Below are 56357 nucleotides of genomic sequence, written 5' to 3' on the forward strand. Positions count from 1 at the left end.
TGTCGGTCAGGCGCACGGTGCAAGGGCGTCGAAGTTGCTGTCCGAGCTGTGCTGAATGGCCTGCCGCATCCCGTCTCCGTGTGCCCGTAGAGTCCGGATCTCCCCTCCGGCCGACTCGAGCTCAGCGCGCAGCCGTCCCGGCAGCATTCCGGGTGGCCGCAGACCGGGGACTGCAAGGCCGATGGCGTTGCAGCGGTTCGGCCTCCACCTTCTCGAGCAGGTGCTCCAGGGCCGGCTGCTCCAGGCGCTCGAAGGCGAGGGACCGCTCGGCCACCGCCGTCGCGTCGAAGTCCTCGTACGCGGGCCGGTCCGAAGGGGGGTCTCTGACGCCTGGGCCCGTCACGGCACAGTGCGCCCGTCGGGGCCGCGTGGACCGTCATCTTGACGGGCCCGGTCGCCCCGGTGGTCACAGCGTGAGGCGGTATCGACGAGCCGGTTCGACCTTGCGGGAGAGGGCCGTGTCTCCACTGGCGCGGGGCCGTCGAGCGCCTCGAGGTTTCCGGTGCGGGTCAAGAGTGTGGCCGGGGTCGTCTACTGATCTTTTCGTAAGTTCAGTGGGTGGGCTTGCCTTGCGAGTGGGAGGCTTTCGGGGTGGCATATCAACCCTCTCCTTCGACTGTCGGCTCGTCTCTTCCTCCTTTGTCACGGCCTCAGTTGGCGGAGGCGCGTCGTGTTCGGGCGGTCGAGTTGTTCGAGGAGGGCGCCTCGAATGCGGAGATCGCGCGGGCAGTGGGTGTGTGTGCGGAGAGCGTGCGGCGTTGGCGTCGGGTGTGGGAGGAAGGCGGTATTTCGGCCCTGCGGCGGCGTGCGGCCACTGGTCGCCCGCCCAAGCTGGACAACGCCCAGGTCGAGACCGTTCGGGCCGCGTTGGCACGAGGAGCTCAGGCTCATGGTTTCGAGGCCGACCTGTGGACCCTGGAGCGAGTTGGCGCCGTCGTGGAGCGGGTGACGGGAGTGGTGCTGTCGAGGGCGTCGGTGTGGCGACTGCTGACCGGCCGGCTCGGATGGAGTCTGCAACGCCCCGAGCGGCGGGCGGTCGAGCGGGACGAGTCGGAGATCGCCCGCTGGATCGCGCATGAGTGGCCGCGCATCAAAAAGGGGCCGTGAACACACGTGCCTGGATCGTGTTCCTCGACGAATCAGGCGTCTCGCTCCTCCCGCAGATCCGCCGCACCTACGCGCCCCGGGGCCGCACCCCGCTCTTACGGCACCGCCTGAACTGGAAACGCGCGTCGATGGCCGGGGCACTGGGCTACCACTCCACCGACCCTGGTCGTGGGGCCCGCCTGTGCTTCCACCTCAAGCCCGGCAGCTACGACACCACCGCCCTCGTCGAGGTCCTGGAGCAGATGAAGGTGTTCTACCGTGGCGAGCAAGTAGTGCTTGGTCTGGGACGGCCTGTCCGCCCACTGGAGCCGGGCGATGCGGGCCTGGGTCGCCGACCAGGACTGGCTCACCCTGGAGCGATTACCTGCCTACGCTCCCGAGCTGAACCCGGTGGAGCTGCTGTGGTCCTCACTCAAGAAACGTGAACTCGCCAACCTCGCCGGCGACCACCTCGCCGATGTCGCCGACGCCACCGAGCAAGGCATCCGCCGCATCAACCACAACCCACAACTGCCATGGTCCTTCCTCGCCCACACCGGCCTGACCATCCACCCATCACCCCCACAGAACTTACGAAAAGATCAGTAAGGGCTGTCCCGTAATCCGCGGTGGGTCGGTGCACGGCGTCGGATGCGGTGCATCGCAAGGCGGAGGGTCGTCCTCATACTGGGCGTATTCGGGCGATCCGACAACGCCGCGAGGTGCCGTAGCCGGCGTCGTGCGCCCGCCGCGGATTACGGGACAGCCCTTAGGGTGCGGGAAGGCAGGAAGGACCGCGTGCTGATGACCGTGAAACTGGACTTGGCCGATCTGACGCTGCGTCCCTGGGAGCCGGGTGACGCCGAGGCGCTGGCGGTGCTGGCCGATGACGAGGAATTGCGTCGCTGGACCTCGCACCGGGTGGCCGGCCTGCAGGACGCGGTGCGCTGGATCGCGAGGCAGGAAGCGGGCTGGGAGTCCGGGGAGCGCCTCAGCTTCGCCGTCCTCGTGACGGGGCGGGTCATGGGGCACATCGTTCTCAAGCGGTCCGAGGGCGAGGCGTGCGGCGAGGTCGGCTACTGGACGGGAGCTCCGGCACGGGGCCTGGGCGTCGCTTCCAGGGCCGTGGAACTGTTGACGGGCTGGGCTTTCGACACCGGGACGGGAGCAGGACTCAGTCGTCTGGAATTGATCCACAATGCCGGGAACCCCGCCTCCTGCCGGGTCGCACAGAAGACGGGTTACGTCCTGGAGGGAGTCCTGCCGCCGCGTGCGCGGAACGAGGCGGAAGGGCATCTCCACGCACGCGAACGCGTCATCACACGTCACTGACCCCCCGACGACCAAGACCACAGCCGCAACAAGCCAGGTGTATCGACCCGCAGGGTTGTTCACACGGCTGATGGCTGAATGGCCGCCGAGTGCGGTGTGACAGCGGTGGTGGTGGTAGGTGTGCAGGAAGTCTGCCAGGCCTCGGTTCGCTCATTGTTTGAGTTGTAGGGCCTCAGAAGCCGTTGCCATACCGGTCATGGAGTCTGTCGATCGAACGGGAGTCTCGATCGGGTGATCGCGGGCCATGCCCGGCATGAGAGCAGGGCATGGCGGTATGCGGGGATAATCCAGCGGGGCGGACGGCCGCGCGCTGCTACGGTCGGGCGCCATGAGCTGGCTTCCCGATGACTTCGTCCACCCCGTCCTGGTACCGCTGCCGGGCGGTGGTCATCACCTGCGGCCGATCCGGGAGGCGGACACCCCGCTCGACTATCCGGCTGTGATGGGTTCGCGCGAGCGGCTGTGGACCGTCTTCGGCCCGGCCTGGGGCTGGCCAGCGGCCACCATGACCTACGAGGCCGACCAGGCCGACCTGTTGCGGCACGAGAAGGAGATCGCCGCACACCAGTCCTTCAACTACGCGCTGTTCGACGCGGCGGAGACAGCTCTGCTCGGCTGTGTCTACATCGACCCACCGGAGAGGGCCGGCGCGGACGGCGAGATCTCCTGGTGGGTGGTGGACGAGCTGGTGGGCAGCAAGGTCGAGCAGGCCCTCGATGAGCTGGTGCCGCAGTGGATCGCCGCCGACTGGCCGTTCGAGCAGCCGCGCTTCCTCGGCCGCGAGATCTCCTGGTCGGACTGGCTCACCCTGCCGGAACACCCCGACACGTAAGTGGTTGCTGCCGCACGATCTCGAAGGCTGTCGATGAAACGGGAGTCTCGAGCGGGTGACCGCGGCGGTTTCCGCGCGTGAAAGCAGGGCCTCCTGGTGGCACACGGGGGTGCGATCCCCTTCCCAGTGGTTCCCCAAGGCCCTGCTGTCTTTTGTGGAATGTACCCGAGCACGTTGACTGCGGCTCGCCTGCCGTGGCGTGCGATTGCCTCGCGCACGTGTACGGCGACGCGGCCGACCATCCGGACCGCGTGCGCCGGTTTGCGTCGGACATGACGGACGCGGAGTGGACAGCCGTCCGGCCGCTGCTGCCGGTGCCGGCCGGGTTCCAGGGGCCGGGCAGACGGCCTAAGGGCTACCGACACCGGCAACTGCACGCGATCCGCTCCCTGGTCGCGGGCGGGATCACATGGCGGGCGAGGCCCGCGGACCTCCCCGCACGGGCCCGGGTCTACGCCTTCTTCCGCCGCCGGCGCGAGCACGGGCTGATCGCCCAGTTCCACGACCGACCGCGCGGGACGCTCCGTGAACGCAAGGGCCGCGAGGGCCGCGAGGCCGAGCCCACCGCGGGGATCATCGACGCGCAGTCGGTGCGCGCCGCCACGACGGGGCCGGCCGTCTCACGCGGCGACCACGGCAGGAAGAAGGCGCCGAGCCACCAGTGTGGTGCCCGGCGTCTCAGCGTGCTCGGCTGCGTAGGTAAGGGGGGAATGGGCGAGGCCCTGGTCGTAGGTCGGCCGTCCCCGGAGCCGCCACCGGTAAGTAGTGCCGTCCAATGAGCCGCGATCCCTTTGTGACCAGTGCCATGTCCCCACCCTAGTTCCAGCGGGTTGGCGGGGCACCAAGCCCACGGACCGGCCAGTTTGGTGGCCGATGAGAGGCTCACATACCCGCCGGGGCCCGACCGATCACGCCACCCGGTATCGCCGAGCGCGTGATGGCGAAGTGAGCCGGGGGTCAGTCCTGCACCTCGACTGACCAGACTTGCTCACGTCTCCCCCACCCGCAGCGCGCTGACCTGCAGAGGTTGTCACCCGGGGAGTGCCGCCCAGATAGCCGGCCCAGCCAGAGGCGGAGTAGCTGATGCTACGGCTGCTCGGATACCGCCGGCAGGTTGTGCCATGCGTGTCCGCAGGCGCCTTTGCAGTACGTCTCGCGGCGGCGGGTGTCAGCAACGGCGAACACCGAAACGAGGACGCGGAACGCCTTGACGTGTTCGGCGGAGGGCATGCCTGCGAACCCATAGCGGGGCGGGTCCATGCAGATCATCACCGAGGGGTTAGCGGTGGGCTTCACGCCGGACCGCGCCACCCCCACACGGCCGTCCACAGCTGTTATGTGCGCCTGCAACGCATAACCAGCGACTTCCTGCAGAACCATCTGCTGGCGCGTCGGGGCGAGGCCGGAGAACCAGCTCACACCATCGTCCAACGGGCGGAGCCCCTGGGCGATCTCGTTGACGACCAGTTCGGTCTCGCGCCGGAAAGTGCGGCCGACGGCGCTGCTCGGTTCGGTCATCGCTTGATGCTTTCATGACACCGGATCCAGGCGAAGGCTGGTACCGCACCCCAGACTGCGCAGGATCGTTCGGTCGGCCGCGAAACGACTCCCGAGGAAGCCGACACAGCACGGGCGGGCCCCGGTGCGGATCTCGTTCGAGCTCAATGCGCCGACCGCCTGAGCCCGGCCGGGTGCAGTCACCTCGGCCGGGACTCTTCCGACTGCATCCCCCAACTCACCGCCGCCGACGCAGGCGACCCAGGAGGCGGCCGGCTTGCGCACGATTGCGGGGGTCACGAGCGGCCTGACGAACCGCGGCAACAGCCCGCCGGCCCTGCGGACTGCGCGTGAAGCGCCTGATGCGGGTCAACAACGCTGACATTGCTCCTCCTTGAGGTTTCACCCTCTCGTGCCCCGATCCCTCGAAGTCATGCTCGGGTGACAGCGTGCCCACGCCCACGGTGAAGCCTCCGCCCTCGATCATGCTGGATGTCACGGAAACCCGGTCGAGTTCATCCCGGACTGGCCGTACTCTGGCCGGCATGGCCCACACGAAGACCTCCTTTGTCTGCCTGCCGTGTCGGGCCTCCTACAAGCAGTCGTATCCCGGTGACCACGAGCGGCTCTGCCCTCGCTGCGCCGAGCCGTTGATCCATGTGGGTGCTGCCTTCGCTGCGCCGCGGCGGCGCGACACTGCCGCCTGGCGGACCCTGTCGGTGCTTTTGAATGCCGGGGTGCGTTTCCACAAGAGTTGCTGTGGCGGCCCCGGCTATCGTCCCCGCACACTCAGCGAGGTGCGCGAGCGGATGGCCTACGCGCGAAGGACCGGGGAACCGTTCGCACGTGCGTTGGTGCGCCGCGAGCTGCCGTAGCCCTCCCCCTGCCGCCGATCCGCGGACAGCTCGGACCGTCGCTTCCCGAGGATCTCTCCCGGCGGGTCGCGCAGCCCGGCACGCCGGGCCCCACCGTGGCCATCCCCCACACCCGCCCAGCCGTCAGCCCAGACATCAGCCGCTGGGGGCACCCGGGGGTGCCGCAGGGGTCGAGCGACGCTGACGCGCAGGTGCTGAAGTGGACCACACCACCGCCGGGACCGAGCCCTGCGCGACTGCACCACGGGGTCGACGAGGTCCCGCGCAATGACGAGTGCCAGAGAATGTGTCCGCGTCACGCGTGTCCGCGGACGGGCACCCCAGCAGCGCCCCCATAAGGTGCTTTCTGTCCCGAACGGGCGCTCATCGCCCCGATCGGCTTCAGCGATTCTGGGAGGCGTACCTGATGGTTGTCTACGACGTCGGCTACTTCGTCGGCAGCTTGTCCTCGACTTCGATCAACCGCGTGCTGTCCAAAGCCCTGATCGGGCTGGCGCCAGAGGACCTGCGGTTCACCGAGATCCCGATCGGGAACCTTCCGCTGTACAGCCCTGACTACGACAGCGACTACCCGGCGGAGGCCCTCGCCTTGAAGGAGGCGATCACCCGATCGGACGCTGTGCTGTTCGTGACGCCGGAATACAACCGGTCGATTCCGGGGGCGCTGAAGAACGCGATCGACTGGGCCTCGCGCCCTTGGGGGCAGAACTCCTTCGACCACATTCCCGCTGCGCTCATCGGCGCATCGATCGGGCAGATCGGCACAGCGGTCGCCCAGCAGAGCCTGAGGGCGGTGATGGCGTTCTGCAACGCTCGGCAGATGACCGCGCCCGAGGCGTACATCAAGTTCACACCCGAGGTGTTCGGCGAAGACGGCGAAGTCAGAGACGAATCGACCCGCCAGTTCCTGAGCGACTTCATGAAGGAATTCCGCGAGCACGTCATCCGCGTGCTCACCGTGCTGCCACGGGAGTGACCCACGCCGTGCCGGTTACAGGAGTAGCCGGATCAGTGAGGTCATCGCCGCAGGCCCCCGGGGGTGGGCCGGCACCACAGAGGTCGAGCCGGATCTTCTCGCGCCAGGGCGTGGATCCGGCGCGTCAGACCAGGAGGCAGATGCCGGTCGGCAGCATCACCGCGGAGGTCGCGGCGTGGACGCCGTACGCGGTGGCCTTCGGCCCGCCGCTGCGCAACACGACGAGGGCGTCTCCAGCGGGTACGGCGGCGAACACGATCAGGTACCAGCCCGGCACCCACGGGGTAGCGGTGAGCATCAGCGCGAAGACGAACACCCCGGGCGCGAGCTCCCGCAGGCCCTTCACCCGAAGCCGCGGCCGGAGTCCGGGGTCGTCGACCAGTGAACCGGGGATGCCGAACCCGACGAAGCCCCGCAGCCCTGCGATAGCGGCCGGCCCCGCTGACGACGCGTTCGACACGGCGGCCCCACAGCCCACCCGCGCACCGGACACGGGCAAGAGGGAGACGGGCGAGCTGACCGAGACACTGCCCGCCACCCTGCTGGAGCGCGTGCTCGACCCCGACGGCTACCTGGGTGAGCACTGTCATCCCGGAGAAGACCGACAGCCAGGCCGACCGCCTACGCAAGGGCTCACCAAGCGCCCGGCCACCTCGAAGATCATTTCGTATGGAGCTCTCGAGGACGAGGGACGGTTGAGCCATACGGTTGCAGCAGCTCGCCCCATCCGATGCCCCCGACATCCAGCGCACCCGCCGGGAACACGGCGCTGATTCAGCTCCTGCGCCAGGCGGGTCCCCCTGGGCCCAGGAGCAGCACCAGCACGCGGCCGGCTGCGGCCACCAGCAGAACGCACGGGCCGGACAGCCCGCCGTGCAGCGCTCGGCCGTCCACGACGTGCTGCGCACCTCTGGACGTCCCCTCAACGACGCCACCCGCACCGACATGGAGTCCCGGCTCGGCGCCGAGGTCAGAGCCCGCGCCTACACCCCCGGCGGCTACTCCCCCGCGGCGACTGCGGCACCGACAAACACACCCTCGCCCACGAACTCACCCACGTCATCCAGCACGCCCAGGCCCCGTCGCCGGCACCGACAACGGAAGCGGCCTGAAGATCTCCGACCCCTCAGGCCCCTCCGACCCCTACGAACGCGAAGCCGTCATGCGGCCCCTTTCCGGTCTGACAGATCGGCTGTTGCGGCGCGGTGGTCAGCGATAGGCGGCGAGGAAGACGCGGGCGCCGGCGGCGGCGTAGCGGTCGAGGTCGGCTTCGGTGTCCTGGGACCGGCCGGTGAACATGGCCTTGTTCACCGGAATCCACAGCAGGAGGCCGGAGAAGTGGTTCGCGGCCAGGAGGGGATCGTCGACACGGAGCAGTGCGCCGGCAGCGTCGGCCAAGGCGGCCTCTCGCAGGTCGTGCAGGTCGCGTAGGCGTGCGGAGAGGGTAGGGCTGTCGGCGATCATGCGGGCGAAGTCAGGGCCGGAGAACCCGGCGACCGGGTCGGCGGCTACGACCGCTTCGGTGAAGGTGCGGCGCAGGGCCGACAGGGCTGACTCGCCGGCCTGGCGGTCGGCCACCGTAGAGGCCAGGGAGACGGTGAAGGCGTCCTGGTGGTCCAGGGCCAGGTCCTCCTTGCGTGGGAAGTAGTTGGTCACTGTCTTCTTCGCCGCCCGCGCGGCGGCGGCGATGTCGGCGATGTCGGCGATGGTGGTCTGCTCGAAACCCTGGGCGAGGAACAAGCCGGTGGCGACATCGGAGATGAGCTGCCGGGTCTCCTGTTTCTTGGATTCCCGCAGGCCCGTAGGTGGTGCGGATGGTCCTGCGCGGACAGCTCAGCCTCACCCAGGACGGTGCCGCAGTACTGGACTTGGACGGCACCAAGATCCTGCTGGATTTCGCTGATCCGCTCCCCGATGACGTCGCCGACACGTGGGCCGAGCTCTTCTTCGAGCGCGAGAATGTCAGTCTCTACCCCTACGAACTTTGACGAGGGATCAGGTTCCGTCCCTCTCCCGCCTGGCCTCAGAAAACCATTGGCATTCTTCGCCGGCAAGCCGCGGACCGGGTCGACCAGCCACCGGTGTGAGGCGGGAGTGGTCCGCCCCATCCTCGGCAGCAGCGGCCACACAGCCTCCAGCCGCTCCCACTGTGCATCCGTCAGGTCGCTACGAGCCATCCGAAAATCGTTTCACGACCTTGATCAACGCTTGCTTCCAGACAACAAGCTATGCGTCGCAGTAGTCAGCAGACATCGACATCCTCAGCACCGCGCTCAACGGCCCGGCGATGACCGAGACGACCGCCAGCGACGGCGACGAACCGCCATCCTGCTTCGCCCCCGTCCGCTGACGTTGCCGCTGAGGTTGAAAGGGTGGGGTGACAGGCTACGGAGGCTCCAGACCGAGTCCGGTCTCGGCTATGAAACCGACGAGGATCTGCGGTCGGCGTTGGATGGCGCGTAGGCGGTTCTTCACGAGCGGGGTGAGGTCGTCGATCGTGCGGGGTGCGAGGTTGGCCAGGGACTTCTTCAGGTGGGCCCATACGCCTTCGACCCGGTTGAGGTCGGGTGCGTAAGGCGGGAGCTTGACGATGGTCAGCCATTTGCTGTTGCGTTCGCAGAACTCCCGCAACGCCTTGGCGTGGTGAGTGCTGGCGTTGTCCCACACCACGATCAGCGGGGCACCGTCGAGCTGCCGGCGGGCAGAGGCCAGCAGGTCCGCGAACTCGCGGGCCCGGAAGCCCGTCTTCTCGCCAGTGCGGCCCCGGTACGTCTGGGTCCGGTAGATCAGACGGGTCTCGCGACCCGGTCTGACGCAGTTCATCCCGGCCATCAGGACCCGGCCCGTGGCAGCGGCGTAGCGCTGTCGCTGCGAGACCTCCAAGTCCTTCTTCAGACGGCGTGCGCGAGCGGACCGCGCCCGCCGTACGGCGCTGACCTGTTGTTCGGCCGCGGCGATAGCTGCGACGTCGAGGGCGCCGAGGAACACCAGGGATGCCAGAAGAGAGCGTATGGCGGGCGAGCGCAGGACGCCGAGAACGTCGCTGGGGCCAGGGTGCCAGCCACCAGACGCGAGCGGGGTGGACGGTGGCGAAGGCGAGCGAACCGGCGAGGGTGGCTGCGGCAGCGACGGCGAGGACGGCCAGGAGGCTGGCGGTGGCGAGGGAGTGCCCGTCGGCCCCGGCGGCGAGGATCAGCGCGACGGGCACCATGCCCATCGGGAGACGGCCGGTCACCGAAGCCGTCAGCAGGCGAGTGCAATAGCGGTGGCGGAGCACGGCGCGGAACGACGGCGGCGTACGCCGCGATGGCGCGGCAGGCGATGCCGCCGGCGGCGGGGACGTCGCGCGCGTGGCGGGTGCGGGTGGCTTGGGTGCGGGGTGCGGCGCCGGGACGGTGCGGGGGACGTCGCGGAGAGACGCGTGGGCCATCGACTGCTTGCCGCTGTGCGGGGGCTGAAGGAGGAGGGGCCGCCCGCACACCGGGCTTGCGGGGCGCGCGATGTGCGGGCGGCTGCAGCGGGGGCGGGGATCGTCCGCTGTGCCGCAAGGCCGGGCATGAGCGACTGGCGCCACGGCCTGCGACCGCCGCATGGCCCCCTCCCGGGACACGGGACCGCTCGAGTACGGACCGACCGGATCAGCGCGGCACCAACGCAGCGGGAAAGCAAGTGGGAGCACGCCGCGGGTGGGGCACAGGCATGGCCCGGGGTGGTCAGAGCGCGGCCGGGAACCTGTCCCAGACGCGGTGCCCGGCCAGGGCGTCCTTGACCTTCTCGACCGCCGTTGTGCCGCTGTCGGTCACGTCGATGCCGTCGCCCTCGGAGCCGATGCCGCCGGCCCGGAGCAGCTCCTCGCCGCTACCCCACGCGCCGATGGCCTTGCCGTGGCGGTAGGCCTCGGTGAGCAGGAGGAGGACCCGGGGGTCGGGGTCGCCGGCGGTGGCCATCCCTGCCTTGGCGTCCCGTGCACCGTAGGCGTCGGCTCCGTGCCCAGGCGCACCGGCGAGCAAGAGCGCGTCGAATTCGACGGAGCGGGCGTTGGCGAAGGTCCGCTGGATGGTGATCGGGTCCCCGGCGGTGCCGAGGGTGCCGCCTCGAGGCGCGATGACGAGAGGCACCATGCCGGCCGCCAGTACGGCCTGCCGGGCTGCGCGTACACCGTCCAGGTCGGCGCCCTCGTCGGCGACGATCCCGATCACGCGTCCGTCCGTCGGCCAGGTCGCTCCGAGTTGCGAGAGGGCGGGGCTCGGGTCGGTGTCGGCGAGGGGAACGGTCGCCTTGGGTGTCGGCAGCCCGAGGCCGGTGGCGACCTGTCCGCAGAGTTGGGGGTCGATGTTGGCCAGCACGCGCAGGGCGCGTTCCTTGATCGGCTGCTCGTAGCACTTGCTCAGCTCGAACGTGTAGGCGGCGATGATGTGCTCGCGTTCCGGCGGGGTCATGCTGAGCCAGAAGAGTCGGGGCTGGGTGAAGTGGTCCGCGAAGGAGGCGGAGGCTTCGCGGCGCTTGCTCGCGGCGGGGACCTTCACAGGCGTTTCGATGAAGGCGCCCGTGTCGGCGCCGGCGAGGAAGGGGCAGCCCTGGTCGAGGCTGTTGGGCCGGTAGGGGGCGACGCCGGTGTGCACGGCGGTCTGGTGCATGCCGTCGCGGAGCATGTCGTTGACGGGCGCGTGGGGGCGGTTGATCGGGATCTGGCCGAAGTTCGGGCCGCCGAGCCGGCTGATCTGGGTGTCGAGGTACGAGAAGAGCCGTCCGGCGAGAAGCGGGTCGTCGGTGACCTCGATGCCCGGGACGAGATGGCCGGGGTGGAAGGCGACCTGTTCGGTCTCGGCGAAGTAGTTGCTGGTGTTGGCGTTCAGGGTCATCAGCCCGATGGGCTGCACAGGTGCGAGTTCTTCCGGCACGAACTTGGTGGGGTCCAGGAGGTCGATTCCCTCGAAGGTCTGCTCCGGGGTGTCGGGGAAGATCTGGATGCCCAGCTCCCACTGGGGGAACGCGCCGGACTCGATGGCGTCGGCGAGGTCCCTTCGATGGAAGTCGGGATCCATGCCGTTGATCAGTTGAGCCTCCTCCCAGACCAGGGAGTGCACGCCCAGCTTCGGCTTCCAGTGGAACTTCACCAGCACCGTGGCACCGGCCGCGTCGACCAGGCGGAACGTGTGTACCCCAAAGCCTTCCATCATGCGGAAGGAGCGGGGGATGCCGCGGTCGGACATGTTCCACAGCGTGTGGTGGGTGGCCTCGGTATGCAGGGAGACAAAGTCCCAGAAAGTATCGTGGGCGCTCTGCGCCTGCGGGATCTCCCGGTCCGGATGGGGCTTTCCGGCGTGGATGATGTCGGGGAACTTGATCGCGTCCTGGATGAAGAAGACGGGAATGTTGTTCCCGACCAGGTCGAACGTCCCCTCTTCCGTGTAGAACTTGGTCGCGAACCCACGTGTGTCCCGGACGGTGTCGGCGGAGCCACGTGAGCCGAGCACGGTGGAGAACCGGACGAACACCGGAGTTTCGACGTCCTTGGCCAGGAACGCGGCTCGCGTCACCTCACCGGCTGTTCCGCCTCCTGAAGGCTGCGTGCGCATCTACGTCGAGAAGGTCGGCACCCGGGAGAAGATCCTCCCCGAGTACAACGCCGCCCTCGCCGACCTCCGCCCAGCTGACACCCTCACCGTCACGATGCTCGATCGCCTGGGCCGCAACATGGTCGAGCTCATCACCTCCGTGCAGGACCTCGCCGAACGCGACCACCGCCTGGAGATCCTCAGCGGCCCGCTCGCCGGGATGTACGACCCGCAAGGCGCGGGCAAGGTCCTCTTGGTGGTGTTCGCCGTGATGGCGGCAGTCGAGCGGGAGTTCATACACGAACGGACCCTGACCGGCCTGGATACTGCCGCCGAGAAGGGCAACCACGGCGGCCGCCCGCCAGCCGTCGACGGCGACATGCTCGCCGTCGCGCTACGGCGCCGCGACGCCAAGGAATCCGTGGCCTCGATCGCCCGGCAGCTCGGCGTCGGCCGCTCCCCCCTCTACCGGACCCTGGCCGCGTACGACGCAGCCATCGCCACCCGAGAAAGCCCGCAACCGAAGCCGACCGAATAACCGCTAAAGGCCGGGCTCCCTCAACGTGGTCGGCTGCCAGCGCGGAGCCTCGTCGTCCGGAGTGTCCGGACTCGCGAAATGGAAGGGAACCGAAAGGTAGGCGGCCAGACCGCTACCAGCCCTTTCAGCGGCAATCGCCGCCGGATGACGTGGGCTACCGTCCTCGTCCTCGCCTAGGTACCGCTTGGCCGTGCTCGCGTAGAGGGTGGCCAGCACATGCTCTTCCGCGGGTTCCGCGGTGATGGCCAGCAGTCTCACATACCAGTCGTGGACGGTGTCGCCTTCCCAGATCGCCTCGATCGCCACGATGCGGCCAGCGGCGCCGCCAGCACGGTAGGCCAAGGACTCCAGGTCCAGCGGACTGTGCGGGGCACGGGCGATCCTGTCGCCGTAGTGGGCGTAGCGGTCGCCGACGATGAGCTGAGCAGTACCGACCCCCGCATCATCACGGACCAGGCCGACATCGACGACGACACGGATCGCCGCGAGCATGGCGTCCTGAAGGACGTACCCGTCGATCTGGTCGCGGATCCCCGCCGGCAGCTGCTCCCACCAGGCGGTCCGGTCCGGTTTCCGCATCATGCAGAGCCTGCCTGTTCCCCACGCGGCCCTCACCGCAGGGCCCCGCGCGTCACTGTACGTCCAGCACCGCGTTCACCACAGCTCGAAGATCCAGAGAGGCCCCAGAACTGCCACACGCCACGCCGCCGACCACTGACTCGCTCGTGTCGCCCGACACCAGGGCGCAGTCTTTGCTGCTGGAAGCGTCTGCTTTGATCAGCCCTATGACGGAATGGTCTCAGCTCACCCATGCCTACGGCACCGCCGAAGACGTGCCCGGCCTCCTCAAGGCAGCCGGGCCCGATCCGGAGAGTCCCGCGTGGAACGAGCTCTGGTCCCGCCTGTGCCACCAAGGAACGGTATACTCCGCGAGCTACGCCGCCCTGCCCGCGCTCGCCGAGAAGGCGCGCCAGTTGACGGCTACAGACCGAACCATGCCCTTGCTCTTGGCCGCTTCCATCGTCGCCAGCACCGACCGTCCCTACGGGACGCCTGATCCAAAAGATGCCTACGCTGCCGAGATCGCTGAGCTGATCGAGCTGGTGGAGCGGGCACTGCGCCATCCGTCGCTGACCGGCAGTCCAGATCGCTATGTGGAACTGCTGGAAGCCCTGCTGGCTTTCGAGGGAGTCGAGGTGTGGGGGGAGGAACTGCACGGTCTCAGCGGTGACGAGTTCGAGGTTCCCTGCCCTGTGTGCGAGGCCGAGAACTTCGTGGTGTTCGGCGAGTACGGCTACTTCTCAACGACCGACGGCTTCTACATGAACGAGGCTGCTGGGCACCGTAGGGAGTTGCAGCCCGCAGACCCCTCCTCCTTGGAAGGGATGGCCAAGCGGCTTCACGCGCGTGCTCTCGCCGATGGTCAGCACGAAGTCGCGAGCAAGCTGACCTACGTCTTCGGCAGTGCGTACTGCGCGGAGTGCGACGTTCTCTTCCGCGTCGATCACGCCATCGTGGCCCGCTGGAGCAGTTGACCTGCGATGCGCCACTGACGAAACCCTGCGCCACACTGACATCCACTCTGCGCCCGACAGCCACGGAGCCGTCGTTCCATGCCTGCAGCGGGCGCCCTGTCAGGCCCGCCCTATACCCTCCGGCCGTGACGGACATCCAGACCTCTCAGCCGCACGCTCCCATCATGGTCGGCAAGACATGCACGGCGTTCCCGCCAGGGTCCTCCCTGTACCCGCCATGTGAACGGCCTATGCGCTCCAACAAGCTCTGCGACGCTCACAATCAGCAGCGCGCGGCCGGCAAGGACCTGCGCCCGATCCGGCAGCGTCGGGGCTGCGTGGGGGACGGTAGAACGACCACCGCAGAGTGATCAACGGGATCTTGTTCCGGGTTCGGACGGGCATACCGTGGCGGGACTTTCCCGATGGTTTTGGCAGCTGGAAGAACGTTTATGAACGGCACCGGCATTGGTCGGCGGACAGCACGTGGGACCGGATCCTGTGTGCCGTCCAAGCCGACGCCGACCTCGGGGGCCGGATCGACTGGAGCATGGTCAGCGTCGACTCGACGTCCTGCCGTGCCCATCAGCATGCGGCTGGCGCTCGCAAGAAGAAGCCACGTGTCCCGGTAAAGGGACAACGCCTCTGCACCACCGCCCCGACGAAGGACTCGGACGGTCACGGGGCGGCCTGACCTGCAAGATTCACCTCGCCGGTGAAGGCGGCTGCAAACCTTTGGCCTTCCTAGTCACGCACGGCCAGTGGGGCGACGCGCTGCAGATGATCGAGGTCCTCGCACGGATCCACGTTCCCCGCAGAACCTAACCCGGCGACCAGTGGGATCTTCTGCAGCAGCGGCATCCGCTGGGTGACGTCGTTGCGGGTCCGCCGGTCAGCACTACGGCGAACGGCGAGTGGGATGCCCTGGCCGTCGACGATGAGGTGGTGCCTGCCGCCCGGACGTGCTCGGTCGACCGAGCTGGGACCGCTTTTGGGCCCCGTCGAGCGGCCCTGACGTGGGACGAGTCGATCACCGCCCGCGACCAGTCCAGCTTCTTCGCGGCCCGCAGCTTCTTCAGCGGCACCAGATGCAGTTGATCCCACACGCCGGCATCGTTCCAGGCGGCCAGACGCCGCCAGCAGGTCATCCCGGACCCGAAGCCCAACTCCTGGGGCAAGTACTCCCGCTGGATCCCGGTATGCAGCATGAACAGGATCCCGCAGAGTGTCTGCCGGTCCGGCACCCGAGGACGCCCCTCCACCTGCTTCGGCGCCGGCTCAGGCAGCAACGGCTCGACGAGCAACCACAACTCATCCGACAGGATCCATGGCCGCGACTGACGTTTCCCCAGGCTCAGATCAACGACCGTCCGAAGCGAAAGTCACATGAGTAACAGCCTTTCTTGGTACCTCCTGTCACGCCTTCTTGTCACGTTGCGGCCGACTCCGGTGCTGTCATGTCCCGTCCGCAGCGAGATAGGCACGCGTCCGGGTGAGAAGGGACGCAGCGGCAGTGAAGTCGAGATGGGAGCCTTCTCCCTTCACGGTCACCTGCAGGCCCTCATCTCTGCGATGGGTCAGGGTGACCGAGGCATCGCGAGCGCTGAAGTCCCAGCCGGTGATCCGGAGATTTCTCACGCCTGTGAACTTCAGGAAGAACTCAACTGTGTTGTACTCCCGATTCCCCCATTCGAGGGGTGGGTCCACAGGGAGGTCAGATGTTTCGAATGAAAACGTCACCGAGCTATCCCGCTCATCGATCTGCACAAAGTACAGACGGCAATCGTCGAGCTCGGGAGGTGTTCCATAGATTCTGGTGAACCATTCCGAGGAGTCTATGCTGGCAGTCCAATCAGAGTCGCGCATAAAATGTCTTTTCGTCTGTTGCGGGAATGTGGTTGTGACGCATCTGGTCCAGCTTGCTGGAGAAGAGGTGGCGCCCTTCGTCCGTTCCTTCTTTCCCCATTTTGAAGGCGCTTACATGTCCAACCAGAACGGACTCGCTACTTGTGAATTCAAGGTTCAAACCGGCACCCTTCACCTGTACCTGTAGCCTGCGCTCTGCATCCAGTCGCTTTGTGGTGAGCCATGCAGATTTCACCGATGGGTCCCACCGCGTCAGCGAAAAATCTGCCACCGCGAGAAACTGCAGATGGCATTGAACGGTGTCGACGTCCGTGCCATGCCATTCCGGGGGAACAATTTGGGGGAAAGTCAAAAGATCTACCCGGAGGGTGACCTTCGGCCCCTGCCAGTCCAGGTTCATCGAGCGAAAGCGAAAGTTTTCGAGAGGTGGGATCTCTCCGTAGAGGCGGAGGAGAGTTTCGGGGTTTACCAGACTTACGCTATCGGTCATAGTAGTAGTGCTTTTCTGTTCCGGGTATGTGGCCATTGCGTGTATCATCAATTGGTCTCACATGTACGTGTGACGGTTGATACCCCGGCTCCCCGGGCTTCTGGTGGCCAAACCAATGATCTTGGAAGACGATGATGTCCTCGCCGTTGGGGTGTGCGTACGCCTCCTCCCGATAGAATATCGGTTGATGGTTATCATCCAACAGCTGCTTCGAGCCCTGCCACTCGGGGGTCGTTGCCGGGACGTAGTCGTCCACGAGAAAGGGTTCGGCGCCCTCTGGTATGCCGGCCTCTCTCAGTGCCTTCGCTTTGGTTTCCTCCAGGCCGCGGCCGACCTTGGCAGGTGTTTCAGGGCACCCATCTGGTACAAGGCCGAGCGGATCCCTCCACGTGTGCGGATTGTGGACGTAGGCCGCCGGATTCGGGGTCGGGGCCAAGCCCAGCGGGTCCGATGAGAGGTAGCGAGCCGTCTCGGGATCGTAGAAGCGGAAGTAGTTGTAGTGCAGGCCTGATTCCGGGTCGTAGTACTGACCTGGGAAGCGGAGCGGGGTATAGGTAGTGGCCGACCGGTTCCACGCTGTGGTGCCCCAAAGAGTCGTGCGGGTGTGCCAGGCCACCGTTCCCGATTCGTCTACGAGTTCCGTCGGGGTGCCGATCAGATCGGTGATGATCGCGAAGAAGCGTTCGTCATCCCTGTCGGTGCGGCGTTCCGTCTGGGACAGAGGGCGCGTGCCTGCGTGGTCCCAGGTCAGGACGACGTTCGAACTCACCTGTTCGCAGAGATTGGTCCCGTCCCAAATGAAGTGGACGGTCTCCAGCGGAGACTGCTTGGATATTCGACGGCCCAGTGGATCGTAGGTATACCGCCAGGCCGTGCCGTCCGGCGTGGTCACCGAAACCAAGTGGTCTTCTGCATCCCACTCGTACCGCCAGGTTTCCGGTTTTCGGGAGAGGCGGCTCTTCTGACGCAGGACGATCCGGCCTTGGCCGTCGTACTCGTAGCGAATGGAGCCTGCCTGCGTGATGCGCATGCCTTGGTAGGTGCGTGTCCCCGTTGCGGAATGCGATGGCTGTGTAGTAGGCCACTTCGCTTCTGTTTGGTTACCGACCTCGTCGTAGGCGTACCGCTCCGTCCAACCGTCGGCGCTAACCGCTACCACCCGACCTGCGCCGTCCAGGTCAAAGCGCCGCGTGCCCGACAGTCCGTCCACGATAGAGACAAGTCCGCCGTCGTGGCGGTAGCCGTAAGCGCGGTGCCGGAGACGGCTGCCTCGGGATGTGACTTCTTGGACTGTCAGGCGGCTCATGTCGTCGTACGACGAACTCAGTGCTGCGAAGTCCGAGATCGTGCGATCCACTTCACGGCCCAGCGCGTCGAATGAGAAGACGATCTCTCGGCCGGAGGCGGTCAGCTTCGTCCTGCGACCCGCCGCGTCGTACGACCACTCACTGCGCACACCGCCCGGCGTGGTCCGCCCTACTCTCCGCCCGAGATCGTCGTAGGTGTACATCAGAGTTCGGCCGTTGAGCGTCTCCGACCTCAGACGTCCGAAACGGTCACGGAGGCGTTCCAGAGTGGCGTCCGGGCTGGTGGCCGCAGCCAGTTGGTCGGAGAGGTCGTACTCATAGGTGCTGACCGCCCCATCGGCATCCTTGCGGACGATCCGGCCGACGCTGTCGCGGTCGAACCGGATCCTCTGGCCCAAACCGTTCGTCCTGGAGGTCAGGCGGCCCGATGCGTCGTAGTCGTAGCTGAGTGACCTGTTGTCGAAGTCCGTCTCTCTGACGATGCGGCCTGCGGCGTCGTAGGTGTAGTCCCACGTCAGGCCCTGCGGGTTGGTCACCCTTGTCAGTCGCAGGTTCGCGTCATGACCGAACTCGTGGCGGACGCCGTCCGGACCGGTGCGTGAGGTCAGCAGGTCGAAGTCTGTGTACGTGAAACGAGTGGTGCCCCCCATGGCATCGGTGTGGCTGAGGCAGTTGCCCTCGCCGTCGTAGGTCCAGGATTCCACTGTGCCGTCGGGCGCCGTCCGGCGGGACGGTCGGCCCTCGACGGTCCATTCCATCCGGGTCGCCGCGCCGAGCGCGTCCGTGACCTGGATCGTGCGCCCAAATGCGTCATATGCGTAGCGGGTGGTGGCGCCCAGGGGATCGGTGATCTCCACGGGTAGGCCCCTATTGTCCAGGGATAGCCGGGTCGTGGCGCCGAACGGGTCCGTCACCGAGGTGAGTCGGCCGGCCGCGTCGTAGGCGAACTGGGTCGTGGCACCGGAGGGGTCGGTCACGGAGGTGCGGTTGCCGCGCTTGTCGAAGGTCTGCCGCGTGATGTTGCCGTCGGTGCCGATGATGCGGGTCGGCTTGCCGCAGTCGTCGTACTCGACCCGTGTCCGCCGTCCGTCCGGGCGTTCCAGTTCGGTCATGCAACCGTGTTCGTCATAGGTAGACCGCCTGACGTGGCCCAGCGGGTCCGTGCGGGACAGCAGGCGGTTGTGGCGGTCGTATTCGAAGCGGGTGACCGCGCCCAGTGCGTCGATCTCGGCGACGACCTGAGCGCGATCGTTGATCAGATGGCGCTCGGTGTTCCCCAGCCCGTCGCTGAAGGTGGTCAGACGGAGCCCGGTCGTTGGGTCCACGTCGTCCCAGGTGAAAGTGCCCTCAAGATGTCCGTTGGTGCCCGACTGATAGGTGCAGCGGTCCTGATCGTCGTAGGTGTAGTCGTACTGGCTGCCGTTGGTGTCGATCCACGAGGCGATGCGGCCGTGCTCGTCGCATTCGAAGCGCAGAGGGCGGCCGCAGGAGTTGGTGACCTCGGTCAGGTGGCCGCCGGTGTAGCCGTAGCGCAGGATCTCCTGGTCGGATCCGTCCGCCGCGGCCCCCGCAAGGTGGAGGGCCACCACTCGGCCTTCGCTCGTGGTGAGCTTCAGGTGGTAGCCACCGTGGTGGACGAGCGCGGTCGGGGCACCGGTCTCGTCGTACTCGAAGGCGATCCAGCGGCCGTTGCGATCGTCGATCTGTGCGAGGAGTGCGATGTCGCCGCTGTGATCGACGAAGTGCCGGACCCTTCCTGTGCCGGGGTCGGTGATGGTGTAGCCGTCCTCGACCCGGTCCAGAGGCCACTGCCGGCCATGGGTGGGCATGACCGGGACGCCTGGGGCCGGGTGCGGATAGGCGAGCAGGCTGCCCTCGTCACAGCTGAATATCACCCCCTCTGAGTCGATCTCCAATCGCTGATCGACCGTCGACGACCACGCCGGGCCGAACCAGCGCCCTGAGCGGCGCGAGGAGTCGAAGGTGCGCCGGAAGACAAGCGACAGTGCGCCGGGCAGGGTGATGTCCGTCTGAGGGAGCAGCATGCGGCCCGTTGCGATGTCGATCGGGTCGCTCTTGCACGCCGTCTCGCCGCATGTCTTTCCGTTGCTGTCCGGGTTCTTCTCGTGGTCCCCGCGGCTGCCGCCTGGCTTGTGGCCGTCGGGCAAGTGCTTGGTGCCGTTCAGGCCGGCTCGCAGGCCGCCCTTGATCGCGCCGCCTCCCTTCGTTCCGAGCAGCTCGGGCACCAGGCGGCCGAGGAACTCCGACGGGTCGCCCTTCGCCGCGTCCCAGGCGTTCTTCAGCGCCCGGTCGGGGTTGGCCACCGTGGACACCAGGCCGGCGAGCGTCATGTTGACGCCCTTGTAGTACTCCGCCGGGTGGGTCAGGTTGTACGGGTCGATCGGGTTCACAGAGCGCACGAAGTTGACCAGGCCGGCCGTGCCCTTGACGACACCGCCGCCGAAGTGGGCCAGTTCGATGCCCTGACCCATCCCGTAGTCCATCAGCTCGAGCTTGGCCCGCTCGCGTCCGGTCGGCTCCTTCGGCGCGTGGGCGAGCGCGGTGGTCATCGCCGCCTTCGCGGTGTCCCCGGCCTCGTTGCGGGCCTTGCGGGCCTCGTTCAGGATCTCCCGGGCGCGCTGCCGCTTGGACTTACCGGGATCAGAGAACGCGCCGGGGTCCGGCAACGGACTGTCGCTGGTGCGGGCCGCGTTGTAGGCGTCGACCTTCTTGTTGTACGTGTCGGCCGCCGTCTTGGAGTCCTTGTCGCCCTCCTGGTACAGCGCGATCGCCTCACGCGCCTTGCCCTGCGCGCTCACGACCGCCTTCGAGTACGTCTCCAGGGCCTTGGCCGCGTTCTCCATCGCGTCGGCAGCGTGCAGCCAGTCCGTGGGCAGGGTCTGGAACTTCTCCCGGAAGGTGTCGGCCGCCTCGCCCTTCCAGTGACCGGAGTCCAGCTTCCTCATGCCGCTGCCGACCAGGTCGAACGCCTTCTGGAAGTCACGGAGGTTCTTCACCGCCTCGGCGATCTTCTCCGGCTTGCCGTGGATCAGCTCGTCCGCATCTTCGGTCTGCCCGAGCTGCTGCTCCCCGACCGTCGCACCGAGCGAGGAGGCGGTCTCATCCCCCCAGTCCTCGACCGCGTCCGCCCAGTCGTGCGCCCCGACCTTCTCCAGGCCCTCACCGGCCTTGTCGGTCACATAGTCGACGCCCTCGCCGACGAGTTCCTTGCCCTTGTCGATCCCGTCACCGATCTTGTCGATGCCCTTGTCGACCAGACCTCCCCAGTCCACCATCAGCGGCTCTCCCCCCACCGCGGCTGCTCGGCCTGATCGACCGTCGCCTAGTCGGGATCCAGATCCTCCCTGAGCTGTGCGTCAAGGCGATCACGGACGGCCGGATCGATCAGACCGGAGCGCTCCATGGAGTCCATCTGCGCATCCATGACGTCATAGCCGGTGTTCTTCCAGTTCTGCTTCACCTCGCCGTGCGCCTCGGAGAACGACTCGCCGCTCCAGTCGGCGTTGTCCCACATGTGCTGGTCACGGATCGTGTCCCAGCGCATCCCCTTCACCTCGTCCTCCGACAGATGCGGGTTCCCGTTGAGGGAGTTCACCCCGATCTTGATCGAGTCCTTGATGTACTGCTCCTGCTCCGCGAACGAGCCCGCCGACAGGCCCACTCCCCGCGCAAAACCGTTTCCCCGCAGGGTCAGCGCGCGTACGCCCCACTCCCAGCGGTTGCAGAACGTCTCGAATTCCGACGTCAGCCCACCGTGCCCCAACTCCAGCCCCGAGAGAGCCAGATCCGAGAATCCACGACCCGCCGACGCCTCCCCGATCATGCCGAGCTCCTTCAGCTCGGCATGCGCCAGGTCGATACCCTTCGCGATCTCCACCAACGCCGCCGCCGGCGCCGCGAGATCCGGCTTGTCCCCACTCATCGCGTCCCCGTTCCCCCGAGATTCACCGCCACCTCGTCCGGGACAATCCCCGCCACCGGCGGAAAGAGCGCCCCGTCCGCACTGCCCGCATCCAGCGCGACACCACCCGGCCCGGGCAGCATCGGCACCATCACATCAAGAAGCCGCGCGCCCAGGATGGTCCGGTACGTCCACTCCCGCCCGGCCCCTCCTCGCGCCACCGCGAACCGCGCCAGCGCCTCCTCGTCCGAGAAGGCTCAGATCCACCGCACACCGTCGAAGTCGGCAGTCCACAGGCAGTCCTGGTCGTCGAAGGGCACCAGTACGGCGGTACGTCGGAATTCGCCGAGCAACCGCGCAAACTCCCGCCGCGCGTACGCAGCTTCATCGGCAGGCTCCCGGTCCGGCGAAACAGGCGGCCTCCCAGCGGCCAGGATCTCCGACGTCGGCGCAGCTGCCGAAGGTAGTCCCGACACTGCCACGTTCGTCAATTCGGCTAGACGCGTGATCTGTTGAGCGTTCGGCATCTCATCCCCGTTGTCAGTCACGTGAGCATGCTGCCATGTGCATTCGCTACCAGCGACCCGCCCTCGACGATCGCAGCGTTCACACCGTCGCTCACGCAGCGGCATGCAGGAAGGGACGGCTTGCCCTCAGCCGCTCCCCATCGCGCTGACTAGTAGGGCCAAACAGTGGGCCAGGCAGCCACTTGCCTCGCAGGCCCTGCCTGCAGGCCATCCGCACCGAGGACGATGCGGAGTAGGCGCTGGGCACCCCGGGAGCTGGGCCGCGCGCCTTCCAGCTCACCGTTGGCACCCACCGCTCACCGTTGGCACCCACCGCCACTACGCCAGCCAGGCCAATCCGATCGTGCTCAGCCGGAGCGGCGGGCGCGGGGTGAGTGCCGGGGGGAAGCGCAAGCTGAACAGGCGGTTCGCGGTGGAGCGGAACCAGTCGGCTGAGCTGGAACCGCAGGTGTGGGGCCAGCTGCCCTTGTTCGCTCCACCACGCACCTCGACCCGCGACACGGCCCTCGCCGGCCGACGGCTGTCCGGCTGGGATGGGGCCGAGACTGTGCTGCTGACGCTGACCGCCAAGCGCCGCATGAGCAAGGCCTGGCGCTGCTGGGTCACCGAGATGGTCCGGCTCGCACTGTCGTTGCGCGAGGCCGACGGCGCCGAGCTGACGTGTGAACGGCTGCTGCGGGAGCTGCCCAAGTCCGGCGACGTGGTCTGCATTGTCCTCCTGCGCGTGGGCCTACTGGTCAGCGCGGCTCGCATCGCGCTCCTGCGGCGACTGCAACGCCTGGTTGCCCGAGAGTCGGTATGCGGGATTTCGCTGCGACCCGTGGCGGGAGTGGCGCATGCCAACCGTCACCAACGCTGGCTCACCAGCGCCAACCCCCACGTGCTGGTTACCCAGAAGACCGCCCCTGACCCGGACTACCCGGCCGTGCACCGGATCACCATGCAGAAGGTCCTGCCCAGGGGACAGACCCTCGACAGGCTGCGCCAGGACCGGATCCTCGACGAAGCGTTCGCCACCGGCGACCCGCTCAAGCTCATGAGGCTCTTCGGCATCACCGAACAGACCGCCATGCGCTACGTCGGCACCGCCTACCCGGAGCGAACCGCGAAACTGCCCAGGTAGCGGGCACCCGCCGAGCCCGATGCCGCAGCGAAAGCCCGTGGCGGTGTCGCAGCGGGTCCGGCATCATCCCTGTGTGATTGTGATGCAACCCGTTCTGGAGATCTTCGCTGCCGCCGACTTCGCGCTCTGGCCGGTGGGCGAGCAACAGTCGTACGGGTACCTCGTGCTGGACGGGGAGCTGACTCCAACGGAGGTCGGCACGGCGGTTATGCGGATCGCCGACTGCAACAACTTCGAGCCGCAGGAGGAGCACGGGCCGTGCCCGACCGACCCGCTCGGCGTGTTCCTGCACGGGCTGCTCACCATGCCCGACCTGTTCGCCGCCGGCGGGTTCCGGGTTACCGACATAGCCACCGACACCGTCTTCGTCGAGCCGGGCTGCTGCAACGGCCTGGAGACCTGGCGGGACTGGCGGGAGGTGCTAGACGGCACCGGCTGCTCCTACTTCGGCCACGACCCGTCCTCGGCGGCCGAACGTGTCGGCGACACCGTCCGGCTGACTCTCGACGCCTACGCGAAGGACGGCAGCCCGGTGATCGAGCTGCCGGTGGACCAGGTGCGCGCGCTCGTCGCCGGTGCCCAGACGGACCTGCGGGACTTCCTCAGCCTCGCCGGAACCTGGGCCGAACAACACCTGCCGACACACGCCGCCGCCGTCACGGCCGCCTTGGCCCGGGCAATGGACCTAGAGCTCACAGAATGACCAGCTTCCTGACCCACCGGGCGCGCGTGCACGACGCCCGGCTCCCTCTCCACCGGCGGCACAGCGCGCTGCGCACGTGCCTCACCGTTTTCGCTCCTTACGGCCTGCGGGCGACATACCACCACCTCACACTCAGCGCCGCGGTCCCTCGACAGTTGGAGGCGGACCCGGACGCGCTGGCGCGGGCGGTGGAGGAATTGCACGAGGCGCGGGTGCTGTGGCTCGTGCGGGCAGAGGAGTACACCGTGCAGCGTCGGGCGGAGAAGCAGGCCGGGCGGCGGGCTGTGCCGAACCCTCGGCCGTGGTGGCTGCGGAGCTGGTGGGAGAGCCCAGAGCGTGCATGGTTCGAAGACCCGTTTCGCCACCCGTCGCTGCGACTGTCCGAGTACGTCCGGCGACAGAATGCGCTTCTGGACGGCGCCGATCTGCCCGGCTGCCCGGCTTGCGGGGACGAGGGACCGCGAGTGCTGAGCTCGACCGGGCATGGCTGGGTCGAGCTGTGCCGTGGGTGCGCGTGGGTGCTGGCGCCATGTCCGTGCGGCCAGCGGCACCGGTTCGTACCGGATACCCCATTCAACTGGAACGGGATCTGGCAGCGGGCGCACATGAGCGATGACGGCATGCCGAACCCACACTGGCCTGCGACATAGCCACTCGGTGCGGCAGGGCGAACGCTCGGGAAGCCAAAGCCCGTAAACCACGGCGAACCCACGCGCAGGACCACCACAGGCATCAGCTGACCTACAGGTTCCGGCCTCCCAGCGCTCAGGATTCCGGGAACCCGCGGGCTTTCATCCCGACCGAAACATAAACGCGCACACTGACACGGCAAAACTCTGGCCAGTGGGTCAGGCACCGCGATCCGCACGGGGTCCCGGGGCGCGGGATCAAGGTGCACGCGTAGGCAGGACCGGCACGGCCGAGGCTCGGGAGCGGGGGGCGTATCCCGGGTGCCTGGCCTTGGGCGCCTTCGGGTTGGATGGGCCTGTGGCGAGAAGACCCAAGATGAAGAAGAAGCGGCCGCCCTTCGGCATACCGAGGGAGATCATCCTGCTGACGGGCCGACGCGACGTGTGGCCGTACACCTTCGTCGCCGACGATTCGAGCGGTGCGTGCGGGAAGGTCGCCATGCCGTCCGACACGGCCGTCGAGGAGGTGCAGGTGGCGCTCTTCGCGCCCCTGGCGGAACTCACCCGCACCTTTCACGGCGTCGACCTCGAGGTGGCCTGGTCCTGCCTGACACCCGATTCGTGGGTCGGCAGGATCCGGCATGTCGCCGTGACGGAGCCTGCTCAGGCCGACGGGGTGGGCGAAGCAAGGTGACCTCGTGTCGGTCGACGTGAGGAACGAACAAGGTGGCCCGCCAGACGACTCATGATCCGTCGGTCGAGCCCGCGGGCCTCCCCGTGGTGGGTAACGCGTAGACCTGCCACCACCGGTCTGCCTCAGCGCGAGCCAGTTCGGTGTCGTACCGGCGGGTCGGTCAATGGGACGAAACGAAGCCGGCTGACTGGTCCAGGTGGAACGGTGAGCCGGGGATTTCGGGCGTCCAACCGGCGGCGAGAGCGGTGCCAATGCTGTCAGCGACATGGGTGGGAAGGACCGGGGGGCCTTGTGCTCCCACCCAGTTGCTCGGGTGCGGCTGGCTGGTGGCGATCACCAGCGTGGTGCCCGGCGTCTCGGCGTGCTCGGCTGCGTAGGCAAGGGGGGAACGGGCGAGGCCCTGGTCGTAGGTCGGCCGTCCCCGAAGCCGCCACCGGTAGGTGGTGCCGTCCACGGTGATGAGCCGCGATCCCTTTGTGACCAGTGCCATGTCCACACCCTACTTCCAGCGGGTTGGCGGGCACGAAGCCCACGGACAGCCCGGCGGGCGACGAGGGGCTCACATACCCGCCGGGTCCCGGCCGACCCCGCCACCCGGTATCCCTCACCTCGGCCGACACCAGGACACCTTCCCTCACCCATCCCCCGGCAGGCGCCGGTAGCCGCGCAGTGCTGGGTCAGGTGTAGAACTGCATAACCGGTCTGGCTCAGCGCGAGCCGGTTCGATGTCGTACTGGTCTGCGTCGAAGTGGGTTTCCGACGGCGGCTTCCCGTGTCGGGAACGGCGTCGGCCATGCGTCGAGCCATCCGCAGCGCCTACCACGGTGTTCGGACCAGGTCATGCTGCCCCTTTCCGGTCTGGCAGATCGGCTGTTGCGGCGTGGTGGTCAGCGGTAGGCGGCGAGAAAGACGCGGGCGCCGGCGGCGGCGTAGCGGTCGAGGTCGGCTTCGGTGTCCTGGGACCGGCCGGTGAACATGGCCTTGTTCACCGGAATCCACAGCAGGAGGCCGGAGAAGTGGTTCGCGGCCAGGAGGGGATCGTCGATACGGAGCAGCCCCTGGTCGGCCAGGCGTTGGAAGGTCGCTGCCAGCGTGGCGAGCCCTCGCTGGAAGCCCCGCTCGTACCACTCGGTGCCCAGGTCGGGAAAGACGTCGGCATTGGCGATGATCAGGCGCCGCAGCTGGATGACCTGAGGGTGAGCGAGGGTGGTCAGGAGCTGACGGGCCAGTCGGGTCAGGTTCTCTTCCAGGTTGGAAGCGTCGGTCGGGATGTCGGCCAGCAGGTCGATCGTGGTGTCGAGCCGGTCGGTGGTGGCCAGCACGATCTCGGCGAACAGCTTCTCCTTGTCCGAGAAGTGCTTGTAAACGGTCTGTTTGGACACCGCGGCCAGCTTTGCGATGTCGTCCATGCTCGTTCCCGAGTACCCCTTGTCCAGGAAGACGCTGGTCGCGGCCTCCAGGATCGCCTCGTGCTTGCGCACTGAGCGGCTGTCCATCATCGACTCCTTCTACTTCCGTGTCATCTTCCCACAGAGTACTGGACTGACCAGTACTCATGTGGGTACTGTACCGTCCAGTTCCGAACGGGCTGCAGCCTGCAGGCCTGAGTGCGGGCAGAATTTGGAGTGATTTCCCATGGATAAGGTGTTCTCGGCCGACGGCACGACCATCGCCTTCGAGCAGCACGGCTCGGGCCCTGCAGTGGTTCTTGTCGGCGGCGCCTTCATGACCCGCGGCGATTCGGCCGGACTCGCCGGCCTGCTCTCCGAGCACTTCACTGTGATCACGTACGACCGCCGGGGCCGCGGCGACAGCGGGGACAGCCCGGAGTACGACGTGCAGCGCGAGGTCGAGGACCTGGACGCGCTGATCCGGCGCGTGGGCGGCGAGGCGATGGTCTTCGGCATGTCGTCCGGTGCCGTGCTGGCGCTGGAGGCCGTGGCCCGGGGCAGCGCCGTCTCCCGGCTGGCCGTGTACGAACCACCCTTCATCACCGATGACAGCCGTCCGCCGCTGCCCGTCGACTACGTCGCCCACCTGACGGAGCTCGTGGGGCGAGGAGCGTACGGCGATGCCGTGGCCTACTTCATGAGCGCGGCCGTGGGTATGCCCGCCGAGGCCGTCGCCGGGATGCGCCAGGCCCCCTTCTGGGCCGGAATGGAGGCCACCGCGCACACCCTGCCCTACGACGGCCAGGTCATGGGCGACACGATGTCCGGACGGCCACTGCTCGCCGACCGCTGGCAGTCCGTGACCGTGCCCGTTCTCGTCGGCAGCGGGGACGCGGGCGCACCGCAGATGCTCACCAGTGCGCGGGAACTCGCCGCGCTGGCGGACAACTTCGCCCTGCACGTCTTCCCCGGCCAGGAGCACAACATCGACCCGGAGCTTCTCGCCCCCGTCCTGACCGGCTTCTTCACCACCGGGGAGCAGGCGTGAGCAAGGTCTTTGCCAGTCTGGGCATGTCCCTGGACGGCTTCATCGCCGGCCCCAACTCCCGTCCCGACAACCCGCTCGGTGACGGCGGAATGCGCATCCACGAATGGGTCTTCGGCGTCGAGAGCTGGCGGGAGCGCCAGAGCATCGACGGCGGGCAGACCAACCAGGACGACGACATCGTCCAGGAGAACTTCTCCCGCGCCGGCGCCTACATCATGGGGCGGCAGATGTTCGCCGAAGGCGAGGCAGACTGGCCCGACCCGCCGCCCTTCCGCGCCCCCGTCTTCGTCCTCACCCACACCCCGCGGGAACCGTGGGTGCGGCAGGGCGGCACCACCTTCACCTTCGTGACCGAAGGGATCGACAGCGCGCTGGCCCAGGCTCGCAAGGCCGCAGGGGACAAGGACGTCCAGATCTCCGGCGGTGCGGACACCGTACGGCAGTTCATCGCCGCCGGACTGCTGGACGAACTCCAGATCCACCTCGCGCCCGTCGTACTCGGCTCGGGCCTCCGGCTCTTCGACGGCGTCTCGCCCGGTCTCGGACTCGTGTCCACACGGGTGGTCGACTCCCCCCAGGTCACTCACCTCACGTACCGGATCACAACGTCATAGGGACCGTCGTCAAAAGATCTTGTCGAGACGGCGCGGGGGGTCATGCACGATGCTTGCGTGGAACATCTCTCTGGCGACATGCGCGCTTCGCTTCGGCTGTTCGCCTTCTACTTGGCGAACGGCACCATCGACGTTGAATGCTCGATGGGTTCGACTACCGCACGACCGTGTTTCACTCCGGCTCTTCGCTGGAGCAGGTCTTCGCGATCTATGGCAATGTCCTGCACGTTGACGCAGATGGCATGGTGCTGAATGACGGGGATGCGCAGTACCGGGTCGCGCAGTGGATTCGGGCGTGCTGCGACCCCAGCTACCGGGTCGAGCCGCCGCTCCCGCGTCGGCATCGGCGTCGCCGCGGCCCGCAGGCACCGGACCCGCTCACCAAGGACACCGTGCGCATCGACCTCGACACCGCAGCCGCCGAGGCGGGCGTCCCGGCGAACGCTCCGGACTACGCGCGGACGTTCGAGGACGCTCCGGCCGCCTCGCCGCCCTCGTGCGCCGTCGCGTTCAGGGCTCTCGGCGACGCGACGGCCCCGCTGGGCCCTCTCCGACTGTCTGCGTTCGCGGCGCAACTGGCGGTTCGGTCGGCCATTACCTCCCCGGATCCGTACGCGAGATTCGTGTCTGGGCCGGCCACGATCTCGACGAGCTCGTCCCGGGTGATGTCCGCAACCGCAGGACGCGCCGGCGGGGCCGCCTCCGTCGCGAACTCCTCCAGACTCCTGCTGCCGTAGTACTCGGCGAAATCGAGAGCCTCGTAATCGTGCCCCGTCATCCCGTTGAACGCAGCGATCGCCTCGCCCGCCGCCTCCGAGCACGTTTCCGGAAGGTCAGCGATTCGCTCCACCTCGGCGCACAGCTCATCCAGCCGCTGCCGACTCACCAGCGGGGGCACCAAATCTGATCGCAAGTCCACGAGCTCATTGTCCCCCGCTGCCGACACGCCCGAGCCGAACGCTGCGCGCTGCCCCTTGGCATCCCCATGCCTGGACAACTCCATCGAGCACTGACGTCCAACCCCCACACACGTCGACCTACAGCCGACCGTCATCGCAGAGGTCGCTGGTAGTGACTTCTCGATCGGTGAATGCCCTGGTGAGCTAGGGACACCAGCCCATCACGCGGTCGAACATGCGGATGCAGAAGCCCTGGCCCGCTTGCTCGCCAGCAGCTCTGATCCCGCTGAGGTCTTCAGCGACCTGACGCTGCTGGCGCAGGCGAGGTGATCGGCTTCGGCGGCACCGGGCGAGGCAACCGATGCGTTCAATGGTCCGGCAAGGACGGCTCGGCCGCTGCGAGGCCTCAGCAACACGAGCGCCCGCAATGCAGCATGTCGATGGCGGCTTGGGCGGTGAGGGACTGCTGCCGCCAGGCGAGGGCCGGGGCGCTGGCCTGCAGCAGGCGGGCGGGTAGCGGGAAGGTGATGAGCAGCCGGAAGGCCTCGGTCGGGTGTCCGGAGTAGAGGGCGGCGGTGTATAGCCGACGCCGCGCCTTCACGAGGTCCGGCTCCAGGTCAGCGACCTGGGGCTTCGTTGTCGTCCAGGGCTCTGAGGGTGCCTGCCGTGCCCTGTGCGTCGACAAGGCGCGCGAGTTCCACCCGCGACGAGATGCCGAGGCGGGCGTAGATGCCGCGGAGGTGGTGGTCAATCGTGCGGGGGCTGAGAACCAACCGGATCGCGATCTCGCGATTCGTGGCTCCCTCCGCCACCATGCTGGCGATCAGGGTCTGCTGCGCGGTGAGCGCGCCAAGGGCCGCCGTCGGGAGGCGGGCGCACCGGGCCGTATCGCCGAGTGCGCGCAGCTCCGCCTCCGCATGCCGTGCGCTGGGCAGGGCCCCGAACTGCTCGAACGCCTGGAGCGCCGCACGCAGCCGGTCCCGCGCCTCCGTGGTTCGCCGCATCCGCCGGAGGGCGATGCCGTACAACAACTCGGTCCGCGCGCGCTCGAGGTGACGGCCATCCGCGTCGTGCAGGTCCAGGGCGTCACGGTAGTGGGCGTCGGCTTCCCCGCCGGAGGTGAGCAGCGCCCGGCAGCGGGCCGCGAGGGCCAGATGCCCCGGGCTGGCGACGGTGCCCGCCCAGCGTGTGTAGCCGACGGCCGCCGCGGCCGCGGCGGCGGGTTCGCCGGCGCGGACGGCGGCCTCGACATAGTGCGGGGTGGAGAGCAGCCGAATCGCCGGATGCCCGTGCCCGGGGCCGAGGCGGGCGAGGGTGCGCAGCTGGGAGGCGGCTTCGGCGGGGCGGCCCTGCGTGAGGTCGAGGTAGGCGAGCGCCCAGAGGCTGAGCGCCGTGGCGAGCCCGATGCCGTGCTCCGCCGCGTACGACCGTGCCTGCCGGGCGCGGTCCCGGCACGCGGTGGTGTCGCCCTGGACCGCGGCCAGCAGGGCGAGGCCGGCCAGGATGTGGCAGGCGACGTTGTCCTGGCCGGTTTCGCGGGCGAGGCGGTGCGCGTCGACCGCGGTGGCCGTCGCGGCACCGAGGCGCCCGTTCCACGCCTCGGCGTACGCGCGGAACTCCAGCGACCGGGGCAGGACGGCGTGTTCGCCCTGGGCGCGGGCGGCGGACTCGGCCTGGTGCGCCGTGGCCAGGGCAAGGTCGTCGTCGCCGAGATAGAGCGCGGCCAGCGCCGCATGGACCAGCACGGTGGGGTTGTCGCCGTGCCGGGCGAGGGACACGGCTTCGCGGAGCCGGACGACGGCCTCGGCGTAGCGGCCGCATACGGCGGAGGCGATCCCGGTGAGTCCGGCGAGCAGGGCGCGGGCAGCGGGCGCGGACGGTGGCGGGCTCTTCCGGGCGAGGACCGCGGCCTGGTGGCAGCGGTGCAGGTCGCCGGTGTAGTGGCCGACTTCGGCAGCGTACGCGAGGGCGTACGCTGCGGTCGCGGGGGCGTCGAAAGCGTACCCGGCAGGCGTACCGCCGGTCGCAGAACGCCCTGCGCCGGTCACGGCGCACACCCCCCGCGCGCCGGCGAAAGCGGAGGTCGCCGCCTCGGCAAGGTCGTCGTAGGCATCGGGGGCGTGCCCGGAGCGCAAGGTGACCAGGCCGCGCAGCAGCCTCACGCGGGGATCTGTGCCGGCAGCCGTGCGTTCCGCGGCGGCGAGGAGGCAGCGTGCCCGGTCGGGCTGGCCGCCGTGCCAGGCGTGGAGGGCGGCACGGGCGAGGGCGGCGTGGCGGACGGCGGTGTCGGAGCTAAGGAGCGCGGAGCGTTCCGCATGGTGGGAGGCGGTCGCCGGGTCGGGGGCGGGTGCGCTGGCCAGGGCGCGGGCGAGGCGGCTGCTCGGACCAAGGGAGGCGCAGGCGCGATGCCAGTTCCACGGGCCGGGCTCGGTCCTCGAGTCGAGGACGAACGCCAGCGATCTGTGGGCAAGGCGCCGCTCCTCGGGTCCGGCGCTGTCATACACCACGTCCCGTACCAGCGGGTCGGCGAAGACGAGACCGGCGGCGGTGGAGCGGATGAGGTCGGCCTCCTCGGCGGGTTCCAGGTCCGTGGGCTCGTGTCCGGCGGCAACCACCGCGCGGTCGAACGCCCGGCTCTCCACGGGGTGCTGGTCGGCGGCGGCGAGCAGCAGCAGTCGGCGCGTGGCGGCCGGCAGCCGGGCGAGGCGGGTGCGGTGCTGTTCCGTGGCCAGCAGTCGGCAGGTCAGCGGATCTGGCAGCGGGTCGAGGCCGGCGCGTTCACGCGCGGTGAGTGCGGCGGTGAACTCGGCCGCCGCGCGCGCGTCGCCGTGCACCGCGAGCCAGATGCGAACGCTGACGCCGTCCTGCGACAACCCGGGGGCGCAGGCATCCGGCTGTTGTCCCGGCGCACCCGCGCTGCGTGGCCCAACTGGCATGTCTCGTAACGCTAGAGCTAAGTTACCGGCGTGTAAAGACTGGTGAAACAGCCGATGGCTGTGGCGTCGCGCCGCCCTCACTCTGGGGCTCCCCCAACGAGTGCGAGGATCCCCGATGCGACGATTCACCCGTGCGCTCTCCGCCGTCGCGGCCTGTGCTGCGGCGGCGGCCGTCCTGCTGCCGGCGGCCCCGGCCCAGGCGGCCGTGCCCGATCCGGTTCTGTTCGTCCACGGATACAAGGGCGGCGCGTGGAACTTCAACGAGATGGTCTCCGACTTCAAGGCGTCCGGCTGGCCGGCCGACCGGCTGTACGCGATGTCGTACAACCCGTTCCAGTCGAACGAGACGACTGCCGCGCAGATCCGCGACCAGGTCAACGCGCTGCGCGCCCGCACCGGCGCGGCGAAGGTGGACGTCGTCACCCACTCGATGGGCGGCCTGGGCTCGCGCTGGTACCTGAAGTTCCTCGGCGGCACCTCGTACGTCGACGACTGGGTGTCCTTGGGCGGCCCGAACCACGGCACGAACGCGGCGCAGGTCTGCGACTGGGTGCTCGCGTCGTGCAAGGAGATGGCGACGGGCAGCACCTTCCTGACCGCCCTCAACGGCGGTGACGAGACGCCCGGGGCCGTCAACTACGGGACCTTCTGGTCCACGTGCGACGAGTTGATCAACCCGGACTCGAGCACGGTCCTGTCCGGCGCGAGCAACACCAACGTGGGGTGTGTGGAGCACGCGTGGCTGCTGGTCAGCGAGAACGTCTCGCAGCTGACGCGGAACTTCGTCAGATGACGCGAGCCGTCACCGACTGAGCCTCGGAGGCGGAGGGCGGTCACCCCGAGGCCGTCCTCCGCCCGGACGCCTCGGCGCGGGACCAGGTCCGCGGCGAGACCCTTCTCGGCTACCGCGCGCGACGGAAGTGAACGGCCGTAGCGGATATGCGTGGGCGCATTCTGGCAGCAAGTGCACCACAGCGCTTTTTGCCCACCAGCCCCTTCAAAGCCCCGGTCACGCCGCCTCCCAAGCAGTTCGCCGTAGGCGACCAGGTCACACACGACGTGTACGGCCTCGGCCGGGTCATGGGCATAGAGGAGGGGATCGCGGCGGTCGTGGACTTCAGCTGGGCGCAAGAGCGGGTCTTGAGTCCGTAGGCCAAGATGAGCAAGCTGTAGGACCGCCGTGATCGCGGCCATGGCCGGCTCGTGGGTGCTGGTGTCGACGTTGACTGCTTCCAGGCTCTGGCAGCGTGCCCCAGCTGTGCCCTGCGGGGCGGTGAGCAGCGGTCGACATGGGCGTCTCGGGATCGGCGAGGAATGCCAAACCCAGGAGCGTTTCCGTCCGCCGGAAGCACCGGAGCGGCACCTGACCGGGCCGCCACCGCCTGAACAGCGCAGTCGTCCCGCGGAGCCGACGGGGACGGGACCGTCTTCCCGCTCCCGGAGGTGCGGCGCTCCCGTCGCCGGAGCCGTCACCCACCCCAGTGGGCGGGTCCTGATCCGTCACGTTCCGCCGCCGCGGCCGCCCGTACCCGTTGCTCCTCGCGAGCGGAGCCGACGTCCCGTTCCAGGGCTGTACGGCTCACGGCCGTCGCGAGGTCCTCCAAGGCCTGCTTCTGCATCTCCGCCCCGCGCCGCACCACCGGGCTCCCGTCTCCGGCGGCGGCGCCCTCCCACGCGTGGAGCGCCTCCTCCACGCGCGTCCAGTCCGGGTTCCTGTGCTCGCGCACGTCGACCGCCGCCTGGGCGGTGCCCGCCTCCAGGGCCTCGGCGAGCCGCTCCGCCTCGGGGACGGGACGGCTTTCGTCCCGCGGGACGTGGCTCTCCATGAGCATCGCCGCCCGGTCGAACCCCTGGAGCGCCTCCTGCGCCTCCTCCGCCTCGCGTGACGTCAGGCCCCTGGGGCGGACCGGTTCCTGTCTTGCCCGGTCGTATGTCTCCTGCCAGGCGGCACGTGCCTCCCTGCTCGCGAGCAGTGCCCTGCGCAGGTCGGCGCGATGTTCCCGGGTCGGTTCGGCGTGGCTGCGGAGCACCGCGGCCGCGTAACGGCCCTCGGCGGCGAGCCAATCCGCGAGTCGGCCCGGCAGCCGGGGTGTCTCCCATGCGGGGAACACCATGTACGCCAGCATCGCCAGGGCCCCGCCGAGCAGGGTGAGCACCACCCGCTCCGGGACCGTCTGCTCCCATGCCTGTCCGCCCATGCCGAGCAGGAAGACGACGTATGCGGCAGTGAAGCACTGGGAGTAGGCGTAGCCAGTACGGTTCAGCATGAAGGACAGGCCCGCCGAGACCACCGCCAGCAGGCCGAACACATGGGCGTCCGGGCCGAGGGCCCGCACCATCCCGGTGGCGAGCGCGACCCCCGCCAGGGTCCCGGCGAGACGGGCCACCGCCCGCGCGTACGTCTGGTGAAAGTCCGGCCGCATCACCATCACCGAGGTGATGGGCACCCAGTAGCCGTGGCCCACCGGTAGCCGGGCGGCGATCAGGTAGCCGAGCGTGGCCACCGCCGCCAGGCGGACGGCGTGCCGGAACACGGGAGAGTCCCGGCGGAGCTCAGGGCGGACCGCCCTGACCACGACCGGCACCAGCCGGAACATGGTCGGGCGCACCAGGAACTGGGCGTCCGCGGGGCCGGGTGGCGCGGGCGTCCTCCCACGCGTGCCGCACCGGGCGATCTCCAAGGCCTCGCCGAGCATTTCCACGAGCCGCTCGGCGGCCTGCCGCGCGGGGCCCTCCAGCACCTCGTGCTCCTCGTCGACGCGCAGGGCGTCCGTGCGTTCGGGCGACACCGCGGCGGGAGTGCCGCGGCGGATCGAGCGGGCGGCCGCGTCCAGGACCTCGGCGGCCGCGTCGAGCAACTCCCTTGCGCGGTCACGCCCGGGTCCCTCCGCCGGGGCGCCGACGTCCGGGTCGGCGAGTGCGGCGACGACCGGCCGAATGCGCTCGGCGAGCCCCCGGGGGCCGTGCAGGACGGGAGGACGGGTGCGGGCCTGCGAGGGCGTCACGGCGGCCGCGTCCCGGGCCGTCATCAACGGTTCCGGGTCGAACGGGGCGGTCGGGTCGTGCCGCAGCCGGCGGGCGTAGTCCGCCACGGCGGCCAGGGCGTCGGCGAGCGCGTCACGATGCGCCCCCCAACGGCGGATCGGGAACAGCAGGATCAGCAGGGCCTGCGCCACTCCCCCGAGCGCGATGATCCCGGCGTGCTCCAGAGCCCGCCCGACGCTCGTGGGCAGGGTGACGGTCACCAGCATGCTGCCGACCGTCGTCGCTGCGACGATCCCGGCGGTCGATCCGACGGCCCACGCCATCCCTGAGGCAAAGGCCCATACGGCCAGCAGGGGGAGGAACGTCGCGAGTCGCCCCGCCGCCAGATAGCCGACGAACGTGCTGAGCGCCAGACCGGTGCCCGCGCCGAGCGCGATCACTTTGCGGGGACGCCAGGTGCGCTGGAAAGTGGCCGCGCCCGCGGAGTAGGCACCGAGGGCGGCGGACGCGGCGTACGCCGGGGAGGCCAGCCACAGCGCCGGCCCGATGACGATCGCCACCCCCGCAGCTGTGCGGAGCGCGAGCAGGGGCTCCAGTCGCGCCTCCTCGATCGTGAGTCCGGATCGCACGACTTCCCGGAGGGCCCGCAGCCACGTCACGGACAGGAGCCTAGCCGGACCCCCTACCGGGTCGCGCCGGCCACGCCGCCGAGTCCGTCGAGCATGAGGCTGGAGTCCTCGTGTCCCTCGGGGCGCCGATCGACCGGCGGCATCTTCGGACCCGGACGACCACCAAGCACCGACGCATCTCCGACTCAGGTCACCGGCTGGTCACCGTGGTCGCCTTGGAGCAGGTGGCGACGTTCCTTCTCGCGCGTGGAGTAGGCGGCCGCGCGGATCGCCTCGTCGCTCTCCAAGCCTGATCCCAGCGCGCCGGCCACCGTGGCGACCGAAGCGACGAACCAGGACAACGTCAAGTACTCCGTGGCGTGCAGCGGGGTTCCTGTCATGGAAGCGAACACCCGGTCGTTGAGGATGAACAGCGCCCACACCAAGTTGACGACCATCAGACCCACGTAGCAGACGAGCGCCCCGATACCGACGGTGAGGACCGTCGAGGTGTTGTAGAGCCGCGCCGTCTGCCTCGCCTCAGGCGAGCCCTCTGTCGATCGATGCCATAGCTCCCCGTCCACGATCAGCCAGCCGATCATGAGCCCGACGGACCCGACCATGGCGATCACGAGGCGTGGCGCGCTCAGGGCCCCGGAGAGGCTCCAGGTGGTGGAGTCCAGGGTGGCGATGGCCCCCGTGGCGAGTGCGGCCGCCAAGGCTTTCGACAGGCCCGATACCAACCGCCAAGGCCGGTTGGCGCGGACCATACCGACGAGCACCCGCAGGTAGCCGCGCGGCCCGCTGACGACGTATCGAAGATCCGCCGTCTCCTCGTCACCGACCTGGCCCCGATGGACAGGCGCGAGCCGGCCGGCAAAAGGGCGCGGAAGCGGCTGACTCCGCGGAAGCCCCTCCGCCCCGGTGGCCTGCGGCCCCACCAGGCCGAGCACGGCTTCTTCCACGGCCCGCCGAGCCCTCGTCTGCAGCCGCAAGCCCCCCAGGGAAGGGAGGGACAGCAGCGCCAAGCCGTGTTCGTGGCTCAGATCGACAACGATCTTGCGCCCGTGTGAGTGCAGCGGAAGGTCGGTGAGGGCCACCACGATGTCCCAGTTCTCCGCACTTCCTCGGTCCATGATCCGGCGCATCAAGGTGGGCGGGTCCTCGGTCCCTGAGGTGAAGGGCTCACTGACCACCCTGACGTCGAACCGACGCCCCTGGCCCGCCATTTCGGCGAGCCGATCAGGAAGTATCCGGGCGATGCGCTGCGCGATGTCCGTGGGCGCGTCCGGATCCGCCAGGAGAGCCACGACCGTAACGCCCTGCGACGACACCCGCACGACCGGACCATCCTCCTCGGCTGCCCTCCGCGATTGCAGGGGTTCACAGGATGCCCCGAGGTGGAGGCGAAGCCGCGGTGACACGCTGTTCTTACGGGTCGGGCCACCTGTGCGGTCCGTCAGGGGCAGGGTCAGCGCGGGGCCACGGACCCGCCCGCTACCGGCCGACCTCCCTCGGAGTCGGCGGTGACCAGGTTTCCCCTACGTTCGCGGTGCTCGTGCACGAGACGAATCGCCATGGCGCCTTCACCGGTCGCCGAGGCCACCCGCTTCACCGAGCCGCTCCTGACGTCGCCGGCGGCGAAGACCCCGGGAAGCGTCGTCTCCAGCAGCATCGGTTCGCGGCCCAGCGAGGCCCACCGGTTCGCGTCGGCCACCGCCCGGGCGTCGGCGCCGGTCAGGACGAAGCCCCTCCCGTCCAAGGCCAGCACGCCCTTGAGCCATTCCGTGCGCGGCCGGGCCCCGATGAACACGAACAGCGCCGCGGCCTGCAGCTCACGGCGCTCCTTGCTTGCGTTGTCCTCCACCGTCAGCGACTCCAGCTGCTCCTCCCCGGCGACGCCCCGTACTTCGGTGTGGAGCAGCACCTCGATCTTGGGGTGCTGCTCCACCTGGTTCACCAGGTAGCGCGACATGTCCGCGTTGAGGTCGCCGCCCCGGACGAGGAGGTGGACCTCGGACGCGTGGTGGGCGAGGAACAGCGCCGCCTGCCCGGCGGAGTTCCCGCCGCCGACCACGGCGACCGGGTCCGCCCGGCAGAGGCCGGCCTCGTGGACCGTCGCCGCGTAGTAGACGCTGATGCCTTCCAAGCGGTCGATGCCGGGCACTTCGAGCCTGCGGTACCGCACGCCCGAGGCGAGCACCACGGCGCCGGCCCGGGCCCGGGACCCGTCCGTGAACGTGACGAGGTACTCATCGTCCTGCGGGGTGAGCGCGCTGACCTCCGCCGGCACCATCAGGCGGGCGCCGAACTTGTGGGCCTGGAGGACCGCACGTTCGATGAGTTCTCCCCCGGAGATGCCGGACGGGAAGCCGAGATAGTTCTCGATGCGGGACGAGGTCGCGGCCTGGCCTCCGGTGGCCACGGCGTCGACGGTGACCGTGGTGAGACCGTCGGAGGCACCGTACACGGCGGCGGCGAGTCCCGCGGGGCCCGCACCGACCACCATGACATCGCACCGTTCGTCCGCGGGCGACGGGGCGGGCAGCCCGATGAGCCGGGCGAGTTCGGCGTTGCTCGGATTGCGCAGGAGCCGCTCGCCCTGCCAGAGGACCACCGGTGTCTCCTCGGGACGGATGGCGAACCGGCGCAGCAGCGCCTCAGCCTCCTTGTCCCTCTCCAGATCCACCCACCGGTGGGGCAGCCGGTTGCGGGCGGCGAACTCGCGCAGCCGCAGCGTGTCCCGTGAGTAGCACGACCCCAGGATCCGGAAGCCGGCGCCGAGGCCGATGAGCAGGTACCTGCGGCCCAGGTAGGCGCGGAGGATCAGGTCGCCGAGGACGGGGTCGCTGCCGACCAGGGCGCGTTGCCGCTCCACCGGTACGGCCAGGATCTCGCCGGCCTCGCGCACCACGGCGGTGTCGAAAGCCGCATGGCCCTCCAGCAGACCGAGTTCGCCCAGGAACCTGCCGGGTCCGTGGACCGCCACCGTCCGCTCCTCGGGGCCGCCCTGGTCGTGGAGGATCTCGACGGTCCCGCTGAGGATCGCGAGGAACTCCCGGAACGGCTCGCCCTCGCGGTACAGCACCTCTCCCTCGGCGGTCCTGCGGCGCTCACCGTGCGCGCTCAGGTCCATGAGCTGCTCCGGAGTGAGGCGCGGGAACGCCCCGTACCGGTCCGGTGTCTCGCGGACCGCACCATTCTCGTGCTCGGCCGTGCTCATCAGACCAGAGCCTCGTGGACGTAGCACCAGCGCCAGTTCTCTCCCGGTTCGAAGGACTGCACGACGGGGTGACCGGCGCTCCCCGCATGCCCTCTGGCGTGCTTGAGGGGGGAGGAGTCGCAGCAGCCCACGTGACCACAGGTGAGGCAGAGGCGCAGGTGCACCCACGGGGACTGCACCCTGAGGCACTCCTCGCAGCCCTCCGGGGTACGCGGCGTCACTGAGCGAACCATCGCCAGGTGTGGGTCGACAATCGTGGCCATGAGAGTTCTCCTTCCGTGAATGGGCCTGATCGGCCGCGGCCGACGATCTTCCTGAGCACCGTCGTCTTCACCCTCCCGCAGTGGTATGCCGGCCCCCCATCGCCTGCTCGACCCACGAGCGCAGGACGTGCGCGGGTGCCGCGCCGGCCTGCCGGGCGAGCGTCTCGCCCTGCTCCAGGACGAGCAGGGTCGGCACCGCCTGCACCTCGAACCGCCGACTGAGCCGTGGGTTCTGGTCGACGTCGACCTTGACGAGCTTGATCTGTCCGGCGAGGTCCCGGGCGACCTGTTCGAGGGCTGGGCTGACCATGCGGCAGGGACCGCACCAGGTGGCCCAGAGGTCGACGACGACGGGCACCGTGGCGTTGTCGGCGACCTCGGCGAAGTCGTCGTCGGCCGCGTCGACGACCCAGGGCAGGGGCTGCTTGCAGTGGCCGCATCGGGGCCGTCCCTCGGCGGCCACGGGAATCCGGTTGCCGCGCCCGCAGTTCGGGCAGGTCACCGTCGTCGTCCGGATGGTGTTCACGCCGCCCTCGCTTCCCGGACGCCCTCCTGCTGGTCGTAGGTGACCACCAGCTCTCCGTGCTCGGCGTCGACGCGCACCGTAGCGCCGTCCTGGACGTCGCCGCGCAGCAGGGCGCGCCCGACCAGCGTCTCGACCTCGTGGGAGATGTAGCGCCGCAGCGGTCGGGCCCCGTACACCGGGTCGTAGCCCTGGTGAGCGATCAGCTCCCTCGCGATGTCCGTGAGTTCGACGGTGATGCGGCGCTCGGCGAGCCGCCGTCGCAACTCGTCGAACTGCAGCTCCACGATCCGCTCGATCTGCATCTCACCGAGCGGCTTGAACAGCACGATGTCGTCGACCCGGTTGAGGAACTCCGGGCGGAAGTGCCCGCGCAGATCGCCCATCACCAGGGCACGGGCGTCGGGCTTGATCTCACCCTCGGCGGTGGCGCCGTCGAGGAGGTGCTCGGAGCCGATGTTGGACGTCATGATGATCACGGTGTTGCGGAAGTCGACGGTGCGGCCCTGGGCGTCGGTGATGCGACCGTCGTCGAGGATCTGCAGCAGCGTGTTGAAGACATCGGTGTGCGCCTTCTCGATCTCGTCGAACAGGACGACCGAGTACGGCTTGCGGCGTACGGCCTCGGTGAGCTGGCCGCCCTCCTCGTAGCCGACGTATCCGGGCGGAGCGCCCATGAGCCGGCTGACGGTGTGCCGCTCCTGGTACTCGCTCATGTCGAGGCGGACCATGTTCTCCTCGGAGTCGAACAGGGTCCGGGCGAGGGTCTTGGCCAGCTCGGTCTTCCCGACGCCGGTGGGGCCGAGGAAGATGAACGAGCCGATGGGGCGGCGAGGGTCGCGGATGCCGGAGCGGGCGCGGATGATGGCGTCGGTGACGAGCTTGACGGCCTCGTCCTGGCCGATGACGCGCTCGCGAAGGATCTCGTCGAGGCGCAGCAGCTTCTCGCGTTCGCCCTCCTGGAGGCGGGCGACGGGGACGCCGGTCCAGGCGGCGACGATCTCGGCGATCTCCTCCTCGGTGACGACCTCGCGCAGCAGCCGGTTCTGCCCTTGTTTGGCGGCCAGTTGCTCCTCCTCCGCGGCGAGTCGGCGCTCCAGGTCCTGCACGCGGCCGTAGCGCAGTTCGGCGGCGCGGTTGAGGTCGTAGGCGCGTTCGGCTTCCTCCGCCTCGTGGCGGACCTGTTCCAGTTCCTGGCGCAGTTCCTGCACGCGGCGGATCGCCTGCCGTTCGGCCTCCCACTGGGCGTGTTTGGCGTCGGCCTCGCCGCGCAGGTCGGCCAGTTCCCTGCGCAGCTCCTCCAGTCGTGTCTTGCTGGCGGGGTCGGTCTCCTTGGACAGGGCGGCGTCCTCGATCTCCAGCCGCGTGACGCGGCGGGTGATCTCGTCGAGTTCGGCGGGCATCGAGTCGATCTCGGTACGCAGCCTGGCACACGCCTCGTCGACGAGGTCGATGGCCTTGTCGGGCAGGAATCGATCGGTGATGTAACGGTGGCTGAGGGTGGCCGCGGAGACCAGCGCGGTGTCCTGGATCTTCACGCCGTGGAAGACCTCGAGGCGTTCGCGCAGTCCGCGCAGGATGGAGATGGTGTCCTCCACGCTGGGCTCCTCGACCAGGACCTGCTGGAAGCGGCGTTCGAGGGCGGCGTCCTTCTCGATGTGCTTGCGGTACTCGTCGAGGGTGGTGGCGCCGATCATGTGGAGTTCGCCGCGGGCCAGCATCGGCTTGAGCATGTTGCCCGCGTCCATGGCGCCTTCCGCTGCTCCTGCGCCGACGACGGTGTGGAGTTCGTCGACGAAGAGCAGGATGCGCCCCTGGGCGGCCTTCACTTCGGACAGTACGGCCTTCAGGCGTTCCTCGAACTCGCCGCGGTACTTGGCGCCGGCGACCAGGGAGCCCATGTCCAGGGCGAACACCGTCCTGTCGCGCAGGCCATCGGGGACGTCGCCGCGGACGATGCGCTGGGCCAGGCCCTCGACGATGGCGGTCTTGCCGACGCCGGGGTCGCCGATGAGGACGGGGTTGTTCTTGGTCTTGCGGCTGAGGATCTGGGTGACGCGGCGGATCTCCGCGTCACGGCCGATGACCGGGTCCAGCCGCCCGGACCGAGCCTCGAGGACCAGGTCACGTCCGTACTTCTCCAGAGCCTCGTAGGCCACTTCGGGGTTGGCGGAAGTGACGCGCTGGTTGCCGCGGACCTGGGTGAGCGCGCTCAGGAACGAGTCCCTGGTGATGCCGGCCTGTTTGAGTAGTCGCCCGGCGGCGGTCGACGAGCTCTCCTCGGCCAGGGCGAGAAGGAGGTGTTCCACGGACACGTACTCGTCCTTGAGGCGTTTGGCCTCCCGTTCGGCGGCGTCGAACAGGTGGGCGAGGCGCTGGGTCACGAAGACCTGGCCGGGCGCCGCGCCGGGGCCGGTGACCTTCGGGCGACGGGAGAGTTCCTCGCGCACGGCCTCGCGCAGTCCCTTCGGCTCCTTGCCGACCTGCTCCAGCAACCGCGGGATCAGGCCGTCCTCCTGATCGAGAAGTGCGAGCAGCAGGTGTTCCCCGTCGACCTCGGTGTGCCCCATGCGGCCGGCCGAGGTCTGGGCCTCCTGGAGGGCTTCCTGGGACTTCTGGGTGAGACGGTTCATGTCCATGGGGGTGTTTCACTCCTCGTGCCGCGGCCGCGCAGGGCGGCTTCGAGCAGGCTGATGCGGTCGAGCAGGTCGAGCACCAGGCCGATGGATGCGTAGTTGAGGCAGAGTCCCGTGCGCAGCCGCTGGATGCGGGCGAGGACCGCCGGGGCCGTGGGGTCGAACACCAGGTGCCCCGCGGCGTCGCGTTCGGCGTCGATCAGGCCGAGGGCGACGAACCGCCGGATCAGCTCGGGGTGGAGGCCCGAGCGACGGGCCACGGCGTCGAGGGAGAGCCTGGGGGCGGGCACGAGCGCGTACCGCACGGCCGTCGAAGCGGTGGAGTCGGCGCCCGTGCGTACCGGACGGTTGCCGACGCCGGCCCGGCCGGGGCCTGACGCTTCCGCGCGTGGTTCGTTCATCACGTCCTCCTGGGGTCGTACGAGGAGGCGGCGGCGAGCTCCGCGAACAGTTCGCGCTCCCGGTCGCCGAGGGTGGGTGGCACCACGATGCGGAGTTCGGCGTACAGGTCGCCGTTCGCGCCGCGCGGGTTCGGCATGCCCTCGCCGCGCAGCCGCAGCCGCCGCCCGCTGGACGAGCCGGCGGGCACCGTGACCTTCGCAGTGCCGCCGCCGGGGGTGGGCACCGGCACGGTCGCACCCAGGGCCGCCTCCCAGGGGGCCACCGGGACCTGGACGTGCACGTCGCGGCCGTCCAGCCGGAACCGGGGGTGGGGCTGGATACGCACGCGCAGGTACAGGTCGCCCGGGGCGGCGTCACCACTGCCCCGGCCGCCCTCGCCCGCCAGCCGGATGCGCTGCCCGTCGGTGACGCCCGGCGGCACGTCGACCTCGTACCGCCGCGGCTGCCCGGTGGGACCGGCGAGCGTGACGGTGCGACGGCCGCCTCGGTACGCCTCCTCGACGGTGAGCGCCAGTTCGGCCTCCTGGTCCGCTCCCGGGACGCCCCCTCGGGCGGCGCCGGCTCCGAACATGGATCCGAGCAGGTCCTCGATATCGATGCCCTCCGCTCCGAAGTCGTCTCCGAAGCCGGTGTAGCGGACCCGAGGACCGCCCCCGCCCCCGGTCGTCCGACCGCGGAAGCCGCCGCCCGCTCCGGCCGCGACCCGTTCGTCGAAGTCCTCCGGGATCTTGCGGAAATCCTCGCCGAAGCGGTCGTAGCGGGCTCGGGTATTGGGATCGGACAGGACGCTGTACGCCTCGTTGAGGTCCTTGAAGCGCTCTTCCGCCCCGGGGTCCTTGTTGACGTCGGGGTGGTGCCTGCGGGCGAGTTTGCGATATGCCTGCTGGATCTCGTCCTGGCTCGCGGACCGCGACAGCCCGAGCACCTCGTAGTAGTCCCGCGCCATGACCGGTCACTCCCGCTTCGCGACGGTCACGGCGGCGGGCCTGAGCTGCCGCTCGCCGTCCCCGTAGCCGGGGCGCAGTACCTCGACGACCGTGCCCGGTGGGGCGTCGGGGTCCTGGACGACGCCGACCACCTCGTGCCGGGCCGGGTCGAAGGGGACTCCGGTCTCCGCGTGCCGCGGGTAGCCGAGCAGTGCGAGGACGTTCACCGCTTGGTCGCGTACGGCCAGGATGCCCTCCACGATCGCGCCCGGATCGGCGCCCGCGTGGGTCAGGGCGAGTTCGAGGTTGTCGAGGACGGGCAGGAAGGCTGCCGCCGTGCGGGACCGCTCCACCGCCCGTTCGCGCTCCAGTTCCCTGGCGTGACGCTTGCGGAGGTTGTCGAGGTCGGCGAGTGCGCGCCGCCAGCGGTCCTCCAGTTCCTGGATCGCGGTCGTGTACTCGTCCTCGGCCGGCGCGGGGCCGGCGGCATCGGGTCCCGGTTCGCCGTCCGCCGCTCCGGGCCGGGGCGGGCCCGGTTGAGGCAGATCCCCGCGAGGGGGGCGTCCGGCGCCTTCCGGGACCGGGTCGACCGGATCCGAAGCGGCCCGGTCGGGTTCCTGGGGGTAGGTGGGCATGGCGCGCCTCAGCCCTTGTCGAACTCGGCGTCGATGACATCATCGTCTCCGCCACCGCCACTCGTGGGACCGCCGGTGGCGGCGTCCTGGGCGGCACCTCCGCCCGTAGCGGCGGCGCCCTGGTGGGCCGCCAGCCCGGCGAGCACCTGCTGGAGTTCGGAGGTCAGGGGCCGCACCCGCTCGACGCCCGCCTCTTCCTTGACCGCCGCACGGGCGTCCGCCACGAGCATCTCGCCGCGTGCCTTCTCGTGCGCGGGCGCTGCGTCGCCCAGTTCGGCGAGACGCTTCTCGACCTGGTACGCGATGGCGTCGAGTTCGTTGCGGGCGTCGACGGCCTCGCGGAGTGCCTTGTCCTGACCCTGGTTGCTCTCGGCCTCCTGGACCATGCGTTCGACCTCACTGCGGTCCAGGTTGGAGCTCTCGCTGATGGTGATGCCCTGTTCCTTGCCGGTGTCCCGGTCGCGGGCCTTGACGTCGAGGATGCCGTTGGCGTCGATGTCGAAGGTGACCTCGATCTGGGCTTCGCCCCGCGGCGCCGGCCGGATGTCGGTGAGCTGGAACCGGCCCAGCACCCGGTTGTCGGCGGCCCGCTCGCGCTCGCCCTGGAGGACCACCACGTCGACGGCCGGCTGGTTGTCCTCGGCGGTGGAGAAGGTCTCGCTGCGGCGCACCGGGATGGTGGTGTTCCGCTCGATGATCTTCGTCATCACTCCGCCGCGTGTCTCCACGCCCAGCGACAAGGGGGTCACGTCGAGCAGCAGGACGTCCTTGACCTCTCCCTTGAGCACCCCTGCCTGGATCGCGGCACCAAGGGCCACGACCTCATCGGGGTTGACGCTCATGTTGGGTTCCTTGCCGCCGGTCAGCCGGCGGACCAGAGTCTGGACCGCCGGGATGCGGGTGGATCCGCCGACGAGGATGACCTCGTCGATGTCGCTCTCGCCGACCTTGGCGTCGGCGATGGCCTGCTGGACCGGTCCCAGGCAGCGCTCCACCAGGTCGCCGGTGATCTGCTCGAACGTGGACCGCATGACCGAGTCGGTGAGGTGCTTGGGCCCGGAGGCGTCGGCGGTGATGAACGGCAGGCTGACCTGCGTCTGCGTCACCGAACTCAGCTCGGTCTTGGCCTTCTCCGCCGCCTCGAACAAGCGTTGCAGCGCCTGCGCGTCCTGACGCAGGTCGATGCCGTTCTCCTTCTGGAAGTCGTCCGCGAGGTGGTCCACCAGGCGCCGGTCGAAGTCGTCGCCGCCCAGGTGGCTGTCGCCGGCGGTGGAGCGCACCTCCACCACGCCGTCGCCGACGTCGAGGATGCTCACGTCGAAGGTGCCGCCGCCCAGGTCGAAGACGAGGACGGTCTCGTGCTCCTTCTTGTCCACGCCGTACGCGAGGGCGGCCGCCGTCGGCTCGTTGATGATCCGCAGCACCTCCAGGCCGGCGATCCGTCCGGCGTCCTTGGTGGCGGTGCGCTGGGCGTCATTGAAGTAGGCGGGCACCGTGATGACCGCCTCCGTGATCCGCTCCCCGAGCTGCTTGGAGGCGTCGTCGGTGAGTTTGCGCAGCACCTGCGCACTGATCTCCTCAGGCGCGTACAGCTTGTCGCGCACCTTGAACCGGGCCGCTCCGCCGTCGCCCTCGACGACGTCGTACGCCACCGCCCTGGCCTCGTCGGAGATCTCGTCGAAATGCCGGCCGATGAACCGCTTGGCCGAGTAGATGGTGCCCTTGGGATTGAGGATCGCCTGGCGCCGGGCCAGCTGGCCCACCAGACGTTCCCCGGTATCGGTGAAGGCCACCACGGACGGTGTCGTGCGGTTGCCCTCGCTGTTGGGCACGACGGATGGCTCTCCGCCCTCCCACACGGCGATCACCGAGTTGGTGGTGCCCAGGTCGATGCCCACTGCCTTGGCCATGAGGAACTCCTCCCGGTACGGCGCCTGCGCCGACTGTCCGGATCACGTTCGTTCAGGTACGGGTGGGACCTCTGCCAGTGGTCTCCAGCCCGCCGATCAGCCCTGCTCCTCGTCGGAGACCTCCTCGACGAGGAGCAGGGCGGAGACGACGGGGTAGAGCCGGTTCACCAGGCCGAACAGCGACCCGAGCAGGACACCGGGGCCCTCTCCACGGGAAACCCGTGGCCGGAGAGGTGGTCAACGGCGCTTGCGGCTTCCCCGTACGTCTTGTACGAGGCAACCGGCCTGCGGAGCTGCTCGGTAGCCGCCCGGCCCTTCCTACCGGTGCGCACGGTTTCGAACACTCCCCAGGGTGGCGGGCCCAGTGGCTCCACGCCTGCGCCTGGCAAGACGGAAACGCAGGAGTCCGGTCGCCCCACGAGGACGAGAGGAAGAAGAGGACGAGAGGACGAGAGGACGAAGACGAACATCTCGTACGAGCCGCCCCGGCCAAGCACCACCGCCCGGCTGTAGGCTCGAAGAGAACGGAGTGATCCCATGGCCAGCAGCCGGGCGCACGACCTGTACCTCCGCCGCTGCGACCGGGAGAGCAGCCTTCCGCGGGGCAGCGGCGGGCGGCTCCTCATGGCCGCGCGGACGCGGAGAGGGCCCCGCCCACCCCGCGGCAGCGGGTGGCGCCCCACGGCCGCGCGGCGAGGGCCCCGCCCACCCACTCCGACCCCGGCCGACCATGCCCCCCACGATCTGATGGTGCTCTCCAGTGCCCTGTTCGCCACCCTGGACGAAGGCGAGATCCTGAGCCTGGCCATGGACCACGTAGCCGCCGCAGGGCCGTACAGTGCCGAGGCCGGATACCTCACGGTGAACGGCGCCCTGCTCCCCAGCCCGAAGAACGGGCAGGTCCACGCCATGGCCGTGGACCGGAGGGTGCGGGAGCTGGCCGGGGAGGACGGCCCTGTGACCGTGCCCGGCCGCCCCAGGGGCCAGGCCCTGGGGCTACGCGGGCTTGAGCGGCTCCACGGCTACCTCGTGGTGACCTCCCGCTCCCGGCCCACCGAGGCCGAGCGGTCCCTGCTCGCGACGCTGGTACGGCACACCGCCGCCGCACTGTCGCTCGCCTTCGCACACCGCCGCCAGCGCGAGGACGCGCTGGAACTGCACCGGCTGAGGGAACAGCGAACAGCCCTCCAGGGGCAGCTGATCTCCGTCGTGGCCGAGATGGGGTACCAGCGGTCCGTTCACGCGCTCATGGCCGACGTCGCCGCCTCGGGCGGCGGCGAGGAAGCCATCACCCGCGCACTGCACGGGCTCACCGGACTCCCCGCGCTGGTCGAGGACCGCTTCGGTCGGCTGAGGTCCTGGACCGGCCCCGACCGCCCCGACCCCTATCCCGAACCCGACCCCGTGCGCCAGGACGAAATGCTGTACGCCGTCGGCCGTCAGGCCGGGCCGGTGCGAGTGAAAGACCGGCTGGTCACCCTGGTCCGCCCGCACGGCGAGATCCTGGGCGTGCTGGCCCTGGTCGACGTCCGGCGCGAGGCCGACGAGCACACCCTGCGCGCGCTGGAGGACGGCGCCGCGTCACTCGCCCCGGAGCTGGCGCACCTGCGCAATCTGGCCGAAGTGGAGTCGAAGCTGCACCGCGAGCTGGCCGACGACCTCCTGGCAGGGACGGACGAGGCGAGCGCCTACGCCCGGTCCGAGGCAGTAGGACACGACCTGCACCGCCGCCACTATGTCGTCGTGGTGCGGTGGTCCAACCGGGCCGCGGACGGTTCCTTCGCGCAGACCGTGGGCCGGCGGCCTCTGCCGTGGGTATGCACTCGCTGCTGACCCGGCGTTCCGACCACGTGGTCCTGGTCGCCGACGACAGGCCGCATGCCCGCGCACTGTACGAGGCGCTCGCCCGGGAGACGGGCACACGGTCCGGGGCCATCGGGGTGAGCGCCCCTTGCGACTCCCTGGACGGCATCCCCCACCGCTACGAGGAGGCGCAGCGCGCCCTGGAAGTGCGCCGCCACTCCCGTGAGCACTACGGCACGACGTTCTTCGACGAGCTGGGGCTCTACCGCATCCTGGGACCCGGAAACGACTACCGGGAACTGGAGACGTTCGTCCACGAGTGGCTCGGGCAGCTGATCGACTACGACTCACGGCACCACACGGCCATGGTGGAGACGCTGTCCCAGTACTTCGACTGCGGCGGCAACTACGACGAGACCGCCGAGTCCCTCGCGATCCACCGCAGCACGCTGCGCTATCGGCTCCAGCGCATCCGCAACATCAGCGGCAACGACCTCGCGAACGTCGAGGACCGGCTCAACCTCCAGGTGGCGACCCGAGTGTGGAAGATCGTGCTGGGCGAACAGGCAGGAAACCGGCATCGTTGAGCGCGATACAGCAGATTGATCACCATTCGACACATGCATACCTGGTCCGCTGGCAGCGAGGAGATCGATTCGCAGGAGCCGTACGGCTGGGGCACGAGCCGTACGGCCGGCTGGGGAGGGCTGACCTCGGCGCGTGATGAGTCGAAGCCGGCCCCGAACCCGGCTGACCGGCGCTCAGCCCCAGCGCCGTCGTCAGGAGCGCGCGAGCCGGGCCGCGAGGTAGGGCGCGGTGGCGCTGCGGCGGGCTCTCGCCACCTTGGCCGGCGGGCCTGCCGCGACCACCCGCCCGCCCGCGTCGCCGCCGCCCGGCCCGAGGTCGATGACCCAGTCGGCGGTGGTGATCGTGTCCAGGTCGTGCTCGACGAGGACGACCGTGTTGCCGGCGTCGACGAGCCGGTGCAGCTGTCGCAGCAGCAGCGCGACGTCGGAGGGGTGCAGCCCCGCCGTCGGCTCGTCGAGCAGGTAGAGCGCGTGGCCGCGGCGGGCTCGCTGCAGTTCGGTGGCCAGTTTGACGCGTTGCGCCTCACCACCGCTGAGCTCCGTCGCGGGCTGCCCCAGCCGCAGGTACCCCAGTCCCACCTCGCGCAACGTCTCCAGACTGCGGGAGGCGGCCGGGACGGCGGTCAGGAACGTGGCGGCGGCGTCGACGGACAACCCCAGCACTTCGGCGATGTTCTTGCCGCGGTAGGTGACTTCCAGCGTTTCGGCGTTGTACCGGGCGCCCTGGCAGGTCGGGCACGGTGCGTAGGTGCCGGGCAGGAAGAGCAGTTCCACCGCGACGAATCCTTCGCCCTGGCAGGTCTCGCACCGTCCTTCGGGCACGTTGAAGGAGAACCGCCCGGCCGAGTAGCCGCGCGCCTTGGCCTCGTCCGTCGCCGCGTACAGCTTGCGCACCGCGTCGAACAACCCCGTGTACGTGGCCAGGTTGGAACGGGGAGTTCGGCCGATGGGCCGTTGGTCGACCCGGACCAGCCGGTCGAACGACTCGACCCCCGACGCGTCCTGAACGTCAACCACCAGCTGCGCCTCATCAGGCCCCTCCGGTACGAGTCCGAGGTGGCTGCGGACGACCTCGGCGAGCACCTGCGTCACCAGCGTCGACTTTCCGGAACCCGACACGCCCGTCACCGCCGTCAGCACGCACAGCGGTACGTCGACGGACACGTCGTGCAGATTGTGGCGGGACACGCCCCTCAGGTGCAGCCAGCCCTGCGGTGTGCGCGGGCGGTGATCGAGCGGTTTGGCGCGCCCGAACAGGTACTGACTCGTGGCGGACTCCGCCACCCGCTCCAGACCGGCGACCGGGCCGCTGTACAGCACGCGGCCACCGCCCTCGCCCGCGCCGGGGCCTATGTCGACCACCCAGTCCGCCCGCCGTACGACGTCCATGTCGTGCTCCACGACGAACAGCGAATTGCCCGCCGCCTTGAGGCGCTCCAGCACGTCCAGCAGCGGTTCCACGTCGGCCGGGTGCAGGCCCGCGGAGGGTTCGTCGAGGACGTAGACGACGCCGAACAGCCCCGAGCGCAGCTGGGTGGCGATCCGCAGGCGCTGCGCCTCGCCGGGCGACAGGGTCGTCGAGCGGCGCCCGAGGCTGAGATATCCGAGGCCCAGGTCGAGCAGGACGTCGACCCGTGCGACCAGATCGCCGCAGATCCGGACCGCGACCTCGGTCGTCTCCCCGGATCGGGCGGTCGAGGTGGTGGCGTCGGCCTCGGACCGTTCCGCGACGGGCCGCAGCAGCCGCACGACCTCGGTGAGCGGCATCGTGTTGATCTCGGCGATGGAACGTCCGGCGAAGGTCACGGCGAGCGCCTCGGGCCGCAGTCCGCTGCCGTGACACTCGGGGCAGGGCACGCTCCTGACGAACCGGAGCGCGCGTTCGCGCATCTTCTCGCTCTCGGAGTCGGCGAGGACGTGCATGACGTGCTTGCGGGCGCTCCAGAACTTGCCCTGGTAGCCGTAGTCGACGCGGTCCTCCTCCGGCTCGACGTACACGGAGGGCTGCTCGTCGGTGTACAGCAGCCAGTTCCGGTCTCTCTTCCTGAGCCTGCGCCACGGTCGGTCGATGTCGATCCCCAGGCCGCTCACGACACTGCGCAGGTTGGCTCCCTGCCAGGCGCCCGGCCAGGCGGCGATCGCCCCCTCGCGGATGCTCAGCGAGGGGTCCGGGACGAGCAGGTCCTCGGCGACGTCGTGTACGACGCCCAGGCCGTGGCACTCCGGACAGGAGCCGGCCGCGGTGTTGGGTGAGAACGACTCGGCTTCCAGCCGTGCGGCCCGGGGCGGATAGGTGCCGGCGCGGGAGTACAGCATGCGCAGCAGATTGGACAGCGTGGTGATGGTGCCGACCGTCGAGCGCGAGCTGGGCAACCCGCGTCGCTGCTGCAGGGCCACGGCCGGTGGCAGCCCGGTGATTTCCTGCACGTGCGGGGCACCGACCTGTTGCAACAGCCTTCGGGCGTACGGTGCCACGGACTCGAAGTAGCGCCGCTGGGCCTCCGCGTAGAGCGTGCCGAACGCGAGCGAGGACTTGCCCGACCCGGAGACGCCGGTGAAGGCGGCCATCGCGTCCCGCGGAACGTCGACGTCGATGTTCCGCAGGTTGTTCTCACTGGCGCCCCGCACACGCACGAAGGGGTCGGTCGCGTCCTTGCTCACCGCTCCTGATTACCCGATCGCGCCGGGAACCGCGCGACAGGCGCCGTCACCGGGCCTCGCTCGCACGAGCGTCCGGATCGTCGATTCGATTCGAATGGACCCGACACCCGCGTGCGGACCCGAACGGCCCCACCGGCGTGACGTCGGGATGCGCACACGTCTCGTGACGACACGTCGTCCGCCTTCCTGCCCGGCCGCTCGTCCATCCCGGCCGGTATCCGCATGACGGCCCACCATCGCGCCCGGCGGCGGGCCGTCGTCAGCGCCGGATGGGTGGAAGGTCATGGCATCTGGGTGCACCCTGCGGGGGGCTGTGCACGCGGTCGGAATGACGGACTGGCCGGTACGGCGGAGCTGGGCCGTGGTGTGGATTCGGCCTCTGAGCAGGGGGAGTTCCTCCTCCGTCTCGCGGTGCCCGTGCAGGACGCCGGCTTCCAAGGTGCGGCGGGCGGTGCGGGCCAGCAGGTCTGCGAGGGCGGGGAGGAGGCCGTCGGCCGTGGCTGCGGTGACCGGCTCCGGGTGGTCGACAGGTCGCAGCCGGGTAGGAGACCGGTTACGACCGGCCCACGGTGCTTCCCAACCCTTTCGCCGTCCTCCGCCCCTGTCGTCGACTGGACGGCGAGAGGGACAGCCAGTACCCGCACGGACCGCGCACCGCGCCTGGCGCGGCCGCACCATGGATGGGGCTCATCCGCCGCCGCTGGCTCCATCCCCGCAGGCGCGGGGCCGACTCCCACGCCTTCCAGATGTCCTTGGCCAGGTCCGGACCATCCCCGCGCGCGGGGGGTCGACTAGGGCCTGTCTCCTTGAAAGGCTATGGGCGCCATTCCTGCTGGTAGGCGGGGCGCTCGGCGTACGACTGGCCAAGGACTCGCAGCGCGTATGCCAGGCCGGCCGAGCGGGAGTCTGAGGGGTCCATGGCTTTGTAGTCGTGCCCCAGCTGCTCGATCAGGTCGAGCATGGGGAGATGGCTGTCGAGAAGAGCCTCGCCGCCCAGGGTGCCGGCCACGTAGGCATAGGCGTGGTTGTCGTCCATGATACGTGCGACGAGGAACTCCACAAGATCGTCCATGCGGCCATCTTTGCGGGCAAGGTGCTTCAGCGGTCAAGCGGCGGTCCAGATGAGGATCGCGGCGAGGTGGAGTGCGGCCTGGTGCGCGATGGCGAGCTTGTCCGTTCGCATGGCCAGGCCGCGCCACTGCTTGAGTCGGCTGATGCACCGCTCGACGGCGTTGCGCTGCTTGTAAGCCGCGGCATCGAAGGCCGGTGGGCGGCCTCCGTCGCGGCCTCGCCGCGGCCGGTGGCCGATCTGGTCGGACGGCTGGGGGACGACAGCGCGGATTCCACGTCGGCGGAGGTGATTTCGGATCGCGCGGGATGAGTACGCGCGCGGTCCGCCAGCACAGCATCGGGTCGGGTCGGGTCCTCGGTCTTCCGGGACCGCTTCGCGGAACACGGATGCCGGCCATGACGCTCTCGAAGGCTGGGCGTCGCCCGCGTGGCCTGTGGTGACGTGGAGGGCCAGGGGGCGCGCATGGCCGTCGCTGGCGAGGTGGACCTTATTAATCAGGCCGCCGCGGGAACGTCCGAGCGCATGGTCGTCGGGTTGGGCCCGGCCTGGAGCCCCTTTTTCCTGGCCCTGGCGGCGTGCTGGTGGGCCCGGCAGACGGTGGAGTCCACCGACACGGTCCAGCCGATGTTGTCAGCACCCTCGGCCGCTGCCAGGACCGCGGTCAAGATGCGTTCCCAGGTGCCTTCCACGGCCCACCTGATCAGCCGTTTATGGGCGGTCTGGAACGAACCGAGCTCGTCGGCAGGTCCCGCTAAGGCGAGCCGGTGCAGTACTTCCACGCGGTGGCCTTCAAGGTTCGACGGTGATCGACCCACCGCCGACCACGGACCGGGTCGGCCGGCATCAACGGCTCGATCCGGTCCCACATCGCATCAGTGATCACTAACCGAACGGACACATCTGATCAACTGACCAACCGATCAAAGAGACACGCTCTAGGGGAAGAGGACAGTGAAGCGGTCTGATCGGTCGAAGGACTCATCTTGTCTCTGAACTTCCAGGAGCAGGTCCTGGACCTGAGTGAACTCTTCCTTCCCCATCAGGGCACGGCTGGTCTCACTGTGACGCCACACCAAGTCGACAGGCCGTTCCACATCGGTGGTCAGCCGGTCCCACAGGGCATTCAAGTTCGCACCGTAGTAGGGGCCGAAATCCAGGGCGCCGGCGAGCAGTCGGTGCAGGTCGGCTTGGGTGCGGACGCGGGTCCCGTCGATTTCTACTCTCACTGGTCGAGTCCCGTTCTTCTGGCATGATCGATGCGTCGGGGTAGGCGCTTGGAGTCTATGGTCGTGCTCTTCTTCGTGGGTGCTTCGCGTTTACCAGGCGTTCCAGAGCGCGCCGTGGCGGTGTCGGGTCGGCGGTATGTCGGTGTCGGCAAGGTCGTGGCCGGCGTGGTGCAGTCCGCGGACCCGTTGGGCGTCGAGTCGGGTCTGGAGTCGAGCGCGGGCCTCGGCTGTGGTGATCTCGGTGGAGTACGAGGCTGTTCTGCAGTCGAGTGCCATCTGCTGCCAGGTAGTCACCTGGTGCAGTGTCTTGACCGGGGTGGGGCGGCGGCCTTCGCGTGCGGCTCGGGCGAGTTCAGCGTTCGTGTAGCGAAAGTCGTACAAGGACATCGTGGCCTGCGATACGCCCTCATGGATGCGGAGCTGTCTGGGATGGGTGCGGACGGTGCGAGACATCGAGAGCCTCCGTAGGGACCCTCCGGGCTTTCCGGAGGTACCTACGGCGGATGAGCGGTGGTCAGCATGAGTCAACTCCCTCGGGATGGTCGGGAAGGCCGCCGGGATGGGGCGGTTCGGATTGGGGCGGTCGGGGTGGACTCCCGCCGGCACAATAGTCACACCCGGGGTGCGGTGGCTTGGGGATTTCCCCCCTGTTGCTGGCAGGCGAAACCCATGCCTTCGCGAGACTGTGTGCGCCCCCGGTGTCGATGGACTCTCTCGGCAAAGTGATGCCGCTGCAGTGGGCATCGGCCTTCGCGGCAGTCGACTTCGACAGGTGTCCCGCGGTGTCCGGCGCTGTTGCTGTGACGTCTCGTGAGCCCGCTCGGACTGCTCGTACGGTTCCTGCGGTTTGCCGGCCGGTGGGCCGTCAAAACCATTTGACGGGGGCAGCAGAATGTCCGGCATGGGTACAGACATGAGCGGCTTTCTCGAATATCGGGCGCCGCAGGAGGATGGGGAGGCAGCCTGGTACGCCGCACATGACCTCGACTCCCTCAACGACATCCGTAACTACGATGCGTTCGGCTGCCTCTTCGGGGTTCGCAACTACGCCAACTTCCAGCCCCTGGCTCCATCCCGGGGACTGCCCGCCGACGCCTCGGCTACCGTGAGTGCGCGGTTCGCTCAGCTGACCGAGTGGTACGGCGAGGACGGCTTCCACGGCATCACGTGGATCACCTGGGCTGAGGTCAAGGCGGTCGACTGGGACGAGCGGGCGGAGAAGCCCGACAGTCGGCTCCACGAGTACCACCAGACCCCGGACGGGCTCAGGATGACAGGCAAGTCCTCCTGGAGTCCTGCATTCGCCGAGGCTGTCGGTGTCGAAAAAGGCGAAGCGCGCGAGTGGCCCGAGGGAAGTGAGTGGCTCGTCGGAGACACGCTCTACCGCTCAGTCACCCTCCGCCGTCGAGACGCCGTCCGCGAAACCGGCGAGTGGCAACCCGTCTGGAAAGCCATGAAGACACTCGCCGCACAGCACGGCGACGACAACGTGCGCCTCATCGTGTGGTTCGACGACTGACCACACCCCCTACGCCTGAACATCAGCGCCACCACCTGAGCAGTAGACTCGACTATCCCTCATTACACCTCTGACCTGTACAAACAGTGAGGCGATCGCATGGGATTCCCGCGACACCTACGAGAATCCCACCCCTTCAACGGAGCCGCAGGTCACACCCCTTCAGCTGCGGACACCGCTCGAAACTCCCCTGGTCAGACGCGTTCCCTCATTCCTCTCATCTGTCCAAACCAAGTCACGGAACATCAGATCAGAGCTGCTGTGGCTGTCCGGCAAGAGAAAAGGACTCACAGCGAAGCATTTTTTTACCGCTGCAGCCACGGGTTTACGCCCGCTTCCCTCAACCGCATTTCCTCCCGCGTATGAAGAAAACGCGGGCGCGACAAGCCGGACAGGCGACGCGTGCTAATGGGGCAGGGGTCAAACTCCGCACGCAGCAGCCTCACAATGAATTCACTCATTCCACATTCGTAAACCCGCCATACTGCGTCACTACGAGAGAAAACAGCCACGGGCCACCTGTCCGGATCTGACTCCTCTGCGATCCAGCACAATATATCCGCCTCATCGGTCTCGCCCCAAACAAGCAAGTCCTCCAGTCGATATTTCTCGGCCGCCCTGGCGTCAGCCCATTCATTAGCCTCCGGAAACTCAATTACCTCCTCAGGGACCCTATCCACCCTCCTGGCAGCCAGATCCGAAGCAGGCGCGGGAATAGCCACCCACAACGTTTCTTCGATCGACCCATCGCCAAACCTCGCAACGAAATCAACATAGTCCTGCGGAAAACGCACGCCGTACTCGACCTCGACAGATCCCCAGTCAAGGCGATCACCCCCATTCCCCAACCGTTCCAGCACTTCAGAGAGTTGCGCGCTGTAGTCTGTCATGCGGGACCCCTCACTCGTCATCGGTTCCACTCATCTGTACCCCGCACAGGGACGGGTCCTGGGTTCGACACGTGGCCCAAATTATGCCACTGCCCAGTATTGATTCCGTAGAACTTGTCAGGAACCACCAC

General features: G+C 68.9%; 50 protein-coding genes and 5 pseudogenes. 22 read left to right on the forward strand and 33 right to left on the reverse strand.

What is annotated here, in order from left to right; translation table 11 throughout:
• Window positions 1-591 precede the first annotated feature (591 nt).
• The 4 genes and pseudogenes from ACE1OA_RS00005 to ACE1OA_RS00020 all read left to right on the forward strand — a co-directional run bounded on the left by ACE1OA_RS00005 (window position 592) and on the right by ACE1OA_RS00020 (window position 2418).
• Window positions 592-1107 carry a winged helix-turn-helix domain-containing protein gene (locus ACE1OA_RS00005; RefSeq protein WP_386546702.1) on the forward strand — a complete coding sequence of 172 codons (516 nt, stop codon included), beginning with the start codon at window positions 592-594 and terminating at the stop codon, window positions 1105-1107.
• Between the two features lie 17 nt (window positions 1108-1124).
• Window positions 1125-1316: pseudogene (locus tag ACE1OA_RS00010) on the forward strand (transposase); the annotation flags it as partial.
• A gap of 67 nt (window positions 1317-1383) precedes the next feature.
• Window positions 1384-1695: a transposase gene (locus ACE1OA_RS00015; RefSeq protein WP_432751934.1), complete on the forward strand. Its 312-nt coding sequence runs from the start codon at window positions 1384-1386 to the stop codon at window positions 1693-1695.
• A 195-nt stretch (window positions 1696-1890) separates the two neighbouring features.
• The gene (locus tag ACE1OA_RS00020; protein WP_384867277.1) at window positions 1891-2418 is read left to right on the forward strand and encodes a GNAT family N-acetyltransferase; all 528 of its coding nucleotides are present in this window, start codon (window positions 1891-1893) and stop codon (window positions 2416-2418) included.
• A 39-nt stretch (window positions 2419-2457) separates the two neighbouring features.
• On the opposite strand, the pseudogene ACE1OA_RS00025 reads toward ACE1OA_RS00020, so the two are convergent.
• Window positions 2458-2594, reverse strand: a pseudogene (locus ACE1OA_RS00025) (IS481 family transposase); the annotation flags it as partial.
• Window positions 2595-2746: 152 nt separating this feature from the next.
• Between ACE1OA_RS00025 and ACE1OA_RS00030 the strand changes: the two are divergent.
• The gene (locus ACE1OA_RS00030) at window positions 2747-3250 is read left to right on the forward strand and encodes an N-acetyltransferase (protein WP_384866953.1); all 504 of its coding nucleotides are present in this window, start codon (window positions 2747-2749) and stop codon (window positions 3248-3250) included.
• A 272-nt stretch (window positions 3251-3522) separates the two neighbouring features.
• Window positions 3523-4029 (forward strand): transposase, encoded by a 507-nt coding sequence (locus tag ACE1OA_RS00035; RefSeq protein WP_384866955.1) that lies wholly within the window; start codon window positions 3523-3525, stop codon window positions 4027-4029.
• Between the two features lie 307 nt (window positions 4030-4336).
• Here ACE1OA_RS00035 and ACE1OA_RS00040 read toward each other — a convergent pair whose 3' ends face one another.
• Window positions 4337-4768 (reverse strand): DUF5958 family protein, encoded by a 432-nt coding sequence (locus ACE1OA_RS00040; protein ID WP_432751935.1) that lies wholly within the window; start codon window positions 4766-4768, stop codon window positions 4337-4339.
• Between the two features lie 524 nt (window positions 4769-5292).
• Between ACE1OA_RS00040 and ACE1OA_RS00045 the strand changes: the two genes are divergently transcribed.
• Window positions 5293-5622 (forward strand): deoxyxylulose-5-phosphate synthase, encoded by a 330-nt coding sequence (locus ACE1OA_RS00045; protein ID WP_356777695.1) that lies wholly within the window; start codon window positions 5293-5295, stop codon window positions 5620-5622.
• 406 nt (window positions 5623-6028) lie between these two features.
• Window positions 6029-6598, forward strand: coding sequence for an NADPH-dependent FMN reductase (locus ACE1OA_RS00050; RefSeq protein WP_356777697.1), 570 nt, complete (start codon window positions 6029-6031; stop codon window positions 6596-6598).
• A 124-nt stretch (window positions 6599-6722) separates the two neighbouring features.
• Here ACE1OA_RS00050 and ACE1OA_RS00055 read toward each other — a convergent pair whose 3' ends face one another.
• A complete protein-coding gene (locus ACE1OA_RS00055; protein WP_384866960.1) occupies window positions 6723-7058 on the reverse strand; it encodes a DUF4267 domain-containing protein in 336 nt (111 codons plus the stop codon).
• Window positions 7059-7807: 749 nt separating this feature from the next.
• On the reverse strand, window positions 7808-8395 hold the full coding sequence (locus tag ACE1OA_RS00060; protein ID WP_432754015.1) for a TetR/AcrR family transcriptional regulator: 588 nt from the start codon (window positions 8393-8395) through the stop codon (window positions 7808-7810).
• A 17-nt stretch (window positions 8396-8412) separates the two neighbouring features.
• Between ACE1OA_RS00060 and ACE1OA_RS00065 the strand changes: the two genes are divergently transcribed.
• Entirely contained in the window at window positions 8413-8586 is a 174-nt protein-coding gene (locus ACE1OA_RS00065) for a hypothetical protein (protein WP_384873359.1), read from the forward strand.
• Between the two features lie 397 nt (window positions 8587-8983).
• Here ACE1OA_RS00065 and ACE1OA_RS00070 read toward each other — a convergent pair whose 3' ends face one another.
• Window positions 8984-9586 carry a transposase gene (locus tag ACE1OA_RS00070; protein WP_432751936.1) on the reverse strand — a complete coding sequence of 201 codons (603 nt, stop codon included), beginning with the start codon at window positions 9584-9586 and terminating at the stop codon, window positions 8984-8986.
• Between the two features lie 725 nt (window positions 9587-10311).
• Window positions 10312-12177: a catalase gene (locus ACE1OA_RS00075; RefSeq protein ID WP_432751937.1), complete on the reverse strand. Its 1866-nt coding sequence runs from the start codon at window positions 12175-12177 to the stop codon at window positions 10312-10314.
• On the opposite strand from ACE1OA_RS00075, the gene ACE1OA_RS00080 reads away from it, so the two are divergent.
• The gene (locus ACE1OA_RS00080; RefSeq protein WP_386539942.1) at window positions 12170-12694 is read left to right on the forward strand and encodes a recombinase family protein; all 525 of its coding nucleotides are present in this window, start codon (window positions 12170-12172) and stop codon (window positions 12692-12694) included. The genes ACE1OA_RS00075 and ACE1OA_RS00080 overlap by 8 nt on opposite strands.
• A 3-nt stretch (window positions 12695-12697) precedes the next feature.
• Here the strand turns inward: ACE1OA_RS00080 and ACE1OA_RS00085 are convergent, their stop codons facing one another.
• Window positions 12698-13276 (reverse strand): hypothetical protein, encoded by a 579-nt coding sequence (locus ACE1OA_RS00085; protein ID WP_386539940.1) that lies wholly within the window; start codon window positions 13274-13276, stop codon window positions 12698-12700.
• A 143-nt stretch (window positions 13277-13419) separates the two neighbouring features.
• On the opposite strand from ACE1OA_RS00085, the gene ACE1OA_RS00090 reads away from it, so the two are divergent.
• Complete coding sequence (locus ACE1OA_RS00090) at window positions 13420-14229, forward strand: hypothetical protein (protein ID WP_432751938.1); 810 nt, start codon at window positions 13420-13422, stop codon at window positions 14227-14229.
• 337 nt (window positions 14230-14566) lie between these two features.
• Window positions 14567-15024: pseudogene (locus ACE1OA_RS00095) on the forward strand (IS5 family transposase); the annotation flags it as partial.
• Window positions 15025-15029: 5 nt separating this feature from the next.
• On the opposite strand, the gene ACE1OA_RS00100 reads toward ACE1OA_RS00095, so the two are convergent.
• From ACE1OA_RS00100 to ACE1OA_RS00125, 6 genes and pseudogenes are all read right to left on the reverse strand, one after another.
• The gene (locus ACE1OA_RS00100; RefSeq protein ID WP_432754016.1) at window positions 15030-15470 is read right to left on the reverse strand and encodes a transposase; all 441 of its coding nucleotides are present in this window, start codon (window positions 15468-15470) and stop codon (window positions 15030-15032) included.
• Between the two features lie 193 nt (window positions 15471-15663).
• Window positions 15664-16074, reverse strand: a complete 411-nt coding sequence (locus tag ACE1OA_RS00105; protein ID WP_386539934.1) for an Imm50 family immunity protein — start codon at window positions 16072-16074, stop codon at window positions 15664-15666.
• On the reverse strand, window positions 16061-16612 hold the full coding sequence (locus tag ACE1OA_RS00110; RefSeq protein ID WP_432751939.1) for an Imm50 family immunity protein: 552 nt from the start codon (window positions 16610-16612) through the stop codon (window positions 16061-16063). The genes ACE1OA_RS00105 and ACE1OA_RS00110 overlap by 14 nt, the downstream gene beginning before the upstream one ends.
• A complete protein-coding gene (locus ACE1OA_RS00115) occupies window positions 16554-21167 on the reverse strand; it encodes a putative T7SS-secreted protein (RefSeq protein ID WP_432751940.1) in 4614 nt (1537 codons plus the stop codon). Before ACE1OA_RS00115 ends, ACE1OA_RS00110 begins: the two co-directional genes overlap by 59 nt.
• 47 nt (window positions 21168-21214) lie before the next feature.
• Window positions 21215-21814, reverse strand: a complete 600-nt coding sequence (locus ACE1OA_RS00120) for a hypothetical protein (RefSeq protein WP_432751941.1) — start codon at window positions 21812-21814, stop codon at window positions 21215-21217.
• Window positions 21811-22341 (reverse strand): annotated as a pseudogene (locus tag ACE1OA_RS00125) (SseB family protein). The gene ACE1OA_RS00120 and the pseudogene ACE1OA_RS00125 overlap by 4 nt, the downstream one beginning before the upstream one ends.
• Before the next feature lie 391 nt (window positions 22342-22732).
• Between ACE1OA_RS00125 and ACE1OA_RS00130 the strand changes: the two are divergent.
• The 4 genes from ACE1OA_RS00130 to ACE1OA_RS00145 all read left to right on the forward strand — a co-directional run bounded on the left by ACE1OA_RS00130 (window position 22733) and on the right by ACE1OA_RS00145 (window position 25469).
• The gene (locus tag ACE1OA_RS00130; protein WP_432751942.1) at window positions 22733-23443 is read left to right on the forward strand and encodes a hypothetical protein; all 711 of its coding nucleotides are present in this window, start codon (window positions 22733-22735) and stop codon (window positions 23441-23443) included.
• Window positions 23444-23525: 82 nt separating this feature from the next.
• Window positions 23526-24146: a hypothetical protein gene (locus tag ACE1OA_RS00135; protein WP_386539966.1), complete on the forward strand. Its 621-nt coding sequence runs from the start codon at window positions 23526-23528 to the stop codon at window positions 24144-24146.
• The gene (locus tag ACE1OA_RS00140; protein ID WP_386539922.1) at window positions 24143-24796 is read left to right on the forward strand and encodes a hypothetical protein; all 654 of its coding nucleotides are present in this window, start codon (window positions 24143-24145) and stop codon (window positions 24794-24796) included. The genes ACE1OA_RS00135 and ACE1OA_RS00140 overlap by 4 nt, the downstream gene beginning before the upstream one ends.
• A gap of 355 nt (window positions 24797-25151) precedes the next feature.
• Window positions 25152-25469: a hypothetical protein gene (locus tag ACE1OA_RS00145; protein ID WP_432751943.1), complete on the forward strand. Its 318-nt coding sequence runs from the start codon at window positions 25152-25154 to the stop codon at window positions 25467-25469.
• A gap of 160 nt (window positions 25470-25629) precedes the next feature.
• Here the strand turns inward: ACE1OA_RS00145 and ACE1OA_RS00150 are convergent, their stop codons facing one another.
• Both ACE1OA_RS00150 and ACE1OA_RS00155 read right to left on the reverse strand, forming a co-directional pair.
• A complete protein-coding gene (locus tag ACE1OA_RS00150) occupies window positions 25630-25959 on the reverse strand; it encodes a hypothetical protein (protein WP_386539918.1) in 330 nt (109 codons plus the stop codon).
• A 397-nt stretch (window positions 25960-26356) separates the two neighbouring features.
• Window positions 26357-26965, reverse strand: a complete 609-nt coding sequence (locus ACE1OA_RS00155; protein ID WP_386539916.1) for a TetR/AcrR family transcriptional regulator — start codon at window positions 26963-26965, stop codon at window positions 26357-26359.
• A 139-nt stretch (window positions 26966-27104) separates the two neighbouring features.
• Between ACE1OA_RS00155 and ACE1OA_RS00160 the strand changes: the two genes are divergently transcribed.
• The 3 genes from ACE1OA_RS00160 to ACE1OA_RS00170 all read left to right on the forward strand — a co-directional run bounded on the left by ACE1OA_RS00160 (window position 27105) and on the right by ACE1OA_RS00170 (window position 29259).
• A complete protein-coding gene (locus ACE1OA_RS00160; protein ID WP_386539914.1) occupies window positions 27105-27908 on the forward strand; it encodes an alpha/beta fold hydrolase in 804 nt (267 codons plus the stop codon).
• On the forward strand, window positions 27905-28522 hold the full coding sequence (locus tag ACE1OA_RS00165) for a dihydrofolate reductase family protein (protein WP_386539912.1): 618 nt from the start codon (window positions 27905-27907) through the stop codon (window positions 28520-28522). Before ACE1OA_RS00160 ends, ACE1OA_RS00165 begins: the two co-directional genes overlap by 4 nt.
• A gap of 137 nt (window positions 28523-28659) precedes the next feature.
• Window positions 28660-29259 carry a DUF7677 family protein gene (locus tag ACE1OA_RS00170; protein WP_386539910.1) on the forward strand — a complete coding sequence of 200 codons (600 nt, stop codon included), beginning with the start codon at window positions 28660-28662 and terminating at the stop codon, window positions 29257-29259.
• Window positions 29260-30038: 779 nt separating this feature from the next.
• Here the strand turns inward: ACE1OA_RS00170 and ACE1OA_RS00175 are convergent.
• Window positions 30039-32357: a LuxR C-terminal-related transcriptional regulator gene (locus tag ACE1OA_RS00175; protein WP_432751944.1), complete on the reverse strand. Its 2319-nt coding sequence runs from the start codon at window positions 32355-32357 to the stop codon at window positions 30039-30041.
• Between the two features lie 115 nt (window positions 32358-32472).
• Here ACE1OA_RS00175 and ACE1OA_RS00180 point away from each other — a divergent pair, with 115 nt between their 5' ends.
• The gene (locus ACE1OA_RS00180) at window positions 32473-33150 is read left to right on the forward strand and encodes an esterase/lipase family protein (protein ID WP_384866971.1); all 678 of its coding nucleotides are present in this window, start codon (window positions 32473-32475) and stop codon (window positions 33148-33150) included.
• A gap of 676 nt (window positions 33151-33826) precedes the next feature.
• On the opposite strand, the gene ACE1OA_RS00185 is transcribed toward ACE1OA_RS00180, so the two are convergent.
• The 10 genes from ACE1OA_RS00185 to dnaK all read right to left on the reverse strand — a co-directional run bounded on the left by ACE1OA_RS00185 (window position 33827) and on the right by dnaK (window position 46468).
• Window positions 33827-36001, reverse strand: coding sequence for an FUSC family protein (locus ACE1OA_RS00185; protein WP_386539906.1), 2175 nt, complete (start codon window positions 35999-36001; stop codon window positions 33827-33829).
• A 155-nt stretch (window positions 36002-36156) separates the two neighbouring features.
• Window positions 36157-37290, reverse strand: a complete 1134-nt coding sequence (locus tag ACE1OA_RS00190) for a hypothetical protein (RefSeq protein WP_356603916.1) — start codon at window positions 37288-37290, stop codon at window positions 36157-36159.
• Window positions 37291-37421: 131 nt separating this feature from the next.
• Entirely contained in the window at window positions 37422-39173 is a 1752-nt protein-coding gene (locus ACE1OA_RS00195; protein ID WP_432751945.1) for an FAD-dependent oxidoreductase, read from the reverse strand.
• Entirely contained in the window at window positions 39173-39436 is a 264-nt protein-coding gene (locus ACE1OA_RS00200) for a UBP-type zinc finger domain-containing protein (protein ID WP_356603920.1), read from the reverse strand. The genes ACE1OA_RS00195 and ACE1OA_RS00200 overlap by 1 nt, the downstream gene beginning before the upstream one ends.
• 67 nt (window positions 39437-39503) lie before the next feature.
• The gene (trxA, locus tag ACE1OA_RS00205; RefSeq protein WP_384866977.1) at window positions 39504-39962 is read right to left on the reverse strand and encodes a thioredoxin; all 459 of its coding nucleotides are present in this window, start codon (window positions 39960-39962) and stop codon (window positions 39504-39506) included.
• Window positions 39959-42598: an ATP-dependent chaperone ClpB gene (gene clpB / locus ACE1OA_RS00210; RefSeq protein ID WP_384866979.1), complete on the reverse strand. Its 2640-nt coding sequence runs from the start codon at window positions 42596-42598 to the stop codon at window positions 39959-39961. Before clpB ends, trxA begins: the two co-directional genes overlap by 4 nt.
• A complete protein-coding gene (locus ACE1OA_RS00215) occupies window positions 42589-42996 on the reverse strand; it encodes a chaperone modulator CbpM (RefSeq protein ID WP_356603926.1) in 408 nt (135 codons plus the stop codon). Before ACE1OA_RS00215 ends, clpB begins: the two co-directional genes overlap by 10 nt.
• The gene (locus ACE1OA_RS00220) at window positions 42996-43943 is read right to left on the reverse strand and encodes a DnaJ C-terminal domain-containing protein (protein WP_432751946.1); all 948 of its coding nucleotides are present in this window, start codon (window positions 43941-43943) and stop codon (window positions 42996-42998) included. The genes ACE1OA_RS00215 and ACE1OA_RS00220 overlap by 1 nt, the downstream gene beginning before the upstream one ends.
• 6 nt (window positions 43944-43949) lie before the next feature.
• Window positions 43950-44558 carry a nucleotide exchange factor GrpE gene (locus ACE1OA_RS00225; RefSeq protein ID WP_356603930.1) on the reverse strand — a complete coding sequence of 203 codons (609 nt, stop codon included), beginning with the start codon at window positions 44556-44558 and terminating at the stop codon, window positions 43950-43952.
• Between the two features lie 8 nt (window positions 44559-44566).
• Window positions 44567-46468 carry a molecular chaperone DnaK gene (dnaK, locus tag ACE1OA_RS00230; protein ID WP_432751947.1) on the reverse strand — a complete coding sequence of 634 codons (1902 nt, stop codon included), beginning with the start codon at window positions 46466-46468 and terminating at the stop codon, window positions 44567-44569.
• A 537-nt stretch (window positions 46469-47005) separates the two neighbouring features.
• Between dnaK and ACE1OA_RS00235 the strand changes: the two are divergent.
• A pseudogene (locus ACE1OA_RS00235) lies at window positions 47006-48858 on the forward strand (PucR family transcriptional regulator).
• 192 nt (window positions 48859-49050) lie between these two features.
• Here the strand turns inward: ACE1OA_RS00235 and uvrA are convergent.
• From uvrA to ACE1OA_RS00265, 6 genes are all read right to left on the reverse strand, one after another.
• On the reverse strand, window positions 49051-51519 hold the full coding sequence (uvrA, locus tag ACE1OA_RS00240) for an excinuclease ABC subunit UvrA (protein ID WP_432751948.1): 2469 nt from the start codon (window positions 51517-51519) through the stop codon (window positions 49051-49053).
• 814 nt (window positions 51520-52333) lie between these two features.
• A complete protein-coding gene (locus ACE1OA_RS00245) occupies window positions 52334-52480 on the reverse strand; it encodes a DUF6221 family protein (protein ID WP_432751949.1) in 147 nt (48 codons plus the stop codon).
• Between the two features lie 144 nt (window positions 52481-52624).
• Entirely contained in the window at window positions 52625-53212 is a 588-nt protein-coding gene (locus tag ACE1OA_RS00250) for an IS5 family transposase (protein ID WP_432754017.1), read from the reverse strand.
• A 130-nt stretch (window positions 53213-53342) separates the two neighbouring features.
• Complete coding sequence (locus ACE1OA_RS00255; RefSeq protein ID WP_432754018.1) at window positions 53343-53459, reverse strand: hypothetical protein; 117 nt, start codon at window positions 53457-53459, stop codon at window positions 53343-53345.
• A gap of 67 nt (window positions 53460-53526) precedes the next feature.
• Window positions 53527-53817 (reverse strand): barstar family protein, encoded by a 291-nt coding sequence (locus tag ACE1OA_RS00260; RefSeq protein WP_432751950.1) that lies wholly within the window; start codon window positions 53815-53817, stop codon window positions 53527-53529.
• A gap of 90 nt (window positions 53818-53907) precedes the next feature.
• Complete coding sequence (locus ACE1OA_RS00265) at window positions 53908-54111, reverse strand: hypothetical protein (protein WP_432751951.1); 204 nt, start codon at window positions 54109-54111, stop codon at window positions 53908-53910.
• A 607-nt stretch (window positions 54112-54718) separates the two neighbouring features.
• Here ACE1OA_RS00265 and ACE1OA_RS00270 point away from each other — a divergent pair.
• Entirely contained in the window at window positions 54719-55336 is a 618-nt protein-coding gene (locus tag ACE1OA_RS00270; RefSeq protein WP_432751952.1) for a hypothetical protein, read from the forward strand.
• Between the two features lie 305 nt (window positions 55337-55641).
• Here ACE1OA_RS00270 and ACE1OA_RS00275 read toward each other — a convergent pair whose 3' ends face one another.
• Window positions 55642-56226, reverse strand: coding sequence for an SMI1/KNR4 family protein (locus ACE1OA_RS00275; RefSeq protein ID WP_356603882.1), 585 nt, complete (start codon window positions 56224-56226; stop codon window positions 55642-55644).
• Window positions 56227-56357: the final 131 nt, after the last annotated feature.

The sequence above is a fragment of the Streptomyces sp. JL2001 genome, from assembly GCF_050917515.1.
Lineage (GTDB): Bacteria > Actinomycetota > Actinomycetes > Streptomycetales > Streptomycetaceae > Streptomyces.

Excerpts from the sequence above, each read along its gene's own strand:
- ACE1OA_RS00020 (WP_384867277.1), top strand. The coding sequence starts at position 1,891 with ATGACCGTGAAACTGGACTTGGCCGATCTGACGCTGCGTCCCTGGGAG.
- ACE1OA_RS00030 (WP_384866953.1), top strand. The coding sequence starts at position 2,747 with ATGAGCTGGCTTCCCGATGACTTCGTCCACCCCGTCCTGGTACCGCTG.
- ACE1OA_RS00035 (WP_384866955.1), top strand. The coding sequence starts at position 3,523 with ATGACGGACGCGGAGTGGACAGCCGTCCGGCCGCTGCTGCCGGTGCCG.
- ACE1OA_RS00040 (WP_432751935.1), bottom strand. The coding sequence starts at position 4,768 with ATGACCGAACCGAGCAGCGCCGTCGGCCGCACTTTCCGGCGCGAGACC.
- ACE1OA_RS00045 (WP_356777695.1), top strand. The coding sequence starts at position 5,293 with ATGGCCCACACGAAGACCTCCTTTGTCTGCCTGCCGTGTCGGGCCTCC.
- ACE1OA_RS00050 (WP_356777697.1), top strand. The coding sequence starts at position 6,029 with ATGGTTGTCTACGACGTCGGCTACTTCGTCGGCAGCTTGTCCTCGACT.
- ACE1OA_RS00065 (WP_384873359.1), top strand. The coding sequence starts at position 8,413 with ATGGTCCTGCGCGGACAGCTCAGCCTCACCCAGGACGGTGCCGCAGTA.
- ACE1OA_RS00075 (WP_432751937.1), bottom strand. The coding sequence starts at position 12,177 with ATGCGCACGCAGCCTTCAGGAGGCGGAACAGCCGGTGAGGTGACGCGA.
- ACE1OA_RS00085 (WP_386539940.1), bottom strand. The coding sequence starts at position 13,276 with ATGATGCGGAAACCGGACCGGACCGCCTGGTGGGAGCAGCTGCCGGCG.
- ACE1OA_RS00105 (WP_386539934.1), bottom strand. The coding sequence starts at position 16,074 with ATGCGCGACTCTGATTGGACTGCCAGCATAGACTCCTCGGAATGGTTC.
- ACE1OA_RS00110 (WP_432751939.1), bottom strand. The coding sequence starts at position 16,612 with ATGATACACGCAATGGCCACATACCCGGAACAGAAAAGCACTACTACT.
- ACE1OA_RS00115 (WP_432751940.1), bottom strand. The coding sequence starts at position 21,167 with ATGGTGGACTGGGGAGGTCTGGTCGACAAGGGCATCGACAAGATCGGT.
- ACE1OA_RS00120 (WP_432751941.1), bottom strand. The coding sequence starts at position 21,814 with ATGAGTGGGGACAAGCCGGATCTCGCGGCGCCGGCGGCGGCGTTGGTG.
- ACE1OA_RS00135 (WP_386539966.1), top strand. The coding sequence starts at position 23,526 with ATGCAACCCGTTCTGGAGATCTTCGCTGCCGCCGACTTCGCGCTCTGG.
- ACE1OA_RS00140 (WP_386539922.1), top strand. The coding sequence starts at position 24,143 with ATGACCAGCTTCCTGACCCACCGGGCGCGCGTGCACGACGCCCGGCTC.
- ACE1OA_RS00145 (WP_432751943.1), top strand. The coding sequence starts at position 25,152 with ATGAAGAAGAAGCGGCCGCCCTTCGGCATACCGAGGGAGATCATCCTG.
- ACE1OA_RS00150 (WP_386539918.1), bottom strand. The coding sequence starts at position 25,959 with ATGGCACTGGTCACAAAGGGATCGCGGCTCATCACCGTGGACGGCACC.
- ACE1OA_RS00155 (WP_386539916.1), bottom strand. The coding sequence starts at position 26,965 with ATGGACAGCCGCTCAGTGCGCAAGCACGAGGCGATCCTGGAGGCCGCG.
- ACE1OA_RS00160 (WP_386539914.1), top strand. The coding sequence starts at position 27,105 with ATGGATAAGGTGTTCTCGGCCGACGGCACGACCATCGCCTTCGAGCAG.
- ACE1OA_RS00170 (WP_386539910.1), top strand. The coding sequence starts at position 28,660 with ATGCTCGATGGGTTCGACTACCGCACGACCGTGTTTCACTCCGGCTCT.
- ACE1OA_RS00175 (WP_432751944.1), bottom strand. The coding sequence starts at position 32,357 with ATGCCAGTTGGGCCACGCAGCGCGGGTGCGCCGGGACAACAGCCGGAT.
- ACE1OA_RS00180 (WP_384866971.1), top strand. The coding sequence starts at position 32,473 with ATGCGACGATTCACCCGTGCGCTCTCCGCCGTCGCGGCCTGTGCTGCG.
- ACE1OA_RS00195 (WP_432751945.1), bottom strand. The coding sequence starts at position 39,173 with ATGAGCACGGCCGAGCACGAGAATGGTGCGGTCCGCGAGACACCGGAC.
- ACE1OA_RS00200 (WP_356603920.1), bottom strand. The coding sequence starts at position 39,436 with ATGGCCACGATTGTCGACCCACACCTGGCGATGGTTCGCTCAGTGACG.
- clpB (WP_384866979.1), bottom strand. The coding sequence starts at position 42,598 with ATGGACATGAACCGTCTCACCCAGAAGTCCCAGGAAGCCCTCCAGGAG.
- ACE1OA_RS00215 (WP_356603926.1), bottom strand. The coding sequence starts at position 42,996 with ATGAACGAACCACGCGCGGAAGCGTCAGGCCCCGGCCGGGCCGGCGTC.
- ACE1OA_RS00220 (WP_432751946.1), bottom strand. The coding sequence starts at position 43,943 with ATGGCGCGGGACTACTACGAGGTGCTCGGGCTGTCGCGGTCCGCGAGC.
- ACE1OA_RS00225 (WP_356603930.1), bottom strand. The coding sequence starts at position 44,558 with ATGCCCACCTACCCCCAGGAACCCGACCGGGCCGCTTCGGATCCGGTC.
- dnaK (WP_432751947.1), bottom strand. The coding sequence starts at position 46,468 with ATGGCCAAGGCAGTGGGCATCGACCTGGGCACCACCAACTCGGTGATC.
- ACE1OA_RS00245 (WP_432751949.1), bottom strand. The coding sequence starts at position 52,480 with ATGCTCGACCTGATCGAGCAGCTGGGGCACGACTACAAAGCCATGGAC.
- ACE1OA_RS00255 (WP_432754018.1), bottom strand. The coding sequence starts at position 53,459 with ATGTGGGACCGGATCGAGCCGTTGATGCCGGCCGACCCGGTCCGTGGT.
- ACE1OA_RS00270 (WP_432751952.1), top strand. The coding sequence starts at position 54,719 with ATGGGTACAGACATGAGCGGCTTTCTCGAATATCGGGCGCCGCAGGAG.
- ACE1OA_RS00275 (WP_356603882.1), bottom strand. The coding sequence starts at position 56,226 with ATGACAGACTACAGCGCGCAACTCTCTGAAGTGCTGGAACGGTTGGGG.